This is a genomic window from Streptomonospora salina (genome assembly GCF_014204715.1).
In the GTDB taxonomy this organism is placed as follows: Bacteria; Actinomycetota; Actinomycetes; order Streptosporangiales; family Streptosporangiaceae; genus Streptomonospora; species Streptomonospora salina.
Map to the genome: position 1 here is coordinate 4640234 of NZ_JACHLY010000001.1, position 56823 is coordinate 4697056.

Genomic DNA, 56823 nt, shown 5'->3' on the forward strand with positions numbered 1-56823 from the left:
CCGCGCTGCCCGGGCCGGACCACTCCGGCGGCTCGGTGGTCGCGGCCAGCGCCCAGGCGGCCTGGCGCGCCGCGCCGTCGGCGACGTACTCGCCCGGTTCGGGCACGACCACGGGCCGGCCCAGGATCCCCGGTGCGATCGACCGCACGGCCGCCGAGCGTGCGGCGCCGCCGATCAGCAGCACGCGGTGTACCGGAACGTCCTGGGCGGTGAGCGCGTCCACCGCGTCGGCGAGCCCGCACAGCATGCCTTCGACGAACGCACGGGCCACGGCCGCCGGGTGCAGGTTGGCCCGCGTCATGCCGTCGAGGCGGCCGGCGGCGTCGGGCAGGTTGGGGGTGCGCTCGCCGTCGAGGTAGGGAACCAGGGTCAGTCCTTCGGCGCCCGACGGCGCCGACAGCGCGAGCTTGCCGAACTCCTCCAGGTCCACGCCGAGCATCCGCGCCCCGGCGTCGAGCACGCGCGCCGCGTTGAGGGTGGCCACCAGCGGCAGGAACCGCCCGGTAGCGTCGGCGAACCCGGTCACCAGGCCCGAGGAGTCGGCGACCGGGTCGTCGGAGACGGCGAAGGCGGTTCCCGAGGTTCCCAGCGACACGACGACGTCGCCGGGGCGGGCCTCCAGGCCGAGCGCGGCGGCCATGTTGTCGCCGGTGCCCGGTGCGACCGTGCCGATGTCGGGCAGGCCGGCGACCCGGACGGGGCCCGCGTTCTCCGCGGGTCCGGCGACGCGCGGCAGCCCCAGGTCGCGGCCGAAGGCCATGCGCAGCAAGTCGGGGCGGTAGGTCCCCCGAGCGGTGTCGAAATAGCCGGTGCCGGAGGCGTCGCCGCGGTCGGTGACGGGGTCGGTTCCACCGCGCAGCCGCCAGGTCAGCCAGTCGTGGGGGAGCATGACCTGTTCGGTGCGGGCGGCGTTGCCGGGTTCGTGCTCGGCCAGCCAGCGCAGCTTGGTGACGGTCAGGCTGGCGACGGGGACGCTGCCTACGGCGTGCGCCCATTCGGCGGGGCCGCCGAGCTCGTCGACGAGGTCGCGGGCGGCGCCGGCCGAACGGGTGTCGTTCCACAGCAGGGCGGGACGCACGACGGCGCCGTCGCCGTCGACGGCGACCATGCCGTGTTGCTGGGCGCCCACGCCGATGGCGGAGACGCCGTCCAGCAGGCCGTCGCCGCAGACCTGCAGCAGAGCGTCCCACCAGTACTGCGGGTCGATCTCGGTGCCGTCGGGGTGGGCCGCCTGCGCACTGCGCACCAGGGCGCCGGTGTCCGCGTCGCGTACCACGATCTTCGTGCCCTGGGTGGAGGAGTCTACTCCCGCGACCAGCATCGTCGGATCTCCAAGCGCGTCGGGATCAGGGGGTACAGGGATCTGAGCGCGGGGGCCGCACGCGAGGCGCTGCGCACCGCGGTCTGATTAGTTTGGTCTCTGGACTAACTAGAAGTCAATCCCGCTGGGGGAATGAAGACGCTGGTGAACGCTGCACGGTGGCGGGTGCCGGATCGCGCGTCCGGGGTGCACGGAACAGCGGCGGTCCCGGATCGTGCGGCGGAATCCGCCGCACGATCCGGGACCGCCGCTCGCGGTGTCTCAGCCGAGGTCGTCGAGGATGCGGCGCAGGTAGCGGGGCGTCTCCGAGGCCGGCGCGGCCTCCAGGCAGAGCCGGTCCATGACCGCCATGTAGTGGTCGGTCTCCTCGGGCTTGTCGAAGTAGAGCGAGCTGGTCAGCTGCTCCAGGTAGACCACGTCGGGCAGATCGGCCCCGGTGAAGCGCAGGATGCTGAAGGGGCCGCCGGCCGCGGCGTGCCCGCCTCGGGCGAACGGCACGATCTGCAGCGTGATGTTGGGAAGCGTGGCCATCTCGATCAGGTGCTCAAGCTGGGCGCGCATGGCATGGGTGCCGCCCAGCGGCCGGCGCAGCGCGGCCTCGTCGACGACCGCCCACAGCCGCGGCGGGTTCGGGCCGGTCAGGCGCTGCTGGCGGGTCATGCGCAGGTGCACCCGCCGGTCGATCTCGTCGACGGGGGCGTTGCCGTGCCCGAGCATGATCACCGCGCGGGCGTACTCCTCGGCCTGTAGCAGCCCCGGCACGAACTGGAGCTCGTAGGTGCGGATGATCGAGGCGGCTTCCTCAAGGCCGACGTAGACTTCGAACCAGCTCGGCAGCACGTCGCTGTACTTGTGCCACCAGCCGGGGTTGTTGGCCTGGCGCGCCAGCGACAGCAGCGTGGCGCGCTCGCCCTCGTCGTCGACGCCGTAAAGCGTGAGCAGGTCGGCGACGTCGCGCTCCTTGAAACTGACCTGGCCGAGCTCCAAGCGGCTGATCTTGGCGTGGGACGCGCGGATCTCGTAGCCGGCGTCCTCGCGGCTGATCTCCTTGGCCGTGCGCAACCGCCGCAGCTGGGTGCCGAGCAGGATGCGCAGCACCGTGGGTCCGCCCCGGGACTGCGCGAGTACGTTCGCAGGAGGAGTGTCCTCTTCCGGCCGCGCTATCTCCATTTTGCCCCTCCGAGAGCAGCTGACCGAGCTAGTGAATCAGAATACCGGCGGTTGCGGCAATTGCCGTAACCGGTGCACACGCCCCATCTCGGTGCCGAACGATGTTAGGTGCACACTCTGCGATCGCGCCCGGATGCGTTGTGTGGCGGCAGCGCGAGGGGTGCCGGCGCTTCCCGTCCTGGTCGAAGGGGGTCGGCGCGGCATCGCCGGTGCGGCGCCGCGTGAATTGCGCGGCGGATATCCGAAGCGGCGGCGGATTTCCGTCGGGATCGGCCTTGCGGAAGTCGATTGCGCTGACAACCTCAGGCGCCGACGCGCGTCCGCGCACGCACGCGCAGAAAGACGGGAGGCGGTGGAATTGCACGGAAACGTCGCCGGTCCGCGCGGTGGACCTGCGATGGAGCCAGGCCGGCCCGGCCCTCCCCGGCCGAGGCGGCGGGGGTCAATGTGGGGCGGGGGCGCCGGGGCGCGCCGTTCCGGGGCCGGATCCGGCTGCGCAGCGGGCCGTCCGCGCCGGGCCGCCTGCGTCGCAGGCGTCAGTCGAGCAGGTAGTCGAACTCGCCCTGCTTGGCCCCGTGGACGAAGGCCGTGATCTCGGCCGGCGTGTAGATCAGGGCGGGCCCTTCGGGGTGGCGGGAGTTGCGCATCGCGATCGCGCCGTCCGGCAGGCGGGCGACCTCCACACAGTTGCCGCTCGGGTTGCTGAGCTCGGATTTGCGCCACACGGCGCTCCGGAGGCTGCCGGCGGGGATGCCGTTGTAGGTCTGCTGCATCTGTGCTCTCTCTTTCGGTGCTGTCGCGATCGGCACGATCATCCGCGGCTCGCGCGGCAGACTACATGATGCACGTGCATATGTGCTTGCAAGAGTGCTTGCGTTCGTAAACTACGTTAACTGCGACGATATGCGGCAAGACTCCGGAGACTGGGCCAGATGGGTCATTTGGTGTCAATTGGGACCTTTGGGCACAAGTTCCGGACCCCGGTAGGGAAGCGGGGAGCCCCGCTGAGCCGCTTCCGGCCGGGTGTCGGATGCTCCGGGTGCTGTGCGCTGCACGGACGTTGCGCATGTGGGGGACGGGGTGTGTCGGGTCCGACGTGATCCGCTTAAATTCTTATAACGAACGGCTACAGGGGGGACATACGGGCTTCTACTCACTAGACTAGTTTTTGCACATGCATTCGTGCTTACGTCTGTAAGCGACGACAGATGGGGATGCACGTGGACCCGTACGGCGCGAGCCCGACAGCGCAAGGAGCGCGATGACTGCGCACTCTGCCCACTTCAAAGCCGGTGGCCGCTTCCTTGAGTCCGGCAGCGCCAAAGTCCCGTCGGCACGCGTCGGCGATGTTCCGGGGGGATGGCAAGGCCTCTCGCTGGCGCCGCTGCCCGTCGGGGACCACTTCGTCCGCCCCGCCACCGCGGTGTGCGGTCTGGGGTTCCATCCGTCCTCGGTCAAGCGGGCCCGCGACTTCGCGGTCGGCGTGCTGGAGGACTGGGCCCTGGACCGCCTCTCCAGCGACCTGCGCCTGGTGGTGTCCGAGTTGGTCACCAACGCGTGCCGGCACGCCGCGCCCGTGGAGTCCGGGATGCTCTCGGAATGGTCGGTGCAATTCGGCCTGGTCCGCGGCGACGGCGAACTCACCTGCATGGTCTTCGACCCCAGCCGTGCCGCTCCGGTGCTGGACGACAGCGACGGCTTCGGCGAAGGCGGGCGCGGCCTGCGCCTCATCGACTCCTACAGCTCCGACTGGGGCTGGAACATCCTCGACGGGCAGGGAAAGGTGGTCTGGGCGGCGTTCTCCATTCCCGACGCGCCCTGAGGGGCACCACCCGAACACCCCTCGCCCTTCCGGATAGGGCGCCGCCGCCCGCGACAGGCGGCGGCGCCCTTTTTTGCGGTCCGCGTCCACGCGCCGCCGTGCGCGCCCGGCCGCGCACCGGCCCCGGCTACGGCGTCGCCCCCTCCCGCCGCGTCCTGCGCGCGAAGGCCGGGCCGGTCGCGTCGTAACGGCGCGCCGGGCGGGCCGCCGGCTGTCGGGGCGGTCGCGCCGACGAGGAGCCGGGCCGACGTGCGTGTACTAATTTGGGCGTACGACCAAATCGATTGACCAGAACGAACGACCAGAACGAACGACCGATGTGTTCGCCCGAACGGCGACCCGGGGCCGGATGCGCGCACGGCGCGTCCTCCGCGGGCGGGGAGGATCCATGGCACGACCCACCACGGCCGAGCGCGGCCGCGAGGTCCGGCGCAAGCTGCTCGACACGGCCTGCGAACTGATCGCCGAGCACGGCTGGACGGCGGTCAGCACCCGCATGCTGGCCGACCGGGCCGGTGTCACACCGGGGCTGGTGCACTACCACTTCTCCTCGGTCCAGGCGCTGCTGCGCGAGGCCGCCACCGGGGCCATGCGCGACTACCTCGCCCGGGCCCCGGAGGAGTTCGAGCGGGCCGCCACGGCGCAGCGGGGCCTGGACACCCTGTTCGGCGACCTCGACCGGCACACCGGGCTGGACCCGCTGTCGCTGCTGTTCACCGAGACCTACCTGGCCTCGACCCGCGACGGCGCGCTGCGCCGCGAGATCGCCGTCCTGCTGGAGGAGTTCCGCGGCCGGGTCGGAGCCTGGCTGGACGGCCACGGCGTGGCCGAGCCGGATACGACCGCCGCGGTACTGGCCGCGGCGGTCGACGGAGTCCTGCTGCACCGCGCACTCGACCCCGGCCTGCGCGGGTCGGACATCGCGCCGGTCCTGGGCCGCATCCTCGCGCCGGCCCGCGTCGCAGCTACCGCCGAAGAGACCGACAGAGCGGGTGATCGGGAATGAAGATCGTCGTATGCGGCGCCGGGATCGCAGGGCTCGCCCTCGCCCAGCGCCTCGATACCCTCGGATTCGAGGTCGTGGTACTGGAGAAGGCACCGGAGCCCCGGCCGCAGGGCTACATGATCGACTTCTTCGGTCCCGGCTACGACGCCGCCGAGGCGATGGGCGTGCTGCCCCGGCTGCGCGAGCTCAGCCACCGGGTCGACGAAGCCCGCTACGTCGACGCACGGGGCCGCAGGCGCGCCGGGCTCGACTACGACAGGTTCGCCCGCGCGGTCGGCGGCCGCCTGCTCAGTATCATGCGGCCCGACGTGGAGCGGGCGTTGCGCGAGCACCTCTCCGACCGCGTCGACCTGCGCTACGCCACCAGCATCGCCCAACTCGACAACCGGCCCGACGGTGTCGGGCTGGTGCTGACCGACGGCAGCGAACTGGACGCCGCACTGCTCGTGGGAGCCGACGGTATCCACTCGCGCGTGCGTGCCGAGGTCTTCGGCGAGGAAGAGCGGTTCATCCGCTACCTCGGGTTCCACACCGCCGCCTACGTCTTCGCCGACCCCGCCGTGCGCGCCGACGTCGGCGACGGGTTCTGCCTGACCGACAGCCGGGACCGGATGATGGGCTTCTACGCCCTGGACGGCGAGCGGGTGGCGGCTTTCACGGCCCACCGCACATCCGACCCCGCGGTGCCCGAAGACGTCCGCAGCGCTGTGCGGAGGACCTACGGATCGCTGGGGTGGGTGGTCCCGCGGGCTTTGGAAGCCTGCCCGCCCGCCGAGGAGATCTACTACGACCAGGTCTCCCAGGTCTCCATGCCCGCATGGAGCCGCGGCCGGGTCACCCTGATCGGCGACTCCTGCCAGGCCGTTTCCCTGCTGGCGGGCATGGGCGCATCGCTCGCGGTGGCCGGTGCCCACGTGCTCGCCGAATACCTGGCGGGTGAGGAGTCGGTCGAGGCCGCGCTGGGGCGCTACGAGCGGGAGTGGCGCCCCGTGGTCGAGGAGAAGCAGCGTGTGGGGCGGCGCGGGGCGCGCATCTTCCTGCCCGATTCCGGCTGGGCGCTGTGGGCGCGGCGTATCGCGTTGCGGCTGTCGGCGCTGCCCGGCGTCGACCGCTACATCGCCGCGTCGCTGACGGGCAAGCCGGTCGGGTTGCCCGAACCGGCGGCGCCCGCGCGGGACGCGGGGCGCGGCTGAGCGGGGGAGGGCGGCCGGCGCGGTTCAGCCGCGCGGGCCGCCGAGGTGGTGGTGCACGATCAAGTCGGTGTAGACGTCGCCGAGCTCCTGCGCCGACAGCCCGTCGCCGGGTTCGTACCAGTTCACGACCGACTCCAGGGTCTCCAGCACCGCCGACGCCGAGGCGTCGGGGCTGTCGACCGGGAAACGGCCCTGCGTAGCGCCGTCGGCCACGATCGAGCGCAGGTGGTGGAGGTAGGTGGTGCGGAGTTCGGAAAGCTCGCGGTAGCGGGCCGGGTCGACGGCGCGCAGGGTCGGCAGCACCGTGCGCCGCAGATCCTCCTCGGCGCGGCGGTGGCGGAAGTGGTCGATATGCCGCCGTACCAGGCGTTCGATCCGTTCGGCGGGCTCACCGGGGCGGCGGTCGGCGAGCTGGTCGTCCACCAGTCTGCGGCCGCTGTTGAGCGCGATCGCGCAGGCGAGGTCGAGCCGGGTGGGGAAGTCTCTGCGCAGCGCGGCGGGGGCGACCCCCGTCTCGTCGGCGACTGCGGCCGCGATCGAGGCCATTTCCAGGCCGCGCAGTCCGTGGCGCGCGAAAACGCGCGCTGCCGCGCAGAGAATCCGGTCGAAGGTCTGTGTGTCGATCCGGGAGAGGTCCGCCGTCATGATCATCTCTGCAGAACCGGCCCCGAGGGAGGGGCGTAGTCGAGGGGTGCGTGCCGAGGAAATCCACCGTCGGCGCATTCGAGGATAGCGTCATTGTTCGGATGTTTCAGAGCATTCCGGTGACGCGGCGCGTCGGACTCGGGTCCGGCGGGCGGAACTCGGGCTGTCCGGCGGGGTTGCAGCCCTGCTCAGGGCATCCGGAGGAGGGTGCTGGGCGCGCGGTGGAACCGGCGGCGGCACCGCCGCGCCGGGGGCGGTGCGAGCGGCGGGGATTCCCCGGCGCGGCCGCCGCGAAATGAACTGAATTCAATTCTTGTTCAGGGGAGTTCGGTGCTCTGGTCCGACGCGCGGGACGGTGTTTCCCGGGGGCCGGATTCGGGCGTGTTCTCCCCGTTCCGCGTGATGGGTGCCAGCTCGCCGATATTGGAGGTGACGATGGCGTCCACGCCCATGCCCGCCAGGCGCACCATTTCGGCGAAGTCGTCGACCGTCCACGCGGTGACGCTGTAGCCGTGGCGCTGGATCTCCACCACCAGCTCGCGCGTGAGGACGCGGTGGTCGGCGCTGAAGACGTCGGGTCGAAGGTCCTCCCAGACCTCCGGGCCGGGCAGGTCGGACTGCTCCCACGTCAGGGCGGTGCCCGCCGAAGGCAGCTTCGCGCGTACGTTGCGCAGCGTGTCGACCGATCCGGTGAAGCAGACGCGCTCGTTCATGCCGTGCTCGCCGACGACGGCATCGGCCGCGAGCGCGGTGCCGGCGGAATCCACCTCGCACAGCAGCGAGCGGGGCGCGGCCCCCCGCCCCGCTTCGGCCAGCACCTCCATGAACGTGGGGATGCGCTGTTCGACGCCGTCGCCCAGCACCGCGAGGTCGGCCAGTTCGGCGCTGCCGACGGCCCGGTCCAGCCCCCAGTCCTCCCTGAGGCTCCGGTCGCCCACCACCACGACGTGCCCGTCACCCGTCGTGCGCAGGTCGACTGCGAGCGCATCGGCCCCCGCGGCGATCGCGGCGCGGAGCGCGGGCAGCGTGTTCTCACGATAGCGGGAGGTATCGCCCCGCAATGCGGTCGCCAGCGTCATCGTCATCCCCCAGGCCCCGTGGAACCGGCGGCGCCCGTCCGCCGCCGTCGACGTCCAGCCTGCCAAACCCGGCCCGCGAACGTGCGGCACCTGCGGCGAGACCTGCGGATTCGGCGGCGACGCGAACGCGATGTGCGCATCGGAACCGGCGATCGCGACCCGCGCGGCCGCCCGCGGCGCGGCGGCCCGCGGATCCCGCCGCATACACTGCGGGGCGGGCAGCCCCCTACTCTGGCGGACTGGGAGACTTCTGTGGTAAGTACGCGCGCCCGCCACACGGCCGGCGCCGCTCCGACGACGACTTCCGAAGGCGAAAGATGATCCCCGACCAGCGCCGCGAGCATATCCTCAAGCTCCTGCAGGAGCGGCACGTGCTGAGCATCAACGAGCTCACTTCGATGCTGTCCGTCTCGCACATGACGGTGCGGCGCGACATCCAGGCGCTGGAGAACGACGGCAAGGTGCTGTCGGTCACCGGCGGCGTGCGCCTGGCGGCGCGGTTGAAGAGCGAGCCCTCGTACCTCGCCAAGGCCCAGCTGGAAGTGCCCGCCAAGCGAGCGATCACCCGCGCCGCGGGCCAGCTGGTACGGGACAACTTCACGATCTTCCTCGACGCCGGCACCACATCCCTGCAGATGGTGCCGATGCTCACCGAGAAAGTCGGACTGACCGTCGTCACCAACGACTTCAACGTCGTCGGGCACCTGATGGAGTACCCCGACATCGAGCTGATCCACACCGGCGGCGTAGTCTCCCACGCCGACCACTCGTCGGTGGGCCAGTTCACCGCCGACTTCCTGAGCAAGGTCAACGTCGACATCGCCTTCGTCGCCAGCAGCTCCTGGGACGTGGAACGGGGATCGACGACGCCCTCCGAGGCCAAGGTCGTCGCCAAGCAGCAACTGCTGCGCATGGCGTCCAAGAGCGTACTCACCGTGGACAGTACGAAGTACGGAAAGTTCGGGACGTTCCGGGTGGCGCGCCTGGAGGAGTTCGACCTGATCGTCACCGACGACCGGCTGCCGCAGTCGGCGGCCGATGAGATCCGGGCTCAGGACGTGCGGCTGGAGCTGGTCTCCCCGGAGTGAGCGCCGGACGGCGGCGACGGTTCGGTCGCGGGGCGGGGGACCCGCCACCGGAGGTGACGGGCCGGCGGACGGTGCGCGGCGCCGCTGCCGCCGTCCTCCGGCGGCGCCTCCGCCGGGGTGTGCGGGGGTCCGGACGGGCGGGGGTGCGGCTCAGGCTTCGTCGCTGCCCAGATCCGCGGGGCAGAACAGCTCCAACTGGATGCCGTCCGGGTCGAAGAACTGGATCATGGAACCGCTGTCGGAATGCACGACCGGGGAGTGGTCGATGTCGAGCTCGGTGAGCCGGTCCTCCCAGTAGGAGAGCTCGCCGAGGCTGCCGACCTGGAAGGCGACGTGGTCCATGCCGGTGCGGCGGTGGTCGAAGGTCGCCTTGAACTGGTCCTTGTGCTGGATGAACCCCAGCACGACCCCGCACGGGTGCCGACACTCGGTGAGCAGCCACTGCTTGCCGTCACGGGTCTTGAACTCCTTGAACCCGAGCACGGAGCGGTAGAACTCGATGCTGGCGTCGCGGTCGCGCACCGACAGGGTGATGTGGGCGAGTCCGGTCACTCGAGGCACGGAACCCTCTTTCCGGCGGTCCAGCGGCCGTCTGCGGGGTGGGAACAGCGTAAGCACGATTCTCGAGAATACGCGGGTCACCGCCGTCGGCGGGGACCTGTTAATGCACGCTTAACGGGACTGATCGGACCTGTTCGCCGCCGGCGCCGGCACGGCGCCCCGCACGGCCCCGATGGCGGGCTTCGTGGCAGCGTAGAGCGCTTCCGCGGCCGCATATGAGGGTGCTCACACGGGCGCCGCGCCCCGGCTCCGTACCGGCGCCGGCGGGCCCTGCTCTCGACGCCGTGAAATCCGCGTGCGCCCGGACGACGCGCCGTGGCAAGGTCGCGCCCATGAGTACGAACACCACACTGCAGATCGTCACCGTGTTCCTCGGCGAGGGCGGTACCGGCGGCAACGAGCTCGGCGTCTTCCCCGACGCGTCCGGACTCCCCGGCCCCAGCCGGCAGCGGATCGCGGCCGACCTCGGATTCTCCGAGACCGTCTTCGTGGAGGACGCCGACAGCGGACGGCTGCACATCCACACCCCCGCCGTCGAGCTGCCGCTGGCCGGCCACCCTCTCGTGGGCACCGCGTGGCTGCTGGCCGATTCGGGCCGCCCGCTCGACGTCCTCGCCCCGCCCGCCGGCGCGGTGCCGACCTGGTCCGAGGGCGAACGCGTCTGGATCCGCGCCGACCCCGACCTCGCGCCCGCCTTCGACACGCGCCGGCTGGCCTCCCCGGCCGACGTGGACGCCCTGGAAGGCGGAGAAGCAGGGGTCGACCTGCACGTCTGGGCCTGGCAGGACGAAGCGGCCGGCGACGTCCGCGTGCGGGTCTTCCCGCAGGAGATGGGGATCGGCGAGGACGAGGCCACCGGCGCCGCCGCGCTGCGGCTGGGTCAGCGCCTCGGCCGTGCGCTGACCGTCCACCAGGGGACGGGATCGCGCATCGACGTGCGCCCCGGACCCGGCGGCACCGTCGAGGTCGGGGGACGCTGCGCCCTTCTGGAGACCCGCCGGTACCCGCTGCCGTGACGGCGGCCGGCCGCCCTTCAGCCCGGCCGCACACCGGGCCGCACAGCGGACGACCGCACGGTGCCACACCGGGGTGTGCGTGGTCACCTGCCGCATCGGACGGCGCGGGGCGGCGGCTCTTCCGGAGTCCCGCCCCATGCCCGCCATCGGCGGATCTGGCTTACTCTCGGGGAAAGTCGAGGCGAGAGCATGGCGGAGTGGCGATGTCGGCGACGCGGTTGCTGGTTCTGGGAGTGGTGCGCGCTTCGGGGCGGGCCCACGGCTACCAGGTGCGGCGCGAGCTGCTGACGTGGGGCGCCGAGCAGTGGGCCAGCGTCAAGCCCGGCTCGGTCTACCACGCGCTGCGCCAGCTGCTGAAGGGCGGAATGCTGCGCGGCGCCGGTGTGGAGGAGAGCGGCGAAGGGCCCGAGCGCACGGTGTTCGAGCTGACCGGCAGCGGCGAGGAGGAGTTCGTCCGCCTGCTGAGCAAGGCGCTGTCGGACGCTTCGGCCAAGCCGGAGTTCTTCGGCGCCGGCATCACGTTTCTGCCGTGCCAGTCCCGTCGCCGGGTGATCCGGCTGCTGCGGTCGCGCCTCGCCGGGCTCGAAGACGAACAGGCCAGTCTCCGGTCGCTGCTGGCGGAGGACGCGGCTCCGCCCGCCAAGCCGGAGCACGTCTGGGAGCTGTTCCGATCCTGGGTCGTCGCCGGGGACGCGGCGGTCTCGTTCACCCGCGAGCTGATCGAGCGGCTGGAGAACGGGGCTTACACCATGGCGGGCGAAGGCGCGGCGGTCTTCGGCGAGCCCGGCTGGGTTCCGCCGGCGGATACCGGGTCCGAGTCCGGCGCCGGCGGCTGAAAAGCGTTTGATCGCTGCGGTCGCATGCGGCAGAGTATCAAGTGTTCAAATTTGACTACCGGATTCCAGGGGGAGTCGTGATCCGCACCCGTGACCTCGTCCGGACGTTCAAGGCCAAGGGCGGCACCGTCGAAGCGGTGCGCCGCCTCGACCTGGACGTCGGGGCCGGCGAGCTCGTCGCGCTTTTAGGGCCCAACGGGGCCGGGAAGTCGACGACCCTGCGCATGCTCACGACCCTGCTGCTGCCCACCTCCGGCAGCGCTTCCGTCGCCGGATGCGACGTCGTGGCCGACCCGAAGGGCGTACGCCGGAGGATCGGCTACGTCGGCCAGGGCCACGCGGCCGGAACGGGCCAGTACGTCGCCGAGGAGCTGGTCGGCCAGGGGCGGATGTACGGGCTGGCCAAGGCCGAGGCGCGCTCGCGCGCAGCCGAGCTGATGGCCGACCTCGACCTGGAAGGACTGGACAAGCGCGAGGCCTCCTATCTCTCCGGCGGGCAGCAGCGGCGGCTGGACGTCGCCATGGGGCTCATCCACCAGCCCGACCTGCTGTTCCTGGACGAGCCCTCCACCGGCCTCGACCCGCACAGCCGCGCCAACCTCTGGTCGCACATCGCCCGGCTGCGCGAAAGGTACGGAACCACCATCGTGCTCACCACCCACTACCTGGACGAAGCCGACAGCGTCGCCGAACGCGTGGTCGTCATCGACCACGGCTCGGTCATCGCCGACGGCACCCCCGATGAACTCAAAGGGAAAGTCTCCGGCGACCTGGTGGTCCTGGAAGCCGCGTCCGAAGAGGACGCCCGCGCGGCTGCGGCCGCCGTCCAGGGGGCGACCGCGACCCACTCGGTCGACACCGCGGCCACCGCGGTGCGCATGCGCGTCGACCGCGGCGACGCCGCCCTGCCCGAAGTCCTTAGCGCCGTCGAGGCCCGCGGTCTGGAGCTGCGCACCGTGCAGGTGCACCGTCCCTCCCTGGACGACGTGTTCCTCACCCTGACCGGGCGCAGCCTGCGCGAGAGCGCCGGATGAGCGCCGCCCCGACCCTTCCGCCCCGGCCCCGGCGACGGCCGGGCACGGCCCGAACAGAACGAACGGAGCGCCGACGATGCCCCTCCTGCGCGACACGTGGCTGATCTTCCTGCGCCAGTTGCGGCCCACCCTGCACAGCCCCGTCGCGGGCATGGGCTTCTCCATGCTGCAGCCGATCCTCTACCTCGCGCTTTTCGCGCCGCTGCTGTCGGGGATGCCCGGCGCGACGGGCGAGGACCCCCTCCAGTGGTTCGTGCCCGGAGTGCTGGCGATGCTGGCGCTGTTCGGAACCTCCTTCGCGGGCTTCGGCCTGCTGCCCGAACTGCGCAGCGGCGCGCACGAGCGGCTGCTGGCCGCTCCCGTCAGCCGGGTCGCCCTGCTGCTGGGCCGGGTCCTGCGCGACATCGCGGTGCTGCTCGGCCAGGCCGCGGTGATCCTGCTGATCGTCGTCGCGTCCGGCCTGCGGGTGTCGCCGGTAGGCGCAGCCGCCGGCCTACTGGTGCTGCTGGTCATGGGCGTGGGCTTGGGGACGCTGTCCTACATGCTCGCGATGTCGGTCAAGCAGGAGTTCCTCTTCCCGGCGATCCTGCAGACGACGACCATGCCGCTGATCCTGCTGTCCGGAATCCTGCTTCCTATGGAGATGGCGCCGACCTGGCTGTACACCCTCTCCCGCATCAACCCGCTCAGCCACGTGGTCGATGCCGAGCGTGCGCTGTTCCGCGGCGATTTCGGCGACCCGTCGGTGCTGATCGGCGCCGGGGTGGCCGCGGCGGTCGCCGTCGTCGCCCTCGCGCTGGGTACCCGCCTGATGCGCCGCCTGGCGGCGTGACGCGCCCGATCGGACCGGACCCGCCGCCGCGGTCCTGTTCGCTCTTGCCCCACAGATGTTAGCGACTAACATGTAAGCGACTAACATCGGAATCGAAGGGTGATCGTGAGCCAGGACTGGCGCGAGCGGAAGAAGGCGCGGACCCGGGAGCGGATCCAGGGCGAGGCGCTGCGGCTGTTCGGGGAGCAGGGCTACGACGCGACCACGGTGACGCAGATCGCCGCGGCCGCGGGTGTCTCCCACACCACCTTCTTCCGGTACTTCCCGACCAAGGAGGACGTCGTGCTCGCCGACGGGTACGATCCGCTGATCGATGCGGCGCTGCGCAACCGGCCCGAGTCCGAGGACCTGGTCGAGCGGGTGCGCAACGCGACGGCCGAGGGCCTGGCCGCGGTCGGCGGCTCCGACCGGGACGCGCTGCTGGCGCGCGTGCGGCTGCTGCTCAGCGCGCCCTCGCTGCGCTCGCGCCTCTGGGAGCAGATGCAGGGCACCCGGGCGCTGCTGGAACGGGCGCTGGCCGGTACCGACGATCCCGCTGCGGTGCCCAGGCGCGTGCGCGTCGTCGCCGCGGCGTGTCTGGCCGTGCTCACCACCGCCATCACCGAATGGGCCGACGGGGACGGCCGCGCCGACCTGGCCGAAATCGTCGACGACGCCTTCGCTCAGCTGCGCGCCGAGCTGAGGTGAGGACGGGGACTCCACGGGCGGCCGGACCACGGGCGGCGGAGAGGCGGAAGGACGCATGGACGGTGCGGGCACACCGGTGATCGACGTCGAGGACCTGCGCGTGCGCTACCGGGGCGCCGACGCCGACGCCGTGGCGGGGATGGCCTTCGCCGTGGCCCCGGGCGAGGTGTTCGGCTTCCTCGGGCCCAGCGGCGCGGGCAAGTCGACGGTGCAGCGGGTCCTCACCCGCCTGCTGCGCGGGTACAGCGGCCGCGCCGCCGTGTTCGGCCGCCCTCTGGACAGCTGGGGAGCCGACTACTTCGAGCGCATCGGCGTCGGCTTCGAGCTGCCCGTGGCCTTCGGCAAGCTCACCGCCGCGGAGAACCTCACCGCCGTGGCCCGCCTGTACCGCCGCCCGCCGCCGCCCGTGCGCGAGTTGCTGGAGGCGGTCGACCTGGCCGGGGCCGCCGAACGGCGCGTCGACGGCTTCTCCAAGGGCATGCGCATGCGGCTCAACCTCGCCCGCGCCCTGGTAACCCGGCCCGATCTGCTGTTCCTGGACGAGCCCACCTCCGGCCAGGACCCCGTACACGCCGCGGCGCTGCGCGAGGTGATCCGCGACCAGGCACGGCAGGGCACCACCGTGTTCCTGACCACCCACGACATGACCACCGCCGACCGGTTGTGCGACCGCGTCGCCTTCGTCGTGGACGGGCGCATCGCAGCGGTCGACTCCCCGCGGGCCTTCAAACTCCGCTACGGGCGCCCGGGAGTCCGGGTGGAGTACCGCGTCGACGGGCGGCTGGACTCCCGGCAGGTGCCGCTGGACGCGCTCACCGCCGATCCGGGACTGGCCGACCTGCTCGCCCGGGGCGCGGTCGAGACCGTGCACACCCGCGAGGCGTCGCTGGACGACGTGTTCGCCACCGTGACCGAGGCCCGGTTGTGACCGGCGTGCGGGCCGCGGCCGGCGTGTCGCTGGAGTGGCGGGTGCAACTGCGCCACCGGGTGCCCGCCGCCGCGGCGGCGCTCGCGGCGCTGTGGAGCGCGGTCCTGCTCGCCGTACCGGCCGCGTGGGCGCCCACGGCCGCCGTCTACCTGCTGATCGTCGACACCGCCGGCTTCGGCGTCCTTTTCGCGGTCGTGCTGGTGCTCTTCGAGCGGGCCGAGGGCGGCCGGGCGATCCTGGCGGCGGCCCCGCTGCGGCCGATCGAGTACGTCGGGGCCAAGCTCGCCGTGCTCACCCTCCTCGCGACGGCGATCGCGGTCCCGATGACCCTCGCCGCCGCGCGCGAGCACCCTGCCGCAGTGGCGGCGGCGCTGCCGCCGGTGCTGCTGGGTGTGGCGCTGCTGTCGCTGCTGCTGGTCGGCGCAGCGCTCGCGGCTTGCGGCGGCGCGGGCGGGATCGGGGCGCTGGTCACGCGCGTGCCGCTGGTGGCGCCGCTGGTGGTGGTGCCGGTCGTGCACGTGTCCGGTGCCCTCGACCACCCACTGCTGTATCTAGTGCCCACCACCGGCGGCGCCGAGCTGATCCGCGCCGGACTCCTGCCCGGGGCAGCACTCGGTGCGGGGCCACTGGCGCTCGCCGTGCTGTACCTGCTCGTGTGGATCGCGGGCGCCGCGATCCTCGCCTGCCGGGCGGTGGGACCGGAGACGGCGGCGGGACTCCCGGCGCCGGTCGGCCGGTCGGGCACCTCGGCCGCGGGCCGGAACGCTCTGCGGCCGGCGCAGCGGGACCGGGCGCCGGTCCGCGCAGCGGCATCGTCCGGACGGCGGTGCGGCGGGGCCGCGGGCGGGCTGGCGCGCGCCGATCTGCGTGGTCTGCTGCGGGATCCCCTGCTCGTCGCGCTGCTGCTGGGGCCGGCCGTGCTCGCGCTCGTCCTGCGGTGGGCGTATCCGTCGGCGAGCGGGTTCCTCGCGGCCCGTTACGGGCTGGACACCGGCCCTCTCGCGCCGGTGCTGCTTGCGGCGCTGGTCGTGCTGCACGTGCCGATGATGACCGGCGCGATGGCGGCCCTGCGGACCGTCGAGGACGCCGACGACGGCACGCTGCTGCTGTACCGCGTCTCGCCGCTGGGCCTGCCGCGCTTCCTGGCTTACCGGACGGCGGTGGCCGTGATCACGGCGGGGAGCGGACTGGCGGCGGCCGTTCCGCTGTCAGGGCTGGTGACCGGCGTCGCCCCCGACCGGGTGCCCGCTCTGGTCGCGGCGGTCGCGCTGGCGGCCCTGCAGGCGCCGCTGTTCGTGCTCGCCGCCACCGCCTTCGCTCCGGCCAAGGTGGAGACGCTGGTGCTGGTCAAGATCGCCGGGGCGGTGTTCACTCTGCTTCCGGTCGCGGTGTGGTGGCTGCCCGCGTGGGCGGCGTGGTCGCTCGCGCCCCTGCCGCTGTTCTGGCCGGTGGCGGTGCTTCCGGGGTACGACGTGGCGCCGTGGCCGGTGGGACTCGCCGCGGGAGCGGCGCTGGCGGCGCTGACCGGCGCCTGGCTGCTGGCCCGCACGCTGCGGCGCCTGGAGCGCGGATGAACCGGCGCCGCGCTCGCGAGCGCCGGGACGCGCGCGGGCCGGCGTGTGGGGCGCCGGCCCGCGCGGGACCGGTCAGCCGTTCCAGGTGCGGAAGGACGAGATCGCGTCGTTGATGTGGTCGCCGACGTAGACCACCCGGTCGCTGCCGTAGTGGCCGAAGTGGCCGCCGTAGTCGGAGTGCTCGTAGGCGCGCGTGACCGTGCACCCGTTCCAGGTCTTGAAGGACGAGATCTCGTCGTGCCAGAGGAAGCCGACGTCGCTGATGCCGTAGCCCCGGCTGTCGCACGGGCCGCCGGACTTGCGGATGTCGGCGGTGTCGCCTGCGTAGTTCCGGTCCTGGTACCAGGTCATGATGAGAGTGCTGGCCGTCGCGGCGCGCTGGAGCCGGCGGCCCTCCTCGCCGGGGGCGCAGTCGCGGTCGACGACCTCCGAGGACGTCTCGCCGGGCGCGACGGCGTCGAGCGTGATGACGCAGTGCCGGGTGTCGTCGTCGGCGTAGGCGGGGGCCGACGCGAAACCGGTGGCCAGCAGGGCGGCCGCGGCGGTGCACGCCGCGAACCGTCCCCAGCGCGGTGTGTTCGGGTCCATGTATGCGCCTCTCTGTGTTCGGATTGGATGCACGGGATCACTCTGCGGATCCGGCCCTGCGTCGTCCACCCCTTTTAGCCAGGGCTGAATCGGTGCTGTGCGCGCCCTCGGCGCCGTCGTGGCGATTACAATGGGAAACTCTGGCAATCCGAAGTGTGACGAGGGTGGAGCGCTGCCATTGTTTCGGCCTCGCCCGGGGAGGGCCCGTCCGTGCTGCGGATCCACTTCGCCTCTGCCGATATCGCTCGTACGCGCGTGGCCTTGGCGCCCGACCCCATGTGGGAGGCGCTGCTGAGCATGCACGTGCTGCAGGCGCCCGGCGGGGCACGCTACGCGGGCTGGCGTGCCGAGGTGGGGACGCGGTTGGACCGCCGCGGTTGGGCCCTGACCGCGCTGGCGCCGCCCCGCGGCTCCTCGGCCGACTTCCTCACCCCCGCGCCGCAGGTGCAGCCGGCGGCCCACGACGTCGACTCCGCCATCCGAACGGGGATCGATGCCGTACGGGCGACACCCGTCGACCGGTTGCGCGCCGATGTGGAGCGTATGGCGGGTGAGCGGGCGCTGCCGGCGTGGGCGCGGCGGCTGGGTGAGGGCGATTCCGCGGTGCTCGACGGGATCTGCGGCGCGCTGGCCGACTACTGCCGCACCGCCCTGGTGCCGTGGTGGCCTGCGGTGGACGCGGCCGTCGGTGCGGCGCGCGAGCGCCACTCGCGCGTGCTGACCCACTACGGCGTCGCGGAGTTCCTCGCCCGGTTGCCGGTCTCGGGCGGCTGGCGCGGCGACGTACTCGACGTGCGCTATCCGCGCGACCGGGACCTGTACCTGAGGGGCCGAGGACTGCTGGTGCTGCCGTCGTACTTCTGCCTGGCGCCGGTGACCCTGTGCGATCCCGACCGGCCGCCGGTGCTGGTGCTGCCCGTCCCCGAGGAGCAGAGTGACGCCCGTGTGCGTTCCGCGGCGGCAGCGGCCCGGCCCGACCGGTTGCGGGCCCTGTTCGGCCGCACCCGCGCGGCCGTGCTCGCGGCCGTCACCGACGAACCGACGACCAGCGAGGTCGCGGCCCTGACCGGGGTCTCGGCCGCGGCCGCCAGCCAGCATCTGGGGACGCTGCGGGCATCGGGTCTGGTCACCACACGCAGGGCCGGGTGCTGTGTACGGCACAGCCTCACCGCACTCGGGCGGTGCCTGCTGTCGGGCGAAGAACCGGGGCGCGGCCGTATCGGGAGCGTCCGGCCGGATTGAGGCCCGGGGCCGGTCCCCGGAGCCGCAGTGGCGGGTGCACAGCCTGCGGCGCGGCGGGGACGCTCACGGCCGCACGGGACGCCAGGGGTAGGGGCTGGAGAGCACCATCGTGCTGGAGGGGCGGCCGTGCTCGGCCAGCCGGTCGATGACCTCCTCGAAGTGCGCCATCGAGGCCACCGCCACCAGGAGCACGCAGCAGGCGTCGCCCGTGACCCGGTGCAGTTGCAGGATCTCGGGTGTCGCCAGCGCCGCAGCGTCGCGCAGGAGGCACCGCGGCCCGAAGCACTCCATGCGCACCAGCGCCGTCACCGCAAGCCCGGCGGCGGCGGGGTCGACATGGGCGTGGTACCCGGTGATCACGCCGGTCTCCTGCAGGCGCCGCACCCGGTCGGCCACGGCGGGCGCCGACAGGTTCACCCGCCGCGACAGCTCGTTGTAGGACAGCCGCGCGTCCTCCTGCAGTTCGTCGAGGATCCGCCGGTCGACGGTGTCCAGCACAGGCCCTCCCGTTTTCCGGGACGCTTCGCCGGGGTCCAAGCGTCGTTTTCGCGTTCGTAAACAGTACAACCGATACCGGTTGCGGACGTTAAGTGCACGACCCCGATTCGTCAGCGGCGGCCATTCAATCCGCCGGACCGCTTGGCCCATGCTGGGTCGGACCGACCGCAGCGGCGTGCACAGAGGGGGAGCGAGGATGGCGAGGACCGCGTACGACCAGGGGCGCCGGGTGCCCGGCGGCGCGGCCGCGGAGGAGGCCGGCGCACCGTCGGCCTGTCCGGTGCTGGGCACCGACGAGGCCGCCGCCTACACCGACTACGTGCACACGGAGACGCTGCTGAGTCTGCAGCGCCCGCGCACGGGGGAGCCGGCGGAGCTGTCCTTCATCATCACCACGCAGGTCATGGAGCTGCTGTTCCGGCTGATCCGCCACCACTGGGAGCAGGCCCGGGACGCGCTGGAGGCCGGCGACACCGCCGCGGCCCTGGCTGCGCTGCGCCGCGGCACCGGCCCTCAGGACGTGCTCGTGGAGTCCTGGGGCATGCTGTCCATGCTGACCCCCGCGGAGTTCGACCGGTTCCGCGCGTCGCTGGACGTGGCCTCGGGCGTGCAGTCGGCGGGGTACCGGCAGTTGGAGTTCCTGCTGGGCAACAAGTCGGCGGGGATGGCGCGGGCGCAACGCGGACTGCCTGTGGCGGGTGCCGGGCTGGAGCGGACCCTCGCCGAACCCGGCCTCTACGACGCCGCGCTGCGGCTGCTGGCCCGGCGCGGGCTGCCGGTGCCCGACGACGTGACCGAGCGCGACTGGACCCGCCCGTACACGGCCGACCCCCGGGTGGAGCGGGCCTGGGCCGAGGTCTACGCCGACGAGCGCCCCGGCAACGATCTGCTGCGACTGGCCGAAGCTCTCCTGGACACGGCCGAACGTGTGACCCGGTGGCGGCACCGGCACCTGATGGCGGTCAAGCGCTCCATGGGTGCCAAACCCGGTACCGGCGGTTCCAGCGGGCTGGACTGGCTCGCCCGCAACGCCGCCCGCGACGTGTTCCCCGAACTGTGGTCGCTGCGTACCGGAGTGTGAGGCCGCGCCCCGCCGCGGGCATGCATCATCCGTGCGCGGGCACGTCGTGTCCCGCCCGCCGTCCGCGGCGTGCCCGCCGCACCGGCCCGCGCTTCGGTCCGCCGCTGAGATCGCCCCGTCCCAGGAAGGCCGCATCCGCATGACATCCACCACCAGATCCGACTGCGCCCGCCGTGACGACGAGGATCCGCTGGCCGGTTTCCGCCGGGAGTTCCTGCTGCCCGAGGGGGTGGTCTACCTCGACGGCAACTCGCTGGGCGCGCTTCCGGCGGCCGCTCCCGCACGCATCGCCCGCACCGTCGAGCAGGAGTGGGGCGAGCGCCTGATCGCGAGCTGGAACGACGCCGGCTGGTGGGACAAGCCGCGCACCCTGGGCGCCATGCTCGCACCGCTGGTGGGAGCGGGGCCGCACGAGGTGGTCGTGGGCGACGGGACGTCCGCCAACCTGTTCAAGGCGCTGGTGGCGGCACTGCGGCTGAATCCCGAGCGCCGCGTCGTGCTGGGCGAGACGGGGAACTTCCCCACCGACCTGTACATCACCGGGGGCGTGGCCGAGATCATGGGTGCCGTCGAGCGCCGCGTCGACGCCGACCGTCGCGCCGCCCTGGCCGGAGCGCTGGCAGCGGGCGACGTGGCCGTCCTGCTGCTGAGCCATGTGGACTACCGCACGGGCGCTCTGCGGGACATGGCCGAGATCACCAGGCTGGCCCATGCCAACGGGGCGCTGGTGGTGTGGGACCTGTGCCACAGCGTCGGCGCGCTTCCGGTCGAGCTGGCGGGCTGCGGCGTCGATTTCGCCGTGGGCTGTACCTACAAGTACCTCAATGCGGGGCCGGGCGCCCCCGCGTTCGTCTTCGCCGCCGAGCGCCACCACGGCGCCGCCCGCCAGCCGCTGACCGGGTGGCACGGCCACGCCCGGCCGTTCGACTTCTCCGCCGAGTACGCGCCCGCCGACGGGGCGAGCAGCTTCCTCAGCGGATCGCAGCCGGTGGTGGCCGCCGCCGCGCTGGAGGCTTCCCTCGACCTGTGGCAGCGGGTGGACCTGCACCAGCTGCGGGAGAAGAGCCTGGCGCTGACGGAGCTGTTCATCGAGTCGACCGGCTCCGCCGGGTTGGAACTGGTGACCCCGCGCGAGGGCGGCCGCCGCGGCAGCCAGGTCGCGCTGCGCCACCCGCAGGGGTACGCGATCGTGCAGGCGCTGATCGCGCGCGGTGTGGTGGGCGACTTCCGCGCTCCCGACGTGCTGCGCTTCGGGTTCGCCCCGCTTTACCTGCGCTATACCGACGTCTTCGACGCGGCATCGGCGCTGGTGGAGGTAGTGCGCGGCGAGGAGTGGCGCGACCCGCGATTCACCGCGGCCAAGGCCGTGACCTGAGGCACGGTCCGCCTCCGCCGCCCCCGATCGTCCCGGCACCCGTCCACGTGTGACGGGTGCCATGTTCGTGCCGGTCCGGCGTTGCGAACCCCGGTGTGGTCTGGGGTTCCGTACTGGCGGTACGGCGCCGACACCTGTCCTGATCTGCGGTTTTACGTTCCCGATTGTGGCGTTTGACTTTTTCGTGGGCTACAGTCTTCGTGATCGGTTCGTGACTTGGCTATTACCTTTCCAGGACCCAGGTCTGCCCCCGATGTCGAGCCCCGGGACATGACCCCGGTCCACGAGGCCTGAGACCTCTTGCGGGCAGGGCCGCGCATCCAGCGCCTGCCCCGGTTCGCCGTCCTTCGACGGCGGCCGGCGATCCCGCCGCTCCCGGCCGTCCAGCCGGGAGTCCCCCGCAGACACGCCGTTCGTCGGTCACCCCTGCCCCCAGTGTGTCCAAAAGGTCAGGAATGTCGTGTCTGTGTGGCCTCGCTCGGCCCCGCTCCGTCGAATTGGGTTTGCGTTTTCATGAGTTCTGAACCTGTGCAGTACGGCGAGGTAAAGTCGTCCTACTTCTGGGACGACGGTTCCGGCATCAACGGCGACACGGGCGCTCCCGCCTCCGGTGAGCCGATGCAGAAGGGCATGGCCGCCAGCCCGAGCTGGCCGCTCGGCACCGAGGGCTACGTCGAGTACAACGGCGAGAAGGCCGAGTTCTTCATCGGCGACCGCGGCCCCGGCCACCCCGCGGAGAACTGCGACGTCCTCCTCGATCTCGACGGCAAGACCTTCGCCGAACTCACCGGACAGAGCTGGAACGACTCCAGCTACACCGTCACCGGCGGCCAGGGCCACATCGACGTCGAGTACTACATCACCGAGTGGGGCGACGGTGCCGGAACATCCGGCGCTCCCCGGCCGATGAGCGGTTCCGAAGTGTGCGACGGCGCGGCCGTCCAGCCCGTTCCGGCCTCCGCCGGGGACGACGGCGACGACCAGGAGCAGCAGCAGGACGACGGCTCCGCCGAGAACGGTTCCACCTCCGAGGACGGCGGCTCCTCCGGGGACGGCTCCGCTTCCGAGGACGCCGGTTCCTCCGGGGACGGCGGTTCCGGTCAGGAGTCCGCCGAGGAGCCGGCGGACTCCGGCGGCGGATCCTCGGCGGAGCCGCCGTCGGGCGCAGAGGACTCCCAACAGCGGCAGCAGGCCGGCGGTGCCTCCGGCGACGGTGACGGCGGCGACGGCTCCGGAACGGGCCTGACCACCGAGTCCGCCTCCAACGACATGTCCGGAATCTCGCTGGCCGGAAACGACCTGCCGCTGGCGACCGGGGTGCTCACCCTGGCCATCGTGCCCGCGCTGCTGGTGGCCCTGCTCTTCGTCCGGCGCAAGCCCTCCGCCGGCTACGCCGGACCGGGCCGCCACCGCTCCGCCTCCCCGCTGACGGCGGCAGGGATGCGCGCGACCGCGAAGAACCTGCGCGGGGCCGCCGCCTACTGCCGGCAGCGTGTGAGCCGCTCCGTGCGTAGCGGCTCCGGCGCCGACCGGGACTAGGCCCTGTTTAAGAAGCCCTGGTTGATCGGGCTTGCCCGGCATGTCGGAACTGCGCACAAGCGAGGTCTCCGGTAAATGGAGCAACGACCAAGCAGCCCATCTACACGGAGACCTCGGTGGCCAGGGTACCGATCGGAGGACGTAAAGACCTGACCGACAAGCAGTGGCGGGCCCTGAAACCGCTGCTGCCCCCGCGACCCGCAGGCGGGAGGCCGCCGACATGGACGCGGCGCCAACTGCTGGACGGCATCCGCTGGCGCACCCGCGCCGGTGTGCCCTGGCGCGACGTGCCCGAACGCTACGGCCATTGGCAGTCGGTCTACCATCTGCTGCGGAGCTGGCAGCGCGCCGGGATCTGGGCGCTGATCGCGGCCAAGCTGCGGGCCTGGACCGATGCCGCCGGGCTCATCGGCTGGACGGTCGCGGTCGACTCCACCACCTGCCGTGCCCACCCCCACGCCGCCGGGGCGCGCCGCCGTCCCGGCCGCCAGGCCGAGCCGCCCGGCGACGAACCCGGCGACCACGCGCTGGGGCGTTCGCGCGGCGGGTTCTCCACCAAGCTCCACCTGGCCGGAGAGCAGCACCGCAAACCGCTGTCGGTGGTATTGACGGCGGGCCAGCGCGGTGACAGCCCGAAGTTCGCGCGGGTTCTGGAGCGCATCCGTGTGGCCCGCTCCGGGCCGGGGCGCCCGCGTATTCGGCCCGAGCGGGTGTTGGCCGACAAGGCCTACTCCTCGCGGGCCAACCGGGCCTACCTGCGGCGGCGCAAGATCCCGGCGACCATCGCCGAGCCCCGCGACCAGCGGTGCCATCGCAAGGCGAAGGGGTCGGCGGGCGGCCGGCCGCCGAGGGTGGACCGACAGGCGTATAAGCAGCGCCACGTGGTGGAGTGCGGGATCGGGCGGCTCAAGCAGTTCCGTGCTGTGGCCACCCGCTTCGACAAGCTCGCCCTGCGCTACGAGGCCACGATCCAGGTCGCCGTGATCGACATCTGGCTGCGCGACCTCGCAGCGACACCTTCTTAAACAGGGCCTAGCCGCTCCGGTCCCTGCGGCGGAACGCCGGCGGCCGCTCCCGCGCCCCTCGGGAGCGCAGGCGCGGCCGCCGCGCCGATCCCGCGGGCTCACATGTCGCCGAGCAGCGCCGCGGGGCGTTCCACGCAGTCGGCGAGGAAGCGCAAGAACGCGCCCGCCTCGGCGCCGTCGCACACCCGGTGGTCGAAGGCCAGCGTCAGCTCCGTGACCGGGCGCAGCACGAGCTCGCCGCCGTGGGCCCAGGGGCGCTCGACGATGCGCCCCACGCCCGCGATCGCCGCCTCGGGGTGGTTGATCACCGCCGCCGCACCGTCCACGCCGAACACGCCGTAGTTGTTCACCGTGAACGTGCCGCCCCGCAGCCGGTCGGGCGGCAGCGTGCCCGCCCGGGCCGCCTCGGTGAGCGCCGCGATCTCGGCCGCCAGCTCGCGGGCGGTCATCGTGTGGGCGTCGTGCACGACCGGCACCACCAGCCCGCGCGGCGTCTGCGCGGCGAATCCCAGGTGGACGCCGGCCGGCCGGAGCAGCTCCTCGCGCTCGGGGTCGAACCGGGAGTTCAGTGCGGGGAACCGCGCCAGCCCCAGGACGCAGAACCGCGCCAGGAGCCCCAGCAGGCCCACCGGCCGCTCGGGGGCGGCCCCGTCGACCGCGGTGCGCAGCTCCAGCAGTCCCGTGGCGTCGGCGTCGACCCACACGGTGGCCTCGGGGATCTCCCGCCGCGACCGGGCCATGCGCCGGGCCATCTCGCGGTGCGGCGCCGTGAGGGATACCCGCTCCGCCGCGTCGGGTGCCCCGTCCGGACCGCCGGCCGGCGGCCGGGAGCCGGCCGCGACGGCCGCCTCCACGTCGCGTCGCAGCACCACGCCGCCGTCGCCGCTGCCGGCGAGGGCGGCGGCGTCGATCCCGTGCTCGCGGGCGATGCGGCGCACCAGCGGCGAGATCACCGGCGCCCGTTCGCCCGTTGCGGGACGTGGCCGGGGAGGTGCCGCGGACGCCGTTGCCGGCGGCACCTCCCCGGCTGCGTCCCGCCTGGGGAGGCGGCGGGACGGCCTTTCGGGGCGGGTGCCGGACCCCACCAGGACGGCCCCCGAATCGGCGCCGCCGCCTTCGGCCGCCGGCGCGTCCGCGCCGGTGCGCACGCTGACCAGCGGCTCCCCCACCGCCACCGTGTCTCCGGCGCCGCCGTGCAGCTCGGCGACGGTCCCGCCGAAGGGGCAGGGCACCTGCACCGCCGCCTTGGCCGTCTCGACCTCGGCCACCGGCTGGTCCACCGCCACCGTGTCGCCCACCGCCACGAGCCACTGCACGATTTCGGCGTCGGTCAGCCCTTCACCCAGGTCGGGAAGCAGGAAGCTGCGCACTGCGCCCTCGCCCGCCGCGCTCATGCGCCCACCTCCGTCCGGGAGGCTTCCGGGCGCGGCCCGGAGGCGCCCGGAACCCACGACGACTCCCATTGCAGCCGGTCGACCGCGTCCAGGATGCGGTCGGCGCTGGGGAGGTGGAACTCTTCGAGGTGCGGCGGCGGGTAGGGGACGTCCAGGCCGCACACCCGCAGCACCGGCGCCTCCAGGTGGTGGAAGCACCGCTCGGTCATGCGTGCGGCGATCTCGGCGCCGAACCCGCCGAACTCGTGCGCCTCGTGGACGACGAGCGCGCGCCCGGTCCGGCGCACCGATGCGGCGACGGTTTCGTCGTCGAGGGGGGAGAGGCTGCGCAGGTCCACCACCTCGGCCTCGCGCCCTTCCTCCGCCAAGGCCTCGGCGGCCGCCAGCGCGGTGTCGACGGTGGGGCCGTAGGCGATCACGGTCAGGTCGGCGCCCGGGCGGCGCACCACCGCCCGGTCCATCGGGGCCGTGCGCACCGGAAGGTCGAGTTCCGCACGCGCCCAGTAGCGGCGCTTGGGTTCGAGGAACACCACCGGGTCGGGCGACTCCACGGCCTCGCGCAGTAGCGAGTAGCCGTCGGAGGCGGTGGCCGGCGTGACCACGCGCAGGCCCGGCGTGTGGGCGTAGTAGGCCTCCGAGGAGTCGCCGTGGTGCTCCACCGCGCCGATGCCGCCGCCGTAGGGGATGCGGATGACCAAGGGCAGTTCCACGCGCCCCCGGGTCCGGTTGCGCATCTTGGCCACGTGCGAGACGACCTGCTGGAACGCCGGGTAGGCGAAGGCGTCGAACTGCATCTCCACCACCGGCCGGCGCCCGTACATCGCCATGCCCACCGCGGTTCCCGCGATCCCCGACTCGGCCAGCGGGGAGTCGAAGCACCGGTCCTCGCCGAACTCCGCACCCAGGCCGTCGGTCACCCGGAACACGCCGCCCAACCGCCCGACGTCCTCGCCGTAGACGACGACGTCGGGGTCGGCGGCCAGCGCGTCGCGCAGTGCCCGGTTCAGCGCCCCGCCCAGGGTGTAGCCCGCCATCACCGGCCCCCGTTCGACGCGCCGCCGCGCTCGGCCCGCGCAGCCGCTTCGCGCACCCCGGCGCGCTGCCGGCGCAGCGCCGGAGTGGGCTCGGCGTAGACGTGGGAGAACAGTTCGTCGGTCGAACGGTGCGGCTCGTGGGCGAGGCGGGTCCGCACCGACTCGGCCAGGCGCTCGGCGCGGGACGCGTACTCCGCCAGCTGCGCGTCGTCGACGGCGTCGTCGCTGCGCAGCAGGGCCTCCAGACGGGCCAGCGGGTCCCGGCGGCGCCAGCGGTCGGCCTCGGCTTCGTCGCGGTAGCGGGTGGGGTCGTCGGAGTTGGTGTGGGGCTCGGTGCGGTAGGTGCGCGCTTCGATCAGCGCCGGCCCGCCGCCGGAGCGGGCCTCGGCCAGCGCGCGTGCGACCACCGCGTGCACGGCGGCCGCGTCGTTGCCGTCGACGTGGTAGCCGCGCATGCCGTAGCCGACGGCCTTGTGCGCGAGGGTCGGAGCAGCCGACTGCTTGTGCAGCGGCACGCTGATCGCCCATTCGTTGTTCTGGATCAGGAAGACGACGGGCGTGTTCCACACCGCCGCGAAGTTGTAGGCCTCGTGCGCGTCGCCCTCGCTGGTGGCCCCGTCGCCCATGAGCACCAGCGCCGCGGTGTCGGATCCCTTGCGGCGGGCGGCGTAGGTCAGTCCGACCGCGTGGGAGGCGTTGGTGGCCAGGGGCGTGCACTGCGGAGCGCAGCGGTAGGCCTTGGGGTCGTAGCCGCAGTGCCAGTCGCCGCGCAGCAGGGTCAGGACCTCGACCGGGTCCACGCCCCGGGCGGTCAGGGCCACGGAGTCGCGGTAGGTGGGAAACAGCCAGTCCTGCTCTGCCAGTGCGAGCACCCCGCCGACCTGGCACGCCTCCTGGCCGCGGCTGGACGGGTAGACCGCCAGCCGCCCCTGCTTGGCCAGTGCGGCGGCCTGGCTGTCGAACCGGCGGCCGACCACCATGGCGCGCAGCAGCATGCGCAGTGTTTCGGTGTCGGGGAGGTCGAAGCCCGCCCGGTGCGGCTGCGCTGTGCGGCAGCCGTCGTCGTCGATGAGGCGGAGGGGCTCCAGCGAGGGCAGAGGGAGAGCCGCAACGGGTGGTGCGTCGCTGGTCGTCATGGTCTGAATATGCGGCCCCGTTCGGCACAATGTCCATAATCGGGCGCATAACGTGGACGGATGGCCGAACAGGCCGGACGATGCTGGCGATCCGTCTCAGGGCGCGGCCGTCGAATCGGTGTGAGGTGAGACACATGGCTGGTCCGGACGACGTCGACCGGCGGATCATCGACCTGCTGCGCGCCGACGGCCGCATGTCGATCCGCGCGGTGGCCGAGCAGGCCCACATCTCGCGCGCGAACGCCTACGCCCGGCTCGACCGGCTGCGCTCCGACGGCGTCATCCGCGGATTCACGACGGTCGTCGACCACGAGAAGTACGGAAACGGGCTCGCCGCCTACGTCTCGGTACGCATCGAGCAGCACTCCTGGGAACGGTTCCGCGACTACCTCAAGGACATCCCCGAGGTCGACCACGCCGCCCTGGTCTCCGGCGACGTCGACCTCCTGCTGCTGGTGCGCGTCGCCGACGCCGCGGCGCTGCGCACCTTCGTGCTGGAACGCCTGCAGCGGATCCCCGAGGTGCGCAGCACCCAGACCATGTTCATCCTCGACGAGCCCGCTCTGCGCTGACCGGCCGGAGACCGGTCCGGGCATCCGGCCGCGGCCGGGCGCGCACGCCCGACACCGGTGCCGCCCCGGTCCCCGCCTTCGGCCGGACCGGGGCGGAGCAAGCGCCGCCGCACCCCGTCGGCACCCGCTGAAGCCGATCCGCAGCGCGACGGCGGTGCGGCGCACCGGCCCCGGCGTGGGCTCGGCGGCCCTGGGAGAGCTCGCTTCCAGCGGGGCCGGTGGGCTCAGGGGCGGTCGAGCCAGAAGAAGTGCGACTCGAAGTTGCCCTCCTCGCCCCAGAGCATGACCACCAGCCGGCCGCCGTCGATCCAGAAGCCCCCGCCCTTGTGCGGACCGCAGCCGGCGCCGGTGTCCAGCCACCCGTCGTAGCCGTCCTTGTTGTTGGTCCGGAAGAGCGTGAAGCTCCAGGTGCAGGCCCGGTCGCTGGTGGTCAGGTCGGCGGTCTCGCCGCCTTCCTCGATGACGAGGTCGTAGCCGCGCTCGGTCCCGTTGGGGAACGTGCCGCGGCCCACCCAGCGGCCGGCGAACTCGTGGGAGAAGACCACCGGGGCGTCGGCTTCCTCGGTCTCTTCCGCCTCGTCCTCCTCGCCGTCCTGCGCCCACTCGGCGCTCAGCACCTTGACCGCCGCCTCGGTGCCGTCCGGCGCCGTCCCCAGATAGACGACCCCTTGGCCGCCCTCGCCGAGCCTGCCGGTCAGCCGATACGGGCCGACGGCTGCGGGATCTCCTGTTCGCAATGGCCGGGATTCCGGCATCCGTTCCCCTTACGCCGCTGTGACCTGCACCGGATACGCACTCACCCGGCGGGCGCCGCGCGTCCGCCGCCGCGCGGGTTGGGCTGCTGCCACCGGCATCGGAGCGGCCCGGTAGACGGGCGTCCGACGGGGAGCCGGGGCGGCCGGGAATCCGCTCCGGGGGATCGACGCCGAACCGGCGGTGGCGCGGATATGCGCTTCCCGTTCGACCGGTACGGCGGACCGCACGCAGCCTGGCCCTACGCGGCCCGCGGTGCACACCGCGCCCGCGGCGGCCGAGCGCGCCCGCCCCGCCCGCCCGGGATCGGCCGGCGGCCTCCGATCCTGCGGACAGCGCTGAGGCGGCGAAGCCGCGTCGTCCGCCCCGCGGACGGCGGCCGGGCCGCATCCGGCCACCTGGACGTTAGGCTTGGCGAACGGCCGCGGCCGCCGACCCGCGCGCACCCGGACCCGAGGCCGCAGCGCGACCCGATGCGGCCGTACCGGCGGGCACGGGCCCGACCGGCGCCGCACGGCCGTCCGCGCGCCGCGGGTCGCAGCCTGCGGACAGCGCGGACCGCCCGGGGGAGCGGCGCGCCGGACGAGGACGAGACCGAGCATGCAGGAGGGATCCGACCGATGCCTGGACGGTACGGGGGCCAGGGGCCCCGCCACGGCGGGGGACGCCCGGAGCGGCGCGGCGGTCCCGGCGGCGGCAAAGGCGGCCGCCGCGACCAGCCCGAGATCACCGGCCGCCGCGACGACGCCCGCCTGGCCGAGGAGCTGCGCCGGATGGACGGCTCCTCCTACGGCCGCTACAAGTCGCTGACCGGCGACTGGACCTTCCCCGACTTCACCCTGACCGTCGAACGGGTGCAGTCCGACCCCTTCGCCCCGCCGTCCCGCGTGTCCGTACGCATCCCCGCCGACGTCGTCGAACTGCCCGACGACGCCTGGCACGCGCCCGTGCGGCGCCGCGCCACGGCCGACTACCTGGTGCGCCGGGCCCACCGGGAGCTCAAAGGCGCCCGGCTGCGTATCGACGCCGGCGGCCAGGAGGTGCTGGACCGCGCCTCCTGCCAGATCCGCGACGGCGACCTGCACCTGAGACTGGGCATCGAGATGCCCGGACACGGGCGCCGGATCGACGGCGGCACCGCCGAACGCGAACTGTGCGAACGGCTGCCCGACATGGTCGACGCGCTGCGCTGGCCCGAGATCGACACCGCGGAGGCCGCCGCCTTCGCCGACACCGTCGAGGACACCTGCGCGCTGCGCGACCGGCTGGAGGACCTGGGCTTGGTGGCCTTCGCCGCCGACGGGGCGGTGCTGCCGCGCCGCAGCGGTGTCAGCGACCTGCCCATGCAGGGCAGCGCCGTGCCCTTCCGCTCCCCGGAGAGCCTGCGCGTCAGCGTCGACCTGCCCCACGCGGGCACCGTCACCGGGATGGGCATCGCCGAGGGCATCACCCTCATCGTCGGAGGCGGATTCCACGGCAAGTCCACGCTGCTGCACGCTCTGGAACGCGGCGCCTACGACCACGTGCCCGGAGACGGCCGCGAGCTGGTGGTCTCGCGCGACGACGCCGTCAAGATCCGCGCCGAAGAGGGCCGCCAGGTCGAACGCACCGACATCAGCGCCTTCGTGCGCAACCTGCCCACCGGCGCGGACACGGCCGACTTCTCCACGGAGAACGCCTCGGGATCGACCTCCCAGGCCGCCAACATCTCCGAGGCCCTGGAGGCCGGCTCGCGGACCCTGCTCATCGACGAGGACACCACCGCCACCAACCTGATGATCCGCGACGCCCGGATGCAGCGGCTGGTGCACGGCGACCGCGAGCCGCTGACCCCCTTCGTCGACCTGGTCCGCCCGCTCCGGCGCGACCACGGGGTCTCCACGGTGCTGGTCATGGGGGGAAGCGGCGACTACTTCGACGTCGCCGACCAGATCGTCATGCTCGACGGCTACCGCCCCTACGACGTCACCGACAGCGCCCGCGAACTCGCTTCCGAACGCACCGACGCCGACTTCGGCGCACCCGCGGACCGCGTGATCGACGCCCGCTCCGTGGACGCCACCGCGCGCGGCAAGTCCCGCATCAAGCGCCGCGACATGGACGTGCTCACCTTCGGGGAGAACGACATCGACGTGCGCAGCCTCACCCAGCTGGTCGACCCCGGCCAGATCATCGGCGTGGGCCTGGCCATGCGCCGCCTCGCCGAGGACGGCCTGCTCGGCCGGCACACGCTCGCCGAAGCGCTGGACGCGCTGGAGGAGCGGCTGGGCGACGACGGCGTGACGGCGCTGGGCCGCGGTTTCGCGGGCGACTACGTGCTGCCGCGGCGCTACGAGATCGCCGCCGCGCTGAACCGGCTGCGCAGCCTCCGCGTGCAGCGCCAGATCCGGGCGGACGGGGACGAGTGACGCCGTTTCCCCCGCCGGAGGGGCCGCCGCTGACCGTGCCCGGCGCCGGAGTCGCACCGACCGCGGCGCCCCCGGCGTGCGGGACCGGAACCGCCGCTGCGGGCGCCGCAGTCGCGCTCGACTATTCTGGACCGTGCATCCGCCGCGCGTGCGACCGCCGTGTGTCGCAGCCGCCCCGCCATCTTCGTGTGCGAATGGAGACCCTGCCAGGTGCGTGACCACGCTGACCTCTACCAGCTCCGCTCCGGCGCCGAGAACGCCGCCGGGACGGTGATGCTGGTCGTCCTCGACGGGTTCGTGGACGCCGGGACGGTCGGTCGCCAGACCGCCGACGCGTTGTTCGCCGCGTTCGACGCCGAGGAGATCGCCGCCTTCGACGTCGACCGGCTGCTGGACTACCGCTCCCGCAGGCCCGTGCTGACCTTCGTCGAGAACGCCTACACCGAATACACCCCGCCCAAGCTGTCGCTGTACGAGATGCGCGACGGCGACGGAACGGCGTTCCTGCTGCTGCACGGGCTCGAACCCGACCACGAGTGGGAGGCCTTCGCCGCGGCGGTGCGCGACCTCGTCGACCGGCTCGCGGTCACCCTGGTCGTGGGCGTGCAGGGCATCCCGATGGCGGTTCCGCACACCCGGCCCGCCACGGCCACCGCCCACGCGACCCGCACCGAGCTGGTTTCGGGCCACACTCCCTGGATCGGCCGCGTCAACGTGCCCGCCAGCGCCGCCGCCCTGCTGGAGTTCCGGCTCGGCGAGAGCGGGCACGACGCGCTCGGCTACGCCGTGCACGTGCCCAGCTATCTCGCCCAGTCGGAGTACCCCCGCGCGGCCATCGCCGCGCTGGAGTTCGTCTCCGGCGCCACCGGGCTGGCGCTGCCCGGAACCGAGCTGGAGGAGTCCGCGCGCCAGACCGACGAGGAGATCGAACAGCAGGTCGAAGCCTCCGAGGAGGTGCAGCGCGTCGTCGCCAACCTGGAGCAGCAGTACGACGACTTCATGGCTGCACGTGCGAACGCCGGGGAGGAGGGCGCCCCGATGTTCGGCGAGGACGGTTCCGAGCTGCCTACCGCCGACGAGCTCGGCGCCGAGCTGGAGCGCTTCCTCGCCGACCGCGAGCGCGGTGACGGCTGACCACCCGGCCGGGTACCCGCCCGCAGACCGGCGCCCGGCCCCGCGGGCCGGGCGCGCCGCCCCGACGAATTCGGAAAGCCAGTGCTGTACCAGTTCCTCTTCTCCGCAGTGCTCCGGCGCACCGATGCCGAGTCCGTCCACCGGCTGAGCTTCGCGGCGCTGCGCGGGCTCGCCGCGGTGCCGGGCGCCGCCGGGGCCCTCCGCGCTGCTCTGGCCCCCCGCGAACCCGAACTCGCCGTGCGGGCCCTGGGCCGGGACCTGCCGGGCCCGCTGGGGCTGGCGGCCGGATTCGACAAGAACGCCGAGGGCGTCACGGCACTGACCGCCCTGGGCTTCAGCCACGTCGAGGTCGGAACGGTCACCGCCCACCCGCAGTCGGGGAACCCCCGTCCGCGGCTGTTCCGGCTCACCGCCGACTCCGCGATCGTCAACCGCATGGGGTTCAACAACCACGGCTCGGTCGTGGCCGCCGACCACTTGCGGGCGCTGCGGTCCCGGCGCGGCGGCCGCCGCCCGGTGGTCGGCGCCAACATCGGCAAGACCAAGACGGTGCCCGAGTCCGAGGCGGTGGCGGACTACGTCGCCGGCGCACGGCGGCTGGCGCCCTTCGCCGACTACCTGGCGGTCAACGTCAGTTCACCCAATACCCCCGGCCTGCGCGACCTGCAGTCGGTGGAGCGCCTCCGGCCGCTGCTGCGCGAGGTGCGCGCCGCGTTGGACGGCGACGGGCACGGCGCCCTGCCCCTCCTGGTCAAGATCGCGCCCGACCTCGCCGACGCCGATGTCGACGCGGTCGCCGATCTCTCCGTCGAGCTGGAGCTGGACGGGGTGATCGCCACGAACACCACCATCGCGCGCGAGGGTCTGAGCAGCCCGGCGGAGGACGTCGCCGCGGCCGGCGCCGGGGGGCTCTCCGGCGCACCGCTGCGCCGGCGCTCGCTGGAGGTCCTGCGGCGCCTGCGCGCCCGCGCCGGCGACCGGTTGCTGCTCGTCGCCGTCGGCGGCGTCTCCACGCCTGAGGACGCCTGGGAGCGTATCCGGGCCGGCGCGACCCTCGTCCAGGGCTACAGCGGTCTGATCTACGGCGGGCCGCTGTGGCCGCGCAGGATGCATCGGGGCCTGGCCCGGCTGGTGCGCTCGGCCGGCTACAGCTCGGTCGCCCAGGCGGTGGGGGCCGACACGCCGGCCGCCGACGGAGGCTGAACCCTCCCCGCGGGCGGGCCGGGGCGGGGTGCGCACCGCCAGAGCCTGCCCGAGCGGCTGCGGACCGGCCCCGTCGGTGTCACCACGGGCAGCCGTCCAGGCGGATGCACTCCTCGTTGGCCGCCGGGTCGGCGGTGTAGTAGACCGCGCCCGGCTCGGTGTCGCCGAGCAGGTCGGGCACGGTCACCAGGGTCAAGCCGTGCGACTCGGCGCGGTCGAGGATCTCCGGCAGCGCCGCGACGGTGGTGTCGCGGGTGCCGTGCAGCAGAACCAGCCCGCCGGGCGGCGTGACGGCGGCGACGTTGGCGGCGATCTCCTCGGCGCCGATACCGGTCCAGTCCTCGGAGTCGGTGTCCCAGACGATCTGCGCCTGGCCGTGCTCGGCCGCGGCCTCGGCGACCGCCGCGTCGGTTTCGCCGAACGGCGGGCGCAGGATGTCGGGCCGCTCTCCCGTCCGGCGGCGCACCAGCGCGTCCACGGCGTCCAGCTCCGAATCCAGCTCGGCCCGGGTGAGGTCGGGGAAGGGCTCGTGGGTCTCACCGTGGCTGCCGAGGGCGTGGCCCGCCGTCCGTACACGCCCGACGTCCGCCGGCCGCTCGCGGATCGCCTGGCCCGACATGAAGAACGTGGCGCGCGCGTTGTGCCGCTCCAGTATCTTCAGTATCGCGCCGGTGTTCTCACTGGGCCCGTCGTCGAAGGTCAGGGCGAGGCAGGCGGTCTCGGTCCCGCACGCGTGGTCCCCGCCGCCGGGGGGCGTCCCCGGAACCTCGGTCCCGCCGGTCGGCGCGGCCTCGGGGGCGGAATCCACAGAGAACGCGTGCGGGTCGCGGGTCGAGGCGTCCAGGACGCGCTCGCCCAGCTCCGACAGCAGCGGCTGCGCGTCGCTGGCCGCGACCACGGCGGCGACGCGCCCTTCGGCGATCGGCGCGAGCTCCCCGGCGTCGAACTCCACCACGAGGTCGCCGTCGGCGTTGAACCCGATGGAGTCGTAGAGCCGGAGTCCGGGATGCAGCAGACCGGGATCGGCCGGGGTGTCGGCCAGCGCGGCGGCGACGAGGCCGTCGAGTTCGCGCAGCTGGGCGTCGCCGGCCAGCAGCTCGGTGGCGTAGGCGGTGCGGCCGGTGCCGACGTCGTAGTAGTAGCTGGAGAACGCGTCGTGGCTGCCGCGGTGGTCGGTCTCGGTGCGGATCGTGCGCACGCCGATCACCCCCGCGCCCGCGGCGGTCAGCTCCCAGTCGACCTCCAGGCTCTCGGCGTCGTCGAAGGCGTCGCGGAAGTCGGCCGCCTCTCGGTCGACGATCTCGGTGAGGCGTTCGGTGAGGGGCCCGGCGCCGGGGATCCGGGGCACGGACGCGTGCACGGTATAGGCGTCGCCTCCGGCGTCTGCACCCGCGGGCCGCTCGGTCAGGCCGGGCACGTTGTCGGCGGCGAAGGACGTGAAGGCGGTGGGCGGTGGAGCGGGCAGGGCGAGCGCGTCGCAGCCGGTGGCCGCGGCCAGCACTGCGGCGCACGCCGCGAGGCGGGCGCGCCCGCGCGGCGGGTTCGGGGGCGCACCGGCAGAGGATCGTGGCATGCTCCGATGGTTCCTTCCACGTGGCCGGGAGCACCGCGGCCGGGCCGGGCGGCCGGTCGCGCCGGCCCCCGGATCGTGCCGACGTCTACGCAAGAAACGTAGGACACCGGACCGTCCCGCAGAACCGGGACGCGGCAGGTGTCCACATCAGGTCAGCGGACACGCCGGGACAACGGGGGGTCGGACCCGGCCGTCGCACAGCGGGCCCGGCCGGCGCCGGCCGGGCCGCGGGGAGGGCACGGAGGCGGTGCCGGTCAGCGCGGAGTAAGCGGCAGGGCCGTGTCCAGTTCCGCACCCAGAAGCGGGCCGGCCAGGTGCGAAGAGCGGATGCGCACCCCGGTCACCCGGTCGGCCAGAGCCAGTACCGCCGCGCCGGGGTCGGACTCGGCGGCCGTACCGCCCAGACCGACGGCGCTCATCTGCTCGTCGAGCGAATCGGGGCGGGTACCGCGGCGCGTCTGCGGTGTGCGGGCGTCGAAACAGGTCTGCAGCACGCCGTCGATGACCCAGCGGAACTCGTAGCGGTGGCCCATCAGTACGCGCACCGACACCAGCTCGGTCTCGGCCGAGAGGGCGCGGTAGCACTCCGGCCGGGTGGCACGGCAGCCCGTGGGCTCGATGATCACGGTCCAGCCGCCCATCGCCAGCGCGTGCACCGTCATCGGGGGGCGGTCGTCGGAGGCGCAGAGGGCGGCCTCGACCGCCTCGGCGATGGGCAAGCAGCGCAGATCGCGCTCGGCGACGCCGAGGCGGCCCAGCGCGGCGGTCTTGCCGAGTCCTCGGACGTAGGAGAGGCAGAACGCTTCGGCGAGGTCCGGCTGGGTCTCCCGCAACCAGGTGTAGTCGCGGGCCAACGCAACGGCCATCGGATTTCCCTTCACGTCCACGGGGCACGCTGTGGTGGCTGCTCTCGTCATCGGGAACGACCGCTCTCGGTACTCACGTTCCCCGTACTCGCCTGTCTAGCGGGCCGGTTGCGGACACGCCGAGGACGGTTGGGCCGCCCCCGCGCGGGTAGGCGGGTATCCGGCGGGGTGTTCCTGTGCCACGGCGCACCACCCTACGCGCGAACACGGGGTGCCCCGCACCCGGGACGTCCCGTGCCGTGCCGGATCGGTCGCGGTCTCCGCGGCCCGGCGGTTCCCGGGCCCGGACGGGTGTCAGGGCGACGGTTCCGTCGTGGGCGGGGGATGGGACGGATCGGCGTCGGTGTAGGTCCCGCCGGGGTCGGTCGCGCCCAGCAGCTGCGACACCGTGACCATCGTGTAGCCCTTGCCGTCGAGCCGCTTGAGGATGCGGGGAACGGCGTCGACGGTCGTGTCGTGGATGTCGTGCATCAGTACGATCGCGCCGGGGCGGGCGCGCTCGACGGCGCGATCGGTGACGATTCCCGCGTCGTGGTCGCGCCAGTCGTTGGTGTCGATGCTCCACAGCACCTGCGCCTGCTCCATGTCCGCGGCGACGTCGGCGACGCCGTCGTCGGTGGCGCCGTAAGGCGGGCGCATGAGTTCCATGCTGAATCCGGTCTCGCGCCGTACCAGCCGGTTGACCGTGGTCAGTTCGCCGGCGACGCCGCCCTCGCCCAGCGAGGTCAGGTCCGGGTGGTGGACCGTGTGGTTGGCCAGTTCGTGGCCCTCGGCGTAGGTGCGGCGCACGGTCCCGGGGTGCTCGCGCACGGGGCCGCCGGTGACGAAGAACGTCGCGCGTGCGTCGTAGTCGGCCAGTGCGTCCAGAACCTCCGGGGTCCGTCCGCCCGGGCCGTCGTCGAAGGTCAGCGCGATGCACTTGGCCTCGGAGCTCTGGCAGTCGACGTCGTCGGGCGCGGTGGACAGCATCCCCGGCACGTTGCCCGGGTCCTCGCCGTCCTTGGGGGCGCTGGCGGCGCTGGTGATCTCGAACTCGGGCGTCACCACGACGGCGGCCTCTTGCGCGCGCTCGCCGAACGGCGACAGCAGCGGGTCGGCCTGCTTCTCGGGGACCACCGCGTGGACGCTGCCCTGATCCGCCGGCGCGACCTGGCCCTCGTCGAACTCCACCACGAGGTCGCCGTCGGGGTTGAACCCGATGGAGTCGTAGAGCTCGGCGATGGGGTACAGGCGTGCGGCGTCGACGCCTTCGCGGTCGGCGATCCGCTCCTTGACCAGAGTGTCCAGCTCCTCCAGCCGGCTCTGGCCGTCGAGCAGCTCGGTGGAGTAGGCGGTGCGTCCGGACTCGGTGTTGTACCAGTAGGTGGAACGGCCGGTCCGTTCGCCGTCGCCGTCCTTCTCTCGCTGGGTGAGGCGCACGGCCAGGACGTTGCCGCCTGCGACGCTGATCTGCCAGTCGACGGTGTAGGACTCCGCCCCGGGCACGGAGCCGGCGAAGTCGTGCGCCTCCTGCTCGGCGAGTGCGGCGATCCGCTCCGCGAACGGTTCGGCGTTGGGGATCTGCGGATACGACAGCTCGACGTCCACGCCGTCGACGCTGTCGGTGGTGGTCTGCTCGCGCAGCCCCGGGATGTGGTCGGCGCCGACCACGGTCGGTGCGTCCTCGGGGCCCTCGGCAGGTGCGGCCTCCGGCGTGGCCGAGCTGTCCGACGAAGCCGGATCCGTTTCGCCGCCGGAGCAGCCGGCCGCTGCCAGCAGGGCCAGCGCGACCGCTGAAGCACTCAGCGTGTTCGTTCGGTTTCGTTTCGTAGTAGCTCGCGGGCTGGGCGGCGGGTTCTGGCCAACGCACAGGTGCTTCAACTGGTGAGCGTCCTTCACGAGTCTGTTTTCGGGTCCCGACGAATGTGTCGCTCTGGGAATCCTGCCGGTTCCCCGAAATGCGTATCGATTCGGAAACACGGTCCATCGGCGGAGGGGAATTCACGAAAGACCAGTTCAGGCGACATGGCGTGTCATGATGCGGCCGGCAGCCGCCGGGTTCGCCGGGGCGATCGGCGGGCCGTGCCCGACACCGGGGCCACCGGCGGCGCCCCGTCCGGCCGCCGGGGAGCCCGGGAGCTCCGACGGTGCACGGCACCGGACCGTCCACGACAGTTCCACCGATCATGGCATTCGCCGCCGGCGCGTGCACGTTCTCGCGTGCGTGTCGCTGCCGGGATCCTTTCGGAATGCGGCCGAGCCCTGCGGGCGAACGCGCGATCGGCGACCGTTCCCGGCGACGGCTGCATTCGGGGGCGTCCGTCCCGGTCACGGTGAAGCGAGAGGACGGAGCGGCCTTCGGCTCGGTACCGCGCCGCCGCCGGGCACGCGGGCGCGGCGGCGTGCGGACACGCGAAAGGGGCGCGGCCGCGCGCGGCCGCGCCCCTCGTCGTGGCCCGATCCGTCTCGGTCAGCCGCCGATCGGGCTCAGGGACTCCTCGCCGAGGTCGTGCATCAGGTCCTCGACGTCGGAGAACTCCAGCGGCGCCGGAGTGTCCTCGCCGGCGGACAGGCCGGGGGAGAGGGAGTACCGCAGCTCCAGGTTCACGTTGTCCTTGCGGATCAGCAGGGTCGCCACGGAGTCCTGGGTGTCCACCACCACCTCGGTGGAGAAGACCAGCACCGCCTCGTCGCCCAGGTCCACGTCCTCCTGGTTGTGGACCTCGCGTTCGCTGTAGCTGTCGTCCTCGTCGGTGGCGTAGTCCACGTTGGTCTGGAAGTCCTCCTTGGCGCCCTCGATCGAGTCCGATCCGGCGTAGGGCGTCTCGTAGCCGAGCGCCAGGCTGCCGTAGGTCTCGCCGTCGCCTTCGACGTACCAGTTGCAGTTGGAGGAGGAGTCGGTGAGGCTCTTGCTGCCGTCCTGGATCCCGTGGTCGGAGAGGACGTCCTGGGGGATCGCCGAGCACGGCTCCTCGGGCAGGGCATAGGGCGGGCCGTCGCCCTGCTGCTCCGGCTCGTCCTCCTGCTCGTCGCCGCCGGGCTCTTCGCTGGGCTCGTCCTGCGGCGCCTGGCTGGGCTGCTGCTCGGGCGCGGGGCCGCCGTCGGCCGCCGGAGCCTCCTCGCCCGGGTTGCGCAGCAGCACGACCAGTACGGCGATCACCAGCACCACGATGACCGCGCCGCCGCCGATGACGACGAACAGGCCGGCGTTGCTCTTCTTGGGCGGCGGGTAGCCGCCCCCCGGGTCCATGGGCCCGCCCGGCCCGCCCGGGCCGTAGGGAGGCTGGCCGCCGGAGAACATCTGCTGGTCGGCCGGCTGCTGGAACTGCGGGGGCTGCTGCGGCCCGTAGCCGGCGGGGGGAGGGCCGTAGCCGGGCTGGCCGCCCGAGGGGTCGCCGTAGGGTCCCCCCTGCGGCTGCTGGGGGTAGGGCTGCTGCGGCGGCTGCTGGTAGGGGCCGCCGTAGGGCTGGCCTGGAGGAGGCGCCCCCTGGTCGGGGCCGGGCTGCCCGTAGCCGCCGTACGGCGGCTGCTGCCCACCGGATCCGCCCTCGCCCTCCGGGAACTGCGGAGGCTGTGTGTAGGGCCCGTTGTCGCTCATGACTCCCCTCGCGCCAGCTGAGTTCGAAACGCTGCCTGAGACGCGCGTCGGCGCGCTCCTGGTTCCACCGCCGTGCGCCCCCGCGGTCGCCGGGGCGGGCCGTAGGGGGGACGCGCGTGCTTCCGGAATCGGTTCCGGGAGCCGGTGATGACCGCGCCGGTGGCACGGGTCCTCCGCGGCCCCGGCCGCGGACGAGCCGACCGTCGTCCGCGGTTGGCGGTGCGGACCTGAGGGCCGGGATCTCGCATCCTAGCTCCTGAGTATGCCGGGGTCCGCGGCCGGGGCGCGGAGGACGGCGGGACATCGTCACCGTTTCGTGCCGGGGACGGACCTTTTCGTGTCCTGGCGGACGGCCGGGATCCGGGGCCGTGGCGCGGCCGCCGCGCCGGATCCGGGCACCGGCCCGGATCCGGGAACCGGGCCGGTGCGCCGCGGCGATCGTTGCCCGATCGCAACAGCGCGGGGTGCCCGGAAACCGGTGCCGTACTACGGTGGAAACCGCTTCACAACCTCCGCCGTCGGACAGTCCCGGGCTCTGGCGGGCTCCGGGCGGGAAGGTGCGCCATGCGATCGTCGGACCCGGCCGGTTCCCGGCCGCCGTCCGGTCAGCGGCGCGGCGGATACGGTCCGCTCGCCTGGACCGTGTTCATCCTCGCCGTCGTCGCGGTGCTGGTGCTGCTCGGGGGGTGCCTGTCGGTGCTCTACGGGCCTATCGCCACGGGCGGCTGAAGCGGGCCGGCGCGGTGCCCGGCTCCGGGACCGGCGCACCGGCCGCCGCGGCTAGAACATCGAGATGTGCACGTGGTCGAAGTGGTTCTCGGTGATGCTGCCGCGGTCCTCCATGGGGCGCCAGCCTTCGCCGCCCCGGCGGATGTCCCAGATCTCCTGGCGGTAGATGATGTACATGATCCCCAGGCGTTCTGCGTTCTGCTGCGCCCAGTCGGCGATCCGCTGTCCGCGTTCGCGCTGATCCTGCGGCGGCATCTGGCCGTTGTCGTCGACCATGAAGTCGCAGGCGCGGCCCTTGGGGTGCTCGCCCACGACCCAGCCGCCGTCGGGGCGGTAGCAGCCCACACCGCCGGTTGCGGGGCTCTCGCCGAACTTCTCGATGATCAGCGTGCGCATCTGCTGGGTGCGGGGGGTGATGTTGTAGGGCCCCTGCATCTCCTGTACGGGGTAGTCGGCGATCATCTCCTGGACGTCGGCACGGCGGTCCTCCAACTGCTGGAGGTCCTCCTCCACCTGCTCGACCTTCTCCTCGGAGTTCGCCTGCGCCTTCTCGTCGCGCTCGATCGCCTGTTCGAGCTGGTCGACCTTGTCCTGGTTGGTGGCGGAGAGGTGGCCCACCAACTGGGCCTGGTCGACGATGGCCTGGGGGTCGTCCTCGACGAACATCGCCAGGGCGGGAGTGATACCGCCGCCGGTGTAGCTGGCGACCGCGAGCCGGCGCACCTGCTCCTGGGCTTCGTCGACCTCCTCGCGGGTGCTGTCGGCACGCTCCTGGGCGGTCTCGGCCTCTTCCACCACCGCGTTCATGTCGTTGAGCTGGCCCCGGTAGTCGTCGCTCAGGCTGTCGGCGCGGTCGCGCAGATCCGACAGGCTGGGATCGCCGGGCAGCGGCGCGGCGCTGGAGGGAAGCGAACCCAGCGTGCACGCGGCCAGGGCGGCGGCGACCAGGGCCGCGGTCGTGCGCAGGCCGCGGTGCGGGCCGGGGCTGTCGTCGGGGTCGCGAGGGCACGGGGGATCGGGCGCCCAGAAATCGGCGAAGTCGTTCGCGCGGTCGGGTCGGTCGGACTCCACGTGAGTCGCTCCTCGCTGGCGCGGCACCGCCCGGGGGAGGTGCGCGTACTCGGTCGGATGCGTGGCCTGACTCGGCGCCGCGCGGAGGGGCGGGACGCCGAGCGCCCGCGGTCAGTCAAGTGTTTAGCCTGCCGCAGGCAAGGGTAACCATTCCACTTTGCCAATCGACGGGCCTTACTTGGGCCGCGCATCGATTGTATGAAGGCCGCCCCGGCGAGTGCGGACGGCACGCTCGCTTCCCGGTGCGGCGGCCCCCGGACGGCGCGGTCCCCTGGGCATATCCGATCCGGGGCGTGCACGCGCTGTCGCGCGGGGCGACCGGGGAGCGGCGGGACTCCTCCGAGGTCGCGCCCCCGGTAACGGTTGGGTTTCGGCAGCGGGTATGGGCATTGACTCCACGGGGTGTGACCCGATTCTCTTATGGGAGCGCTCCCAAAAGGGGGTACGGGGACGCGGTCAGTATTCAATCCTCGTGTGACGTAAGGGGTCGCAGATGTTTAAGCGTATCCGCGGTGCCAGGGTGGCAACCGCGATGCTGGGGAGCGGAGCGCTGCTCCTGGCTACCGCGTGCGGTGGCGGAGGAGACTCCGCCGATGGCGGCGAAATCAACCTCGTTCTGGACACCTTCGGGACCCCGGGCTACAACGCCCGTATCCAGGCCTTCGAGGAAGAGCACCCCGACGTCACCATCGAAGAGCGCAACGTCGCCGACGTGGCCGACTACACGCCCCAGCTGCAGCAGAACCTCGCCGCCGGAAGCGGCGCGGGCGACGTGGTCATGGTCGAAGAGGCCAACGTCGCGCAGTTCTACGCCCAGTCCGACCAGTTCGTGGACCTCAACGACCACAACGGTGCCGAGCTCGAAGACAACTTCCTGCCCTGGAAGTGGGACCAGGGCCACAACTCCGACGGCGCCCTGCTGGGTCTGGGCACCGACATCGGCTCGATGAGCATGTGCTACAACATGCCGCTGTTCGAGGACGCCGGCCTGCCCACCGACCCGGAGGAGCTCGGCGAATCCTGGGAGACCTGGGACGACTTCATCGCCAGCGGCGAGGAGTTCATGGACGCCGAGACGGGCGCGTCCTTCGTTTCGACGGTCCAGCCCTACTTCCGCGCGGTCCTGGCCCAGAAGGGCGGCGAGCCGTACCAGAACCGCGACGGCGAGCTGATCATCGAGCAGCAGCAGTCCACGCGCGACGCCTACGACACCGTGACCGAGATGGCCGACGTCGGACTGTCCGGCAGCCTGCAGATCTGGTCGGAGGAGTGGAACGCCGGCATCCAGAACAACGCCTTCGCCACGCTGCCGTGCCCGGCCTGGATGCTGGGCACCCTCGAGGACACCGCCGGCGACGAAGGCACCAACCAGTGGAACGTCGCCAGCGTCCCCGGCGAAGGCGGCAACTGGGGCGGCTCCTTCCTCTCGGTGCCTTCCCAGACCGAGAACCAGGACATGGCCATCGAGCTGGCCAAGTTCCTGACCAGCAAGGAAGGACAGCTCAGTGCCTGGGAGGAAGCCAACCTGCTGCCGTCCAACCCGGAGGCGCTGAAGGACCCGAAGGTCACCGAATTCACCCGGGGCTACTTCAACGACGCCCCCGTCGGCGAGATCTTCAGCGCCACCGCCCTGGAGCTTGAGCCGATCTACTTCGGCCCCGACACCCAGGCCATCGACGACGGGTTCCGCAGCGCCGTCGAGTCCGTCGAGCAGGGCCAGGCCTCGCCCGAGGAAGGCTGGGAGGCGGCTCTGCAAGAGGCCGAGCGCGCCACCGGCGAAGGCTGACGCTTCCCCGCCCGGCGGCCCGGCCCCTCCCCTTCGGCGGTGACGCGGCGACCACGCCCCGCCACCGCCGGGCCGGGCCGCCTTTCACGGCGGCCAGACCCGCTCGCTTCATCACGTCCCGGACCGCTCCGGGACATCGCGAAAGGAGTGCGACGTGACCTCCCTGCAGCACGGCGCCCCGCCGTCACCCGCGCCGGGGTCGGCGGGCGGTGCCGGCGACCGTCCACCCGACTCACGGGACCGGGCGCGTGCTCGCCGCAGCCAGATGTGGAGCAGGCTCGACATCCGGACCTCGCCTTACCTGTTCATCACCCCGTTCTTCCTGCTGTTCGGGATCTTCGGCCTGTTCCCGCTGCTCTACACGGTGTGGGTGTCCCTGCACGACTGGAGCCTCATCGGGGGCAACGAGGGCTTCGTCGGCCTGGACAACTTCGTGCGCCTGGCCGGCGACGAGAAGTTCTGGAGCGCGCTCTACAACACGCTGGGCATCTTCACCATCGCGGTCGTGCCCCAGCTGCTCCTCGCCCTGATGCTGGCGGACACCCTCAACCGCAGGATCCGCTTCGCCAACCTGTTCCGGATGACGCTGGTCCTGCCCTACATCACCTCGGTCGCCGCGCTGGCGATCGTCTTCAGCGTGGTCTTCGGCGGCGAGCAGTTCGGCCTGATCAACCAGGTCCTGGGATCCATCGGACTGGACCCGATCTCCTGGCAGGGGGACCGCTACTGGTCCTGGGCCGCGATCGCCACGATGATCGACTGGCGCTGGACCGGCTACAACGCGCTCATCTACCTCGCCGCGATGCAGTCGGTGCCCAAGGACGTCTACGAGGCCGCCGACCTCGACGGCGCCTCCCGCGCGCGGCAGTTCGTCCAGATCACCGTGCCGCTGCTGCGGCCCACGATCATCTTCACGGTCATCATCTCCACCATCGGCCAGATGCAGCTGTTCACCGAGCCGACGATCTTCGGCAACAACGGCTACGCCGGCGGCACGCAGGGCCAGTTCCAGACGGTGATGATGCTGGTCTTCCAGGAGACGTTCGACTACCAGAACTTCGGCTACGCCGCCGCGATCTCCTGGGTGCTGTTCTTGATCGTGGTCGTCATGGGACTCATCAACGTGTGGCTCACCAGCCGGATCAAGGGGGCGGAATGACGGCCACGACCATCGAGCGACCCGCCCGGCCGCACGACGAGCGGCCCCGCCGCCCGCGGCGCAGGCGCTCCGGCGGCGGTCTGCGCCGGATGCGCCAGGCCACACCGCTCACCTACTTCGCACTGATCCTGACCTTCGTGCTGTCGGTCTTCCCGCTGTGGTGGATGATCGTCGTCGCCACGCGCACCACCACGGCCGCGTCGCAGTTCCCGCCGGCGCTCCTGCCGGGCGGCAACCTCGTCGACAACGTGGGCCGGCTCTTCACCAACAACTCGGCCAACTTCCTGACCGGCCTGATGAACTCGATCATCGCCTCCACCACGGTGGCGGCCTCGGTCGTGTTCTTCTGCTCGCTGGCCGGATTCGCCCTGGCCAAGCTGCAGTTCAAGGGGCGCGGCTTCTTCACCGTGGCCGTCGTGGTCACCATGGCCGTGCCGGTGCAGATCGGGCTGGTCCCGCTGCTGATCCTGATGGACTGGCTGAACTGGCGGGGCGATCTGCAGTCGGTGATCGTGCCGTTCATGGTCAGCGGCTTCGGCGTGTTCCTGATGCGCCAGTACGTCCTGCAGACCATCCCCGACGACCTGATGGAAGCCGCCCGCATCGACGGGTGCTCCACCTTCCGGATCTACTGGAGCGTCGTCCTGCCGGCGCTGCGCCCGGCCATGGTCGTGCTGGGCCTGCTGACGTTCATGCAGACCTGGAACGAGTTCATCTGGGCGCTGGCCGTGCTCACCCCGGACAACCCGACCGTCCAGTTCTCCATCCAGCAGCTGAACGAATCGGCGTACTCGCGTGACTTCGCCCTGATGTTCACCGGCGCGACCTTCGCGACGCTCCCCTTGCTGATCATTTTCTTCGTGTTCGGCCGCCAGCTGGTCGGGCGCATCATGGAAGGTGCGATCAAAGCGTGACCCAATCACACGTGTCCACCGTCGCCGATCCGGCGGCCGAGACCGCCGGCGGCGCCGACCCCGCCGTCCGCTTCCCCGCGGACTTCGTGTGGGGCGCCTCCACCGCTTCCTTCCAGATCGAAGGAGCCACCACCGCCGACGGGCGGGGCCCCAGCATCTGGGACACCTTCTCGGCGACCCCGGGCAAGGTGCTCAACGGAGACACCGGCGACCCCGCCGTCGACCACTACCGGCGCTACGCCGAAGACGTCGGGATCATGAGCGAACTCGGCATCGGCGCCTACCGCTTCTCCGTCGCCTGGCCGCGGGTTCTGCCCGAGGGCGGCGGCACCGTCAACCAGGCCGGGCTCGACTTCTACGAACGGCTGCTCGACCGCCTGCTGGAAGCCGGGATCACCCCCTGGCCCACCCTTTACCACTGGGACCTGCCCCAGGCTCTGGAGGACAAGGGCGGCTGGCCCGAGCGCGACACCGCCTACCGCTTCGCCGAGTTCGCCGAAGCGCTGCGCGACCGGTTCGGCGACCGCGTCCGCGACTGGACCACGCTCAACGAGCCCTGGTGCGCGGCCTTCCTCGGCTACGCCGACGGGGTGCACGCGCCCGGCCGCCGCGACCCGGCGGCCGCGCTCGCCGCAGCCCACCACCTGCTGCTGGGCCACGGCTTGGCGGCGCAGGTGCTGCGCGAGGGCGGATCCGAGCGCCGCGTGGGGCTGACCCTCAACCAGACCACGGTGCGCCCGTACACGACCTCGCCGGCCGACGTGGCGGTGGCCCGCCGCGCCGACGGGGCGCGCAACCGCATCTTCACCGGTCCCCTGTTCCAGGGGAGCTATCCCGCCGACATCCGCGAGGACCTCGCCGGCATCAGCGACTTCTCCTTCGTGCGCGACGGCGACCTGGACCTCGTCTCGGCGCCGCTGGACCACGTGGGCGTCAACTACTACACGCCCGAATGGGTCTCGGCCACCGCCGAGGGCATCGACCCCGAGCGCGTCGAGAGCGGCGGTGACGGCGGTGCCTTCGTCGGCTGCGACGACGTGGTCTTCGTCAACCAGGGCCTGCCGCGCACCGGCATCGGCTGGGAGATCGACGCCACCGGGCTGTACGAGGTCCTGGTGCGACTGTCGGCAGAATGCCCGGGAGTGCCCCTGTACGTCCACGAGAACGGTGCGGCCTACGACGACGAGGTCGGCCCCGACGACCGGGTCCACGACCCCGAGCGGGTGGCCTACATCGACGCTCACCTGCGTATCGTGCACGAGGCGCTGAAAGCGGGCGTGCCCATGCGCGGCTACTTCGTCTGGTCGCTGCTGGACAACTTCGAATGGGCCTGGGGCTATTCGAAGCGCTTCGGCGTGGTCCACGTCGACTACGAGACCCAGGTGCGCCGCGTGAAGGACAGCGGCCGCTGGTACGCCGACGTCGTCGGTGCAGGTGGCCTGCCCAGGTAGTGGCGGATGCAATGCTGGTACGGGCGTGAACGCGCCCGGCACTGTGCGGGGACCGGGGAAGGTGTTGCGATGAGTGGGGCCCGGCGGCCGACGCTGGAGATGGTGGCCGTGCGCGCCGGAGTCGGCCGCGGCACCGTTTCCCGCGTGATCAACGGGTCGGACCAGGTCAGCCCGGCGACACGCGAAGCGGTGCGCAACGCCGTCTCGGAGCTGGGCTACGTCCCCAATCACGCGGCACGCACCCTGGTCACCCGGCGCACGGACACCGTCGCGCTCGTGGTGCCCGAGCCCAACGACCGGCTGTTCGCCCAGCCGTTCTTCGCCCACGTCGTCCGCGGGGTCAGCGCCACGCTCAACGAGCGCGACCTGCAGCTGCTGCTGACGACCGTGCGCTCCGCCGACGAGTACGGCAGGCTCGGGGACTACCTGACCGCCCATCACGTCGACGGCGTGCTGCTGGTGTCGCTGCACGCCGACGACCCGCTACCGGACCGGCTGGCGGAGGCGGGCGTCCCGTGCGTGATCGGCGGCCGGCCGTCGTGGCCGACCAGCCACCCCATCCACTACGTGGACATCGACAACGTCGGCGGGGCGCACACCGCCACCCGCCGGTTCGTCGAGACGGGGCGGCGCGACATCGCCACGGTGGCCGGCCCGCCGGACATGGTCGCCGGCGAAGACCGGTTGGAGGGCTACCTCAAGGCCATGCGCGAAAGCGGCCTGCCCACTCCGCCGGAGCGGATCAGGCGCGGCGACTTCAGCTACGAGAGCGGCGAGGCCGCCACTCGCGAGCTGCTGGAAGCGGCGCCCGGCATGGACGCCCTGTTCGTGGCCTCGGACCCCATGGCGCTGGCGGCCATGCGGGTGCTGCGCGAATCGGGGCGGCGCATCCCCGACGACGTGGCGGTGATCGGCTACGACGACTCCTCGTTCGCCTCGCACAGCGACCCGCCGCTGACCAGCGTCCACCAGCCCACCGAGCGCATGGGCGGGGAGATGGCGCGCATCCTGGCCGACGTCGCCATCCCCGGTGAGGCCGACGCCAGCGAGCAGGTGCTCGACACCGAGCTGGTGGTGCGCGAGTCCGGATGACGGTCCGCTCCGGACCGCCCGCGTGGACGGAGCGCCCCCGCGCCACGGTATAGCGTGAGGCCGGGAGGAACAGGGCCGAAAGGTCCAGTCTGCTGCGGGGAGGGGAGCGTTCGATGCGGTGGGTGACCTACCTTTCGCCGAGCGGGGGAGAGGAGCGATCGGGCGTCGTCGACGACGGCTGCGTCTTCGGCTACCCCGGCGAGCAGAGCGTCCCCGAATTGCTGGGGCAGAGCCGCGACACCCTCGCCGACGCCTTCCACAAGGCGCTGGCGTCCCCGGTCGAGATCATCGTCGAATTCGAAACCCGGCTGTGCGCGCCGGTGCGCCCCGAGAACCCGGTTCCCGTCCGTGTCGGCGGCGAATGGACGGTCCTGGACCCCGGCCTGGTGCGCGGCACCGACGACGGCGTCATGCTCCCCGCGGGCGAAACCGAGCTGACGGCGACCGTCGGCGTGCTGGCGCTGTTCGGCGGCCGCGGCGGGCACGCCGGCTACACCCCGGCGTGCCTGTGGAGCGCCCCCGGCGGAGTACCCGTGTCGCTGAGCCTGGGCCCGGCCATCGTCACCCACGACGAGTTCGACGGTTCGCCGCTGGCGGTGGAAGCGTCCGTGGAGGGCGGCGTCCTCGCCCGCGCCGAACTGGACGGCGGTCTGGAGTGGGCCGCCGGCGCCCCCGGCGGTCTCGTCGCGGCGGCGCTGCCCGTCCGCACCCGCCCCCTGGAGCGCGGCGAGGAGCTCTACATCGACGGCGGCCCCCTGGGCGAGTTCGAGGTGCGCGTCGGCGCGGGCGCCTGAGGGCGGACCCCGGGAACCGCGTTTGGCGGCCGCCACCCGGGCCGCCCGTGCCGCAGCCCTCGGAGCGCCTCCGGCTGCGTGGTCCCCGGACGGGTTCCAGCCCGTTCTCGCTCGTTCTAGCCCGTGTACTCCCAGTGCCAGGGCTCGAACCCGCCCTGTGCCCATTCCGGGTTGTGCCACCCGTAGTCGGGGGCGTTGGCCAGCATCCACGTGTGCTCGTCCGACCCGTGCCGGTTGACGCCGCCGCACAGGTCCACCGCCGCCCCACGGCCGTGGACGCTGGTGCCCGGGCTCGCCGCCTCGCCTGCGGTCCGCTCGCGGAATAGCCGGACCTGGTCCGAGAAGGGCCGGTAGGAGTCCGTCACGCACGCCGGGCGGCCGAAGCGGTCCCGGAAGGCGCCGTCGAGTTCGATGAAGGCCGCCGCCGCGTCCGCGCGCAGGCTCTCCCCGGGCTGGGGCAGGGGGCACAGCGCCGCGGCCGGAATGCGCCCGTTGGAACGGCCGTCGGCGCCGGATGCGGTGCACGCGCCGCCCGCACCGCCCGGGCCGCCGGAGGACCCCGTGTCGCCGCCCGAGGCGGCCGCTGAGCCGCCCGCGGCCCCGTGTGCGCCCGCCGTGTCCTCGGAAGCCGATCGGGCCCGCTCCAGTGCCTGCTCGCGCTCCCGCTCCGACGCCGCGGCGCCGTCGCGCTTCTGCTCCAGTTCGCGTTGCACACGCGTCTGCTCGGCGGTGATGCCGGCGAGGGCGTTCTCCTGCTCGGCGACCGCATCCAGCGCGTCGTCTTCGGCGTCGGCGGCGTCCTCGGCGGCGTCGCGGCGCTCCTGCTCGGCTTCTTCCGCGCGCTCGCCGAGCGTTTCGGCCGCGCTCAGCGCGGCGCTGGCGGTGTCGACGGCGGCCCCGCGCCGGTCGCCGAGCAGCGCCAGGTCGGCGCCGCGGTCCAGGGCATGCTGGGGCCCGCCGGCAGTCGCCCAGGCCAGGGCAGGGCTGAAGTCGGCGCCCATCGAGGCGGCTGCGGCGTAGTCGGCGGCCTCCTCGCGGACGCCGTCGGTGCGCTCGCGGGCGCGCTCGGCCGCCAGCGCGGCCGACTCGCTCTCCTGCTCGGCCTCCTCCAGACGTTCGAGGGCGTCGGCGTGCTCGGCGATGCGGTCGTCGGCGCGCTCGTAGAGCCCGTCCAGGCGCGCGCGGACCTCGGCGAGCCGTGTCGCCAGGTCGGCGAGGGTCTCTTCGTGCGCGGCCTCGTCGCCCCGGCCGTCCGGGGCCGTGCCGGATCCGGGTGGTGCGGCGGCTCCCAGGACGGTGCACAGCGCCAGGCCGAGCAGTCCGGCGGCGCCGGCGCGTCCGCGTCCGGTCCCCGGGGCGTCCTTTCGGCCCGCGGTGGTGCGGTCGCGGTCGGCGGGGCCCCGCCGACCGGGGCGCTGCAGGTGCCAGTGTCCCGATTGCACGGAGACCCTCCCGGAAACGCGGCGCTCACCGGCGACGATGACACGGAGCGGCAGTCGTTTCACGGACCGTCGGAGGCGTGTCCAAAAAGTTATCGCAGCAATTTCGGTGGACCGATACCCGGGGTGAACACGGCGCAGGTGGGCCGGGTCGGGCCAGGTAAGCGGGTTTTCGCAGGTACTCCGGCGCCTCCGGGTGAGGTGCGCCGCCGCTCAGGCGGGGTGTGGCATCTGAGTGGATTGGTACGCTATCAACCTCACGTGCGCTGTTTTTTGGTTTATGGTGCACAACGCCTCTTCATTCCCCCTGAGGGCGCGTCCGGGTGCGGATCCCCACTCTATTCCGCGCCGACCGATCCGCGCGGCAGGCCCGATCGGGCCTGCCGGAACCACTCAGGCTCCATCGGACGCATTCGGACCCGGTATCGCTCGCAGGGAATCAGGAATCCGGCGGTTGAGGCGGTGAACACGAAAGGTTGCGAGGGTCCGTGTCGACACGAGCGACAGATGACGGAGGCGGCGCCGCTCGGGGCGAACCGCAGGCCGGCCGCGCGGCCGTGCCGGCGGAGGGCAGGCGGCGCTGGTGGGCACCGCGCGAATGGCGCGTGCGCCCCCGGTTGATCGCGCTCATCGTGATCCCGACTGCGGTCGCCCTCGTGCTGGGCGGGCTGCGGATTTCGGAGAGCGCCGTCAACACGGTCACCCACGACCGGATCGAGGAGGCCGCGGCGCTGGGCGAAGCCGTCGTGGGCCTGTCGACCGAACTGGGCCGCGAGCGCCTGATGGCCGCCGCGTTCATCGCCGACGACCCCAACTACGAGCAGCGCTCCGAGGAGTCGCTGACGGCGTACCAGGACCAGGTGAAGGAGACCCGCCAGGCCGAGCAGCGGGTGAAGAGCCTCATCGACGGCCTGGGCGCTCCCGGAACCCCGCTGATGGCGACCCGCCTGCAGCGGATGCAGGGCAGCATGGGCAACCTCGACCGTGTGCGCGACGAGGTCGAGAACACCCGCCTGACCGTCCTTCCGATGGTCACCAAGTACACCCAGGTGCTGGACTCGCTCGCCGACTTCAACCAGACCATCGCCGAGAGCACGAGCGACACCGAGCTGCGTGAGAGCGTCCGGTCGCTGACCGCTGTGGCCAATGCGCGCGCTGAGCTGTCCTACGAGGGCGCGCTGATGGTGCACTCGCTGCTGCGCGGGTCCATGTCCGAGGGCATCCGCTCCGAGATCGAAGACAGCCGGGCCACGTTCGAGAACGAGCGCGACAACTTCCGCAACAGCGCCACGACCGACCAGCGCCAGATGTACGAGGAGACCTTCGTCGGCGCGGAGGTCAGCCAGATGTCCACCACCCGGCTGCGCATCGTCATGCGCGCCCGGGACGGCCAGGACCTGTCCGGCCTGACCCCCGGCGACACTCCGGACGCCTACCAGGAGGTCGTCGGCGACGTCCTCGACCGGATGAACGAGATCGAGTCGAACCTCGCCTCCTCGGTGCGGTCCCAGGCCGACTCGCTGCGTACGGCCGAACTGAACCGGGCCATCGTCGAATCGGTGCTGGTCCTGGCCGTACTCGTCTCCGTGTTCGCCCTGACCTCGCTGGTGGTGCGCTCCCTGGTGCGGCCGCTGCGCGCACTGCGCGAAGGCGCACTGCGCATCGCCGAGGACGACCTGCCCGGTGCGATCTCGCGCATGCAGGAGTCCAGCGCCTCCGGCGAGGTCGAGGTCAGCCCGATCGAGGTCAGATCCCGCGACGAGATCGGCGAGGTCGCCCGCTCCTTCGACGAGGTCCACCGCGTGGCGCTGCACCTGGCCTCCGACGAGGCGGCCCTGCGCAGCAACGTCAACGCGATGTTCGTCAACCTCTCCCGGCGGAGCCAGACCCTGGTGGAACGCCAGCTGCGGCTGATCGACGGTCTGGAACAGGGCGAGCAGGACGACGAGCGCCTGGGCGACCTGTTCCAGCTGGACCACCTGGCCACCCGTATGCGCCGCAACAACGAGAACCTGCTGGTCCTGTCCGGCCAGGACAACACCCGCAAGTGGGCCCAGCCGGTTCCGCTGGTCGACGTGCTGCGCGGCGCGGTCTCCGAGGTCGAGGAGTACGAGCGCATCAACGTGCGCGCCCCCTCGCACATCTCGGTGCTCGGCCGCCCCGTCAACGACGTCATCCACCTGGTGGCCGAGCTGGTCGAGAACGCCACCTCCTTCTCCTCGCACGATTCCCCGGTTGCGGTCAACGCCCAGGTCATGGAGGACGGCGGCGTTCGGGTGGACGTCACCGACAGCGGGATCGGCATGCCGCCCGACGAGATCCGGGCCGTCAACGCGCGGCTGGCCGAACCCCCGGTCATCGACGTCGGGGTCTCGCGCCGCATGGGCCTGTTCGTGGTCAGCCGGCTGGCCGCCCGGCACGGTATCGGGGTCCAGCTGTACGAGGCGCACAACGGCGGCATCACCGCGTGCGCGATCCTGCCGCCCGATCTCCTGATCACGCCGGTGGAGCCGCAGGCCGCCCTGGACTCCCCGAGTACCCCCGGCACGCCCGACACCTACGCCGAAGCCGCTGCGGCGTTCGCGGCGAACCCCGCACCGCCCGAGCCGTCGATCTGGGGTGAGCAGCGCGGATCGGCCGAGCCCCAGCTGCCCAAGCGCGAACCGGGCATCAACCGCGCCGACGGCGCCGGCGACGAGCACCCGCCCAGTGGCGAGGACCTGTGGCAGGGCAGCGGATGGAACCTTCCGCCCGAGCAGCCGGAGCAGACCCGGCCTCCGGAACCGCCCGCCGCCCCGCGGCAGCAGCCGCAGCCGTCGTGGGGCGAGCCTCCGCAGCAGCCGCCGGAGCCCCCTCAGGCGCCGCAGCCCCCGGAGCCGTCATGGGCCGAGCCGCCCCAGGCGCCGCAGCCTCCTGAGCCCCCGCGGGCCGAGCCGCCGCAGGCGCCGCAGCCTCCTGAGCCCCCGCGGGCCGAGCCGCCCCAGCCTGCCCAGCAGCAGTCCGGCGCACCGCAGTGGGACGCCTGGGACACCCGGCGCTGGCGCGAGCAGCGGCCGAGCCGGCAGCACAACGACGAAACGCCCACCCAGTCCTTCGCCCAAGCGGCCGAAGCGGCGAACCCCTGGGCGTCGCAGCCGGACCCGGCTGAGAACGGCCGGGTCGACGGAGCCGACGGGCAGTCCCGGCAATCGGGGCGTCCGGACGACTCCCGCCCCCAGCCCGCCTCTGCCGAGGCGGGCCGCCAGGAGTGGCACGAGCCCGAGAACCGCGAGGGATACGGCTCCGCCGCCTACCTCTCGCGGCGCTACGGCGGGGGAGCCGGACAGGACACCGTCGTTCCGCCCTCGCCCGAGGGCGGATCGGATTCCCTGCCGATCTTCGACGCCATCGAGTCCAACTGGTTCCGCCGCCGCAGCGGCGGACCCGCGACCGAGCCCGAGACCGGGCCGCTGCCGCGCTTCGACGCCGATCCGGCAGCCGCTGCCGAGGAAGCCCCCGACCGGCCCCAGCAGCCCCAGGAGGGCTCCCCGGCCGGCCGCACCTCGCGGTACGGTGCCGATACGGCAGGCGCCAACGGCTCCTCGGGGCGACAGGGTGATCAGTACATGCAGCAGGACGAGGGCGCACCGGGCGCTCATCAGCCTCACGAAAGCCCCGCCTCCGCTGCTCAGCAGCCCCACGGCACCGAGGACGACTGGAGGTCGGAGGCCGACCGCGGATGGGAGGCGGCGCGCACCGCCGCCGACCCCATGGCCGGCGGACTGACGACCTCGGGCTTGCCACGACGCGTTCCCAAGGCGAACCTTGTTCCCGGAACGGCCCCCGAGCCGGACAATGTCAAGCAGGTCCCGGCACGCTCCGCCGACCGGGTGCGCAACCGCTTCTCGGGCTTCCAGCGCGGGGTTCGGGAGGGCCGCAACCAGATCGGCGGAAACGACGAGGAGAACTAGTGCTGTACGCGGGCACGGTCAGGCGCGTTCCGACCCGCTGCGGAGAACCACCGGGTCGGAGTCCCGACATATCACGGAACGGCGATGGATTAGTATCATCGGCACCTCTCGTGATGATCAGCAGCAAGCAACCGATTAAGGTCTCTACGGGAGCCTATTCGGCCGACGCTAGGCCCGCGGGCCGCGGTCGATCCCCCGGCCGATACGGACAGGAGAGCAGATGAATCAACCGGTGAACGAGCTCAACTGGCTGATCACTGACTTTGCGAATCGTGTGCCGGACGTCGCGCACGCGATCGTCGTCTCGTCGGACGGGCTCCCACTCGCCTCTTCCACCGGTTTCCCCGCGGACCGGGCCGACCAGTTGGCCGCCATCGCCTCAGGGCTGTCCAGCCTGACCCAGGGTGCGTCCCGGGTCTTCGAGGGCGGTGCCGTTTCGCAGACCGTCGTGGAGATGGAGCGGGGGCTGCTGCTGATCATGTCGATCAGCGACGGCTCCTGCCTGGCCGTGCTCGCGGCCGCCGAGTGCGACCTCGGACTGGTCGCCTACGAGATGACTCTGCTCGTCGAGCGGGCGGGGCGTGCGCTGACTCCGGCGGCGCGTACCTCGGGAATCCACTGAACCACCACCGACAGGAGGAAGTGGTGGCACCTCACAGTCGAGATGCCGGGAACGCTTCGTGGTTCGGACAGCAGCCCGGCGGCGAATCCAGGCCGCCGGCGGCGAGCCCGGGCGGCGCGGATGTTCCACGACCAACCCAGAACAACGCCGACCAGCAGGCGGCGGCCAACAGTTCCCCCAGTTCACTGGTTCGCCCCTACGCTGTAACCAAGGGACGTACCAAGCCCAAGTCCCAGCTGCCGCTGGAGACACTGATCTCCTCGACGGAGACGGCGCGTGCCGAACAGGGGACCCTCACCCCCGAGTGCCAGGCCATCAGTGACCTGTGCCGTGACTGGCGCTCCGTGGCCGAGGTCTCGGCTCTGCTGCGCCTGCCGCTCGGTGTGGCGCAGGTCCTCGTCGCGGACATGTCCGAACAGGGACTGCTGCAGATCATGTCGTCGATCAACACCGACAGTCGGCCCAACGCCAACCTTCTTGAAAGGGTGCTCAGTGGACTTCGCAAGCTCTAGCGCGGCCGACGAGGGCGGTGCTGCGGCGAGTGCGATGACGTCGGTCAAGATCGTCGTCGCCGGAGGCTTCGGTGTAGGCAAAACGACGTTCGTCGGCTCCGTCTCCGAGATCGTGCCGCTGACCACCGAGGCCGTCATGACCAGCGCCAGCGTGGGGGTCGACGACCTCGCCAAGACGCCGGACAAGCAAAGCACCACGGTGGCCATGGACTTCGGCCGGGTCTCCCTCGATTCCGACCTCATCCTCTACCTGTTCGGCACCCCGGGCCAGCACCGCTTCTGGTTCATGTGGGACGACCTGGTCAAGGGTGCGATCGGCGCCGTGGTCCTGGTCGACACCCGCCGCCTCGCCGACTGCTTCCCCGCCATCGACTATTTCGAAGAGGCCCGGCTGCCCTTCGTCGTCGCGGTCAACGGGTTCGACGGCTACTACCCCCACGCCGCCCAAGAGGTGCGCGATGCGCTCACGCTCAGCCCGGAGATCCCCATCGTCCAGGTGGACGCGCGCGATCGCTCCTCCACCAAGTCGACGCTGATCACCCTGGTGGAGCATGCCATAACGGTAGGCGACCCCGGAGGCGCCGGCCAGCCCACCTCGACCGGCGGGCAGGGCTCCTGGCGGTAGTGCGCCCCCGGCCGCCCGCGGGATCGGACGCGGCCGGGGGCGGCACGATCCGCGGGCGCGCCCCGTGAGCGGGCGGGTCGTACCGGCGCTCAGCCCAGTCGGGCGGCCACGGCGCGTACCGGTGCTCCGTCCCCGCCGGCCAGCCGGATCGGCAGGGCGATGAACAGCGGATCGGCGAAGTCGATGCCGTCCAGACCGCACAGGTTCTCCAGGATCGTGCCGCCCGCACCGAGCAGGATCGTGTGCGCATCCCAGTCTCCCTCGGGATGCGGGCCGTGCGGCGTGGAGTCCGGGCTGGGCGCGTCCACGCCCACGCAGCGCACCCCCGCGTCGGCGAGCAGCCGTGCGGCGCTCGCGTCCAAGTAGGGGTGGTCGAAGTAGCGCTGCGTTCCGTAGTGCTCATCCCACCCGGTGCGGACGAGCACCGCCGCCCCCGGCGCGAAGCGGTCCGCCCACGGCCCGATGTCCTCCGCCGTGATGGCCGAGCGGTCCGGGCGCCCGGTGGCCTCCACCACCACCGCAGGACCCGTGAACCGCTCCAGCGGAAGCTCCTCCAGGCCCGGCCCGTCGTCGGAGACGTGGTAGGGAGCGTCGGCGTGGGTGCCGCTGTGCGAACTCATGTGGACCGCGGTGGAGTTGAAACCGTTCTCGGCCACCGTGGACGAACGCTCCAGGCGCGGCTGCATGTCTCCGGGGAAGGCCTGCGTCTGCGGGCCGACGGGGCGGCTGAGGTCGACGATGCGGGTGAACTGCACGGGATTCCTCCACTCGGTTCCGGGCGCGGCGCCGGCGGGCGGGGCCCGGCTGCGCCGCAGGCGCCCACACAGGGTGCGTCGCGCGCGGTGACGAGGCAAGATAGCAGGCGATGACTTCCGAGCCTTCCCGCGAC

Annotated in this window: 50 protein-coding genes (1 of these 50 running past the window's edge); 31 read left to right on the forward strand and 19 right to left on the reverse strand. The window is 72.5% G+C overall.

Features of this window, described 5'->3' with window-relative positions; genetic code table 11:
• From xylB to HNR25_RS21010, 3 genes are all read right to left on the reverse strand, one after another.
• Positions 1-1321, reverse strand: partial view of a xylulokinase gene (xylB, locus tag HNR25_RS21000; RefSeq protein ID WP_184637966.1) — the 5' portion only. 71 nt of this gene lie to the left of the window's left edge; the window shows 1321 of its 1392 coding nt (coding positions 1-1321); it begins with the start codon at positions 1319-1321; its stop codon lies off the left edge, out of view.
• Between the two features lie 261 nt (positions 1322-1582).
• Positions 1583-2491, reverse strand: a complete 909-nt coding sequence (locus HNR25_RS21005) for a Sco1979 family transcriptional regulator (protein WP_184637968.1) — start codon at positions 2489-2491, stop codon at positions 1583-1585.
• Positions 2492-3027: 536 nt separating this feature from the next.
• Entirely contained in the window at positions 3028-3264 is a 237-nt protein-coding gene (locus tag HNR25_RS21010; protein ID WP_184637970.1) for a DUF397 domain-containing protein, read from the reverse strand.
• A gap of 488 nt (positions 3265-3752) precedes the next feature.
• Here HNR25_RS21010 and HNR25_RS21015 point away from each other — a divergent pair, with 488 nt between their 5' ends.
• The 3 genes from HNR25_RS21015 (at position 3753) to HNR25_RS21025 (ending at position 6512) form a co-directional block, all read left to right on the forward strand.
• Positions 3753-4313 (forward strand): ATP-binding protein, encoded by a 561-nt coding sequence (locus tag HNR25_RS21015; RefSeq protein ID WP_184637972.1) that lies wholly within the window; start codon positions 3753-3755, stop codon positions 4311-4313.
• A 388-nt stretch (positions 4314-4701) separates the two neighbouring features.
• Positions 4702-5319 (forward strand): TetR/AcrR family transcriptional regulator, encoded by a 618-nt coding sequence (locus tag HNR25_RS21020; protein WP_184637974.1) that lies wholly within the window; start codon positions 4702-4704, stop codon positions 5317-5319.
• Positions 5316-6512 (forward strand): FAD-dependent monooxygenase, encoded by a 1197-nt coding sequence (locus HNR25_RS21025; RefSeq protein WP_184637976.1) that lies wholly within the window; start codon positions 5316-5318, stop codon positions 6510-6512. Before HNR25_RS21020 ends, HNR25_RS21025 begins: the two co-directional genes overlap by 4 nt.
• A 24-nt stretch (positions 6513-6536) precedes the next feature.
• Here HNR25_RS21025 and HNR25_RS21030 read toward each other — a convergent pair whose 3' ends face one another.
• Positions 6537-7157, reverse strand: coding sequence for a TetR-type transcription factor C-terminal domain-containing protein (locus HNR25_RS21030; RefSeq protein WP_184637978.1), 621 nt, complete (start codon positions 7155-7157; stop codon positions 6537-6539).
• 317 nt (positions 7158-7474) lie between these two features.
• On the reverse strand, positions 7475-8236 hold the full coding sequence (locus HNR25_RS21035) for a glycerophosphodiester phosphodiesterase (protein WP_184637981.1): 762 nt from the start codon (positions 8234-8236) through the stop codon (positions 7475-7477).
• Positions 8237-8553: 317 nt separating this feature from the next.
• On the opposite strand from HNR25_RS21035, the gene HNR25_RS21040 reads away from it, so the two are divergent.
• Positions 8554-9324, forward strand: coding sequence for a DeoR/GlpR family DNA-binding transcription regulator (locus HNR25_RS21040; protein ID WP_184637983.1), 771 nt, complete (start codon positions 8554-8556; stop codon positions 9322-9324).
• Positions 9325-9474: 150 nt separating this feature from the next.
• Here the strand turns inward: HNR25_RS21040 and HNR25_RS21045 are convergent, their stop codons facing one another.
• Positions 9475-9885, reverse strand: a complete 411-nt coding sequence (locus HNR25_RS21045; RefSeq protein WP_184637985.1) for a VOC family protein — start codon at positions 9883-9885, stop codon at positions 9475-9477.
• A gap of 332 nt (positions 9886-10217) precedes the next feature.
• Between HNR25_RS21045 and HNR25_RS21050 the strand changes: the two genes are divergently transcribed.
• The 7 genes from HNR25_RS21050 (at position 10218) to HNR25_RS21080 (ending at position 16792) form a co-directional block, all read left to right on the forward strand.
• Positions 10218-10901 carry a PhzF family protein gene (locus HNR25_RS21050; RefSeq protein WP_184637987.1) on the forward strand — a complete coding sequence of 228 codons (684 nt, stop codon included), beginning with the start codon at positions 10218-10220 and terminating at the stop codon, positions 10899-10901.
• A gap of 203 nt (positions 10902-11104) precedes the next feature.
• On the forward strand, positions 11105-11737 hold the full coding sequence (locus tag HNR25_RS21055; protein WP_184639631.1) for a PadR family transcriptional regulator: 633 nt from the start codon (positions 11105-11107) through the stop codon (positions 11735-11737).
• A gap of 77 nt (positions 11738-11814) precedes the next feature.
• On the forward strand, positions 11815-12771 hold the full coding sequence (locus HNR25_RS21060; protein ID WP_184637989.1) for an ATP-binding cassette domain-containing protein: 957 nt from the start codon (positions 11815-11817) through the stop codon (positions 12769-12771).
• A 76-nt stretch (positions 12772-12847) separates the two neighbouring features.
• Positions 12848-13603 carry an ABC transporter permease gene (locus HNR25_RS21065; protein WP_184637991.1) on the forward strand — a complete coding sequence of 252 codons (756 nt, stop codon included), beginning with the start codon at positions 12848-12850 and terminating at the stop codon, positions 13601-13603.
• Positions 13604-13708: 105 nt separating this feature from the next.
• Positions 13709-14290, forward strand: a complete 582-nt coding sequence (locus HNR25_RS21070) for a TetR family transcriptional regulator (protein WP_184637993.1) — start codon at positions 13709-13711, stop codon at positions 14288-14290.
• Between the two features lie 55 nt (positions 14291-14345).
• Positions 14346-15218 carry an ABC transporter ATP-binding protein gene (locus HNR25_RS21075; protein WP_184637995.1) on the forward strand — a complete coding sequence of 291 codons (873 nt, stop codon included), beginning with the start codon at positions 14346-14348 and terminating at the stop codon, positions 15216-15218.
• A complete protein-coding gene (locus tag HNR25_RS21080) occupies positions 15215-16792 on the forward strand; it encodes a fluoroquinolone export ABC transporter permease subunit (protein WP_312862662.1) in 1578 nt (525 codons plus the stop codon). Before HNR25_RS21075 ends, HNR25_RS21080 begins: the two co-directional genes overlap by 4 nt.
• 72 nt (positions 16793-16864) lie before the next feature.
• Here HNR25_RS21080 and HNR25_RS21085 read toward each other — a convergent pair whose 3' ends face one another.
• Entirely contained in the window at positions 16865-17380 is a 516-nt protein-coding gene (locus HNR25_RS21085) for a hypothetical protein (protein WP_184637997.1), read from the reverse strand.
• Positions 17381-17590: 210 nt separating this feature from the next.
• Between HNR25_RS21085 and HNR25_RS21090 the strand changes: the two genes are divergently transcribed.
• Complete coding sequence (locus HNR25_RS21090) at positions 17591-18622, forward strand: ArsR/SmtB family transcription factor (RefSeq protein ID WP_184637999.1); 1032 nt, start codon at positions 17591-17593, stop codon at positions 18620-18622.
• A 63-nt stretch (positions 18623-18685) separates the two neighbouring features.
• Here the strand turns inward: HNR25_RS21090 and HNR25_RS21095 are convergent, their stop codons facing one another.
• The gene (locus HNR25_RS21095; protein ID WP_246464666.1) at positions 18686-19117 is read right to left on the reverse strand and encodes an Lrp/AsnC family transcriptional regulator; all 432 of its coding nucleotides are present in this window, start codon (positions 19115-19117) and stop codon (positions 18686-18688) included.
• A gap of 199 nt (positions 19118-19316) precedes the next feature.
• Here HNR25_RS21095 and HNR25_RS21100 point away from each other — a divergent pair, with 199 nt between their 5' ends.
• The 4 genes from HNR25_RS21100 to HNR25_RS21115 all read left to right on the forward strand — a co-directional run bounded on the left by HNR25_RS21100 (position 19317) and on the right by HNR25_RS21115 (position 24140).
• Positions 19317-20201, forward strand: coding sequence for a tryptophan 2,3-dioxygenase (locus tag HNR25_RS21100; protein ID WP_184638003.1), 885 nt, complete (start codon positions 19317-19319; stop codon positions 20199-20201).
• Between the two features lie 139 nt (positions 20202-20340).
• On the forward strand, positions 20341-21576 hold the full coding sequence (gene kynU, locus HNR25_RS21105; RefSeq protein ID WP_184638005.1) for a kynureninase: 1236 nt from the start codon (positions 20341-20343) through the stop codon (positions 21574-21576).
• Positions 21577-22089: 513 nt separating this feature from the next.
• On the forward strand, positions 22090-23115 hold the full coding sequence (locus tag HNR25_RS26200) for a hypothetical protein (protein ID WP_246463796.1): 1026 nt from the start codon (positions 22090-22092) through the stop codon (positions 23113-23115).
• 116 nt (positions 23116-23231) lie between these two features.
• Positions 23232-24140, forward strand: coding sequence for an IS5 family transposase (locus tag HNR25_RS21115; protein WP_184637191.1), 909 nt, complete (start codon positions 23232-23234; stop codon positions 24138-24140).
• 98 nt (positions 24141-24238) lie between these two features.
• Here the strand turns inward: HNR25_RS21115 and HNR25_RS21120 are convergent, their stop codons facing one another.
• From HNR25_RS21120 to HNR25_RS21130, 3 genes are read right to left on the reverse strand one after another with little or no spacing between them, the layout of a single operon-like run.
• Positions 24239-25534 (reverse strand): dihydrolipoamide acetyltransferase family protein, encoded by a 1296-nt coding sequence (locus HNR25_RS21120; RefSeq protein ID WP_184638007.1) that lies wholly within the window; start codon positions 25532-25534, stop codon positions 24239-24241.
• The gene (locus tag HNR25_RS21125; protein ID WP_184638009.1) at positions 25531-26568 is read right to left on the reverse strand and encodes an alpha-ketoacid dehydrogenase subunit beta; all 1038 of its coding nucleotides are present in this window, start codon (positions 26566-26568) and stop codon (positions 25531-25533) included. The genes HNR25_RS21120 and HNR25_RS21125 overlap by 4 nt, the downstream gene beginning before the upstream one ends.
• Complete coding sequence (locus HNR25_RS21130; protein WP_184638011.1) at positions 26568-27704, reverse strand: thiamine pyrophosphate-dependent enzyme; 1137 nt, start codon at positions 27702-27704, stop codon at positions 26568-26570. The genes HNR25_RS21125 and HNR25_RS21130 overlap by 1 nt, the downstream gene beginning before the upstream one ends.
• Positions 27705-27838: 134 nt before the next feature.
• Here HNR25_RS21130 and HNR25_RS21135 point away from each other — a divergent pair, with 134 nt between their 5' ends.
• Positions 27839-28276: an Lrp/AsnC family transcriptional regulator gene (locus tag HNR25_RS21135; protein ID WP_184638013.1), complete on the forward strand. Its 438-nt coding sequence runs from the start codon at positions 27839-27841 to the stop codon at positions 28274-28276.
• A 224-nt stretch (positions 28277-28500) separates the two neighbouring features.
• Here the strand turns inward: HNR25_RS21135 and HNR25_RS21140 are convergent, their stop codons facing one another.
• Positions 28501-29013 (reverse strand): hypothetical protein, encoded by a 513-nt coding sequence (locus tag HNR25_RS21140; protein ID WP_184638014.1) that lies wholly within the window; start codon positions 29011-29013, stop codon positions 28501-28503.
• Between the two features lie 636 nt (positions 29014-29649).
• Here HNR25_RS21140 and HNR25_RS21145 point away from each other — a divergent pair.
• The 3 genes from HNR25_RS21145 to HNR25_RS21155 all read left to right on the forward strand — a co-directional run bounded on the left by HNR25_RS21145 (position 29650) and on the right by HNR25_RS21155 (position 33774).
• Positions 29650-31437, forward strand: coding sequence for an ABC-ATPase domain-containing protein (locus HNR25_RS21145; protein WP_184638016.1), 1788 nt, complete (start codon positions 29650-29652; stop codon positions 31435-31437).
• Positions 31438-31647: 210 nt separating this feature from the next.
• Positions 31648-32571 (forward strand): PAC2 family protein, encoded by a 924-nt coding sequence (locus HNR25_RS21150; RefSeq protein ID WP_184638018.1) that lies wholly within the window; start codon positions 31648-31650, stop codon positions 32569-32571.
• A gap of 81 nt (positions 32572-32652) precedes the next feature.
• The gene (locus tag HNR25_RS21155; RefSeq protein WP_184638021.1) at positions 32653-33774 is read left to right on the forward strand and encodes a quinone-dependent dihydroorotate dehydrogenase; all 1122 of its coding nucleotides are present in this window, start codon (positions 32653-32655) and stop codon (positions 33772-33774) included.
• A gap of 79 nt (positions 33775-33853) precedes the next feature.
• On the opposite strand, the gene HNR25_RS21160 is transcribed toward HNR25_RS21155, so the two are convergent.
• The 4 genes from HNR25_RS21160 to HNR25_RS21175 form a co-directional block, all read right to left on the reverse strand.
• Positions 33854-35347: a polysaccharide deacetylase family protein gene (locus HNR25_RS21160; protein ID WP_184638022.1), complete on the reverse strand. Its 1494-nt coding sequence runs from the start codon at positions 35345-35347 to the stop codon at positions 33854-33856.
• A 254-nt stretch (positions 35348-35601) separates the two neighbouring features.
• Positions 35602-36213 carry a DUF6461 domain-containing protein gene (locus tag HNR25_RS21165; protein WP_184638024.1) on the reverse strand — a complete coding sequence of 204 codons (612 nt, stop codon included), beginning with the start codon at positions 36211-36213 and terminating at the stop codon, positions 35602-35604.
• Positions 36214-36507: 294 nt separating this feature from the next.
• Positions 36508-37863, reverse strand: coding sequence for a polysaccharide deacetylase family protein (locus tag HNR25_RS21170; protein ID WP_312862663.1), 1356 nt, complete (start codon positions 37861-37863; stop codon positions 36508-36510).
• Positions 37864-38662: 799 nt separating this feature from the next.
• Complete coding sequence (locus HNR25_RS21175; protein ID WP_246463798.1) at positions 38663-39790, reverse strand: DUF3558 domain-containing protein; 1128 nt, start codon at positions 39788-39790, stop codon at positions 38663-38665.
• A gap of 564 nt (positions 39791-40354) precedes the next feature.
• Here HNR25_RS21175 and HNR25_RS21180 point away from each other — a divergent pair.
• A complete protein-coding gene (locus HNR25_RS21180) occupies positions 40355-40519 on the forward strand; it encodes a hypothetical protein (RefSeq protein WP_184638026.1) in 165 nt (54 codons plus the stop codon).
• Between the two features lie 51 nt (positions 40520-40570).
• On the opposite strand, the gene HNR25_RS21185 is transcribed toward HNR25_RS21180, so the two are convergent.
• A complete protein-coding gene (locus tag HNR25_RS21185; RefSeq protein ID WP_184638028.1) occupies positions 40571-41590 on the reverse strand; it encodes a coiled-coil domain-containing protein in 1020 nt (339 codons plus the stop codon).
• A gap of 520 nt (positions 41591-42110) precedes the next feature.
• Between HNR25_RS21185 and HNR25_RS21190 the strand changes: the two genes are divergently transcribed.
• The 6 genes from HNR25_RS21190 (at position 42111) to HNR25_RS21215 (ending at position 48786) form a co-directional block, all read left to right on the forward strand.
• Positions 42111-43376 (forward strand): extracellular solute-binding protein, encoded by a 1266-nt coding sequence (locus HNR25_RS21190; RefSeq protein ID WP_312862664.1) that lies wholly within the window; start codon positions 42111-42113, stop codon positions 43374-43376.
• Between the two features lie 265 nt (positions 43377-43641).
• Positions 43642-44535 carry a carbohydrate ABC transporter permease gene (locus tag HNR25_RS21195; protein ID WP_184639642.1) on the forward strand — a complete coding sequence of 298 codons (894 nt, stop codon included), beginning with the start codon at positions 43642-43644 and terminating at the stop codon, positions 44533-44535.
• Complete coding sequence (locus HNR25_RS21200; protein WP_184638030.1) at positions 44532-45449, forward strand: carbohydrate ABC transporter permease; 918 nt, start codon at positions 44532-44534, stop codon at positions 45447-45449. The genes HNR25_RS21195 and HNR25_RS21200 overlap by 4 nt, the downstream gene beginning before the upstream one ends.
• Positions 45450-45460: 11 nt before the next feature.
• The gene (locus tag HNR25_RS21205; protein WP_184639644.1) at positions 45461-46900 is read left to right on the forward strand and encodes a GH1 family beta-glucosidase; all 1440 of its coding nucleotides are present in this window, start codon (positions 45461-45463) and stop codon (positions 46898-46900) included.
• Positions 46901-46969: 69 nt separating this feature from the next.
• On the forward strand, positions 46970-47992 hold the full coding sequence (locus tag HNR25_RS21210) for a LacI family DNA-binding transcriptional regulator (RefSeq protein ID WP_184638032.1): 1023 nt from the start codon (positions 46970-46972) through the stop codon (positions 47990-47992).
• Positions 47993-48105: 113 nt separating this feature from the next.
• On the forward strand, positions 48106-48786 hold the full coding sequence (locus HNR25_RS21215) for a hypothetical protein (RefSeq protein WP_184638034.1): 681 nt from the start codon (positions 48106-48108) through the stop codon (positions 48784-48786).
• Positions 48787-48902: 116 nt separating this feature from the next.
• Here the strand turns inward: HNR25_RS21215 and HNR25_RS21220 are convergent, their stop codons facing one another.
• Entirely contained in the window at positions 48903-50228 is a 1326-nt protein-coding gene (locus HNR25_RS21220) for a M15 family metallopeptidase (RefSeq protein ID WP_312862666.1), read from the reverse strand.
• A gap of 485 nt (positions 50229-50713) precedes the next feature.
• On the opposite strand from HNR25_RS21220, the gene HNR25_RS21225 reads away from it, so the two are divergent.
• The 4 genes from HNR25_RS21225 to HNR25_RS21240 all read left to right on the forward strand — a co-directional run bounded on the left by HNR25_RS21225 (position 50714) and on the right by HNR25_RS21240 (position 55934).
• On the forward strand, positions 50714-54175 hold the full coding sequence (locus tag HNR25_RS21225) for a sensor histidine kinase (protein WP_312862667.1): 3462 nt from the start codon (positions 50714-50716) through the stop codon (positions 54173-54175).
• Between the two features lie 220 nt (positions 54176-54395).
• Positions 54396-54797 (forward strand): roadblock/LC7 domain-containing protein, encoded by a 402-nt coding sequence (locus tag HNR25_RS21230; RefSeq protein ID WP_131099191.1) that lies wholly within the window; start codon positions 54396-54398, stop codon positions 54795-54797.
• Positions 54798-54817: 20 nt separating this feature from the next.
• Positions 54818-55309 carry a DUF742 domain-containing protein gene (locus HNR25_RS26205; protein WP_312862669.1) on the forward strand — a complete coding sequence of 164 codons (492 nt, stop codon included), beginning with the start codon at positions 54818-54820 and terminating at the stop codon, positions 55307-55309.
• Between the two features lie 34 nt (positions 55310-55343).
• Positions 55344-55934, forward strand: coding sequence for a GTP-binding protein (locus tag HNR25_RS21240; protein WP_040275592.1), 591 nt, complete (start codon positions 55344-55346; stop codon positions 55932-55934).
• Positions 55935-56023: 89 nt separating this feature from the next.
• On the opposite strand, the gene HNR25_RS21245 is transcribed toward HNR25_RS21240, so the two are convergent.
• A complete protein-coding gene (locus HNR25_RS21245; RefSeq protein ID WP_184638038.1) occupies positions 56024-56689 on the reverse strand; it encodes a cyclase family protein in 666 nt (221 codons plus the stop codon).
• Positions 56690-56823: the final 134 nt, after the last annotated feature.

Excerpts from the sequence above, each read along its gene's own strand:
- HNR25_RS21005 (WP_184637968.1), bottom strand. The coding sequence starts at position 2,491 with ATGGAGATAGCGCGGCCGGAAGAGGACACTCCTCCTGCGAACGTACTC.
- HNR25_RS21010 (WP_184637970.1), bottom strand. The coding sequence starts at position 3,264 with ATGCAGCAGACCTACAACGGCATCCCCGCCGGCAGCCTCCGGAGCGCC.
- HNR25_RS21015 (WP_184637972.1), top strand. The coding sequence starts at position 3,753 with ATGACTGCGCACTCTGCCCACTTCAAAGCCGGTGGCCGCTTCCTTGAG.
- HNR25_RS21020 (WP_184637974.1), top strand. The coding sequence starts at position 4,702 with ATGGCACGACCCACCACGGCCGAGCGCGGCCGCGAGGTCCGGCGCAAG.
- HNR25_RS21025 (WP_184637976.1), top strand. The coding sequence starts at position 5,316 with ATGAAGATCGTCGTATGCGGCGCCGGGATCGCAGGGCTCGCCCTCGCC.
- HNR25_RS21030 (WP_184637978.1), bottom strand. The coding sequence starts at position 7,157 with ATGACGGCGGACCTCTCCCGGATCGACACACAGACCTTCGACCGGATT.
- HNR25_RS21035 (WP_184637981.1), bottom strand. The coding sequence starts at position 8,236 with ATGACGCTGGCGACCGCATTGCGGGGCGATACCTCCCGCTATCGTGAG.
- HNR25_RS21040 (WP_184637983.1), top strand. The coding sequence starts at position 8,554 with ATGATCCCCGACCAGCGCCGCGAGCATATCCTCAAGCTCCTGCAGGAG.
- HNR25_RS21050 (WP_184637987.1), top strand. The coding sequence starts at position 10,218 with ATGAGTACGAACACCACACTGCAGATCGTCACCGTGTTCCTCGGCGAG.
- HNR25_RS21055 (WP_184639631.1), top strand. The coding sequence starts at position 11,105 with ATGTCGGCGACGCGGTTGCTGGTTCTGGGAGTGGTGCGCGCTTCGGGG.
- HNR25_RS21065 (WP_184637991.1), top strand. The coding sequence starts at position 12,848 with ATGCCCCTCCTGCGCGACACGTGGCTGATCTTCCTGCGCCAGTTGCGG.
- HNR25_RS21075 (WP_184637995.1), top strand. The coding sequence starts at position 14,346 with ATGGACGGTGCGGGCACACCGGTGATCGACGTCGAGGACCTGCGCGTG.
- HNR25_RS21085 (WP_184637997.1), bottom strand. The coding sequence starts at position 17,380 with ATGGACCCGAACACACCGCGCTGGGGACGGTTCGCGGCGTGCACCGCC.
- HNR25_RS21100 (WP_184638003.1), top strand. The coding sequence starts at position 19,317 with ATGGCGAGGACCGCGTACGACCAGGGGCGCCGGGTGCCCGGCGGCGCG.
- kynU (WP_184638005.1), top strand. The coding sequence starts at position 20,341 with ATGACATCCACCACCAGATCCGACTGCGCCCGCCGTGACGACGAGGAT.
- HNR25_RS26200 (WP_246463796.1), top strand. The coding sequence starts at position 22,090 with ATGAGTTCTGAACCTGTGCAGTACGGCGAGGTAAAGTCGTCCTACTTC.
- HNR25_RS21120 (WP_184638007.1), bottom strand. The coding sequence starts at position 25,534 with ATGAGCGCGGCGGGCGAGGGCGCAGTGCGCAGCTTCCTGCTTCCCGAC.
- HNR25_RS21125 (WP_184638009.1), bottom strand. The coding sequence starts at position 26,568 with ATGGCGGGCTACACCCTGGGCGGGGCGCTGAACCGGGCACTGCGCGAC.
- HNR25_RS21130 (WP_184638011.1), bottom strand. The coding sequence starts at position 27,704 with ATGACGACCAGCGACGCACCACCCGTTGCGGCTCTCCCTCTGCCCTCG.
- HNR25_RS21135 (WP_184638013.1), top strand. The coding sequence starts at position 27,839 with ATGGCTGGTCCGGACGACGTCGACCGGCGGATCATCGACCTGCTGCGC.
- HNR25_RS21145 (WP_184638016.1), top strand. The coding sequence starts at position 29,650 with ATGCCTGGACGGTACGGGGGCCAGGGGCCCCGCCACGGCGGGGGACGC.
- HNR25_RS21160 (WP_184638022.1), bottom strand. The coding sequence starts at position 35,347 with ATGCCACGATCCTCTGCCGGTGCGCCCCCGAACCCGCCGCGCGGGCGC.
- HNR25_RS21165 (WP_184638024.1), bottom strand. The coding sequence starts at position 36,213 with ATGGCCGTTGCGTTGGCCCGCGACTACACCTGGTTGCGGGAGACCCAG.
- HNR25_RS21175 (WP_246463798.1), bottom strand. The coding sequence starts at position 39,790 with ATGAGCGACAACGGGCCCTACACACAGCCTCCGCAGTTCCCGGAGGGC.
- HNR25_RS21180 (WP_184638026.1), top strand. The coding sequence starts at position 40,355 with ATGCGATCGTCGGACCCGGCCGGTTCCCGGCCGCCGTCCGGTCAGCGG.
- HNR25_RS21195 (WP_184639642.1), top strand. The coding sequence starts at position 43,642 with ATGTGGAGCAGGCTCGACATCCGGACCTCGCCTTACCTGTTCATCACC.
- HNR25_RS21200 (WP_184638030.1), top strand. The coding sequence starts at position 44,532 with ATGACGGCCACGACCATCGAGCGACCCGCCCGGCCGCACGACGAGCGG.
- HNR25_RS21210 (WP_184638032.1), top strand. The coding sequence starts at position 46,970 with ATGAGTGGGGCCCGGCGGCCGACGCTGGAGATGGTGGCCGTGCGCGCC.
- HNR25_RS21215 (WP_184638034.1), top strand. The coding sequence starts at position 48,106 with ATGCGGTGGGTGACCTACCTTTCGCCGAGCGGGGGAGAGGAGCGATCG.
- HNR25_RS21230 (WP_131099191.1), top strand. The coding sequence starts at position 54,396 with ATGAATCAACCGGTGAACGAGCTCAACTGGCTGATCACTGACTTTGCG.
- HNR25_RS21240 (WP_040275592.1), top strand. The coding sequence starts at position 55,344 with ATGACGTCGGTCAAGATCGTCGTCGCCGGAGGCTTCGGTGTAGGCAAA.